Genomic DNA, 48946 nt, shown 5'->3' with positions numbered 1-48946 from the left:
AGCGAACGCAAGGTCAACGTTGTGGAGCAGCCCGGGTATCGTAACGGCTACGGCAAGGGTCGACGGTTTACGCTGAGTCTAGGAACGGTGGAGATCAAGCGACCGCGGGTGCGAGATTTGGCGCGAAAATCATCGGCGGCAAAACCCATCTCTTCGCAACGCAACAGCACGTGGGCGGCAAAAGGCCGCGCAAAGTCATAAGCGCGGCAGCGATCGCGCGCAATGGCGATATCGATCTCGCCGACGTCAACCAGCGTTCTCGTCTGAGCCTGAGCCGAGTCGCGCGAAATCTTGAGAATCGATTCGAGCCGGTAAGCGCGGGCCATCGGGATAAGGTGATCGCCAAAGAACACCCCGTCCATCGCCTCGCCGGCAAACTTGAGAATGCGCGGCCCGTGGCCGCCGCAATAAAACCTGAGCGGCGCCGCTGGAGCGAAAGCCAAACGAAATTCTTGCTCGGGCAATATGTGATGATACGCAGCCGACACTGGATAGTGGCGAAACGAGATTGTCTCGCCGACAAGTAAAGCTTTGAGCGCCAATACGGTCTCACGCACTATGGCGACGGGTTTCGGCATTTCGACCTGCTGCCCCGCACGTGCCAACTCGCCCCGCGCGATGCCGACGCTCACCTCGCGGCCGTCCGTTAACTCAGAAAGCGCTGCGAGGCTATCGGCAATATCCATCGGATTGCGAAAGTAAGGAACAATAATCGACGTGCCAATCTTGATCGGCACCCGCGCCGCTATGGCGGAGAGCACGACAAAAAGATTGCGCTGACCGAGATTGTCGTTGACCCAGACCTGCTTGAAACCTTTCGCCTGCGCCAGCTGCGCCAGGCGAACGGAATCGGCAACCGTGTACTGCGACGCACTTTGCGAGGCGAATTTGACGCCGAATTCGCCGTGAAAATTCCTCACCACGTTCTAGACCGCACCCCAGACATCGCGCGCTACTTTGACAACCAATCCCAGTTTCTTGATCTGATCTTCGACGGTCAGCTTGTTACCCAACACCGTGCTGGAGAAGCCGCATTGCGGCGCGATGCCGAGTTGATCGAAGGGCGCGACCTTCGATGCCTCGTCGAGGCGCCGCTTGAGATCGTCGGGATTTTCTAACGCACCGGTTTTGCTCGTGACCAGGCCAAGCATGATGCGCTTGCCTTTGGGCAGGTAGCGCAGCGGCGCAAAGTTGCCGGCACGCGGCGAGTCGAATTCCAGAAAATAGCCGTCAACTTTCAGCTCGTTGAACAACACCTCCGCGACCGGATCGTAACCGCCCTCGGCGACCCAGGCGCTGGCGAAATTGCCGCGGCATAGGTGGGTGTAGACGATCATGTTAGCCGGCTTGTCTCTAATACACTCGTTGACCAAGTTGGCGTAGAGTGACGGCAACTTGTCAGGATTTTCACCAATCTTTTTCGCGCCTTCCCGCATCTTCGGATCGCACAAATAGGCCAGGTTGGTATCGTCGATCTGCAAATAGGTGCAGCCGACGGCGGCAAGCGCCTGAATCTCTTCGCGATAGACGCGCGCCAAGTCGGTGAAAAAATCCGCCATCTCTGGATACGCCGCATGGCTCACGCCACGGCGGCCGCCGCGAAAGTGCAAAACCGACGGCGATGGGATCGACAACTTCGCCGTCACTTTCGTGGTAGATTGGGTAAATTTAAAGTTTTCAACTTCGTGCTCGCGCACACGTTTGAGCTTGCCGGTGACTTCGAAGCGTGTCGGCGAGCGCTGCACATTGGGATCGCCGCCTTGAAACGATTTTTCCGCCTCGCTCGCCAAGCCTTCTTTGACGAGCACGCCTTCGAACTTGCGGACAAAGTCGACGTTCCACAGTTTGCGCCGGTATTCGCCGTCGGTCACCGCTTGCAGGCCAATTTCCTCTTGCATCTTGATGACGTCGCGGATGCAGCGGTCCTCCACCGCGCGCAGCGCAGCGGCATCGAGATCGCCTTTTTCAAACTTCTCTCTTGCCTCCAACAACGCTGGTGGGCGCAGCAGGCTGCCCACGTGATCCGCGCGAAACGGCGGGGTTTGTTTCTCTGCCGTAGAACTTCTCCAATCTCTTCCTGGCACGCTTTGAATTTGTCGCTCATTAAGCCATATTGGCGCAAAGATTTCATACTGACGAGGATTCCGTGATGCGCACCGAACTCATCAGCATTCCAACGCCGACCGATCCACTGGACGCCGCCTACTACACACCCGATGGCCCCAGCCAAAACGCCGCGATGTACTGCCACGGCAATCAGATGAACTTCTACGTCTGCGCCGCGCGCTTTCTGGCGCCGCACATCACCGGACTCGGCTACACGTTCATGCCGTTCAACCGCCGCGGCCACGACTCCGTCAGCACCTACAACCGCCGCGCCGGCGTCGGCGGCGCCTATCAAACCGTCGCGCAGGGCATTGAGGACAACGAGCTCGCTGCGAAATATTTAGCGAGCAAAGGATTCTCAAACCCGATCGTCATTGGCCACAGCAACGGCGGCGTGTTGGCCAGCCAACACGTCGCGAATCACCCAGAAACCAAAGCGCTGATTCTGCTTTCGGCCCACGCCGGCGGCAACCGTATGACCAACCCACGGTCGGCACGCAACTACTCATTGGCGGGCAATCCGGCCGAACTGAAAGAACACGCCGAAGAGCTAATGGCAGCCGGGAAACCGGATCAGCTCATGCTGATCCCCGACTGGTGGTGGGTGATCTCGGCAAAGACTTATCTCGACCGCTTGGTAAACGCTCCGGACTTGGTCGCGAACGCGGCGAAAATAAAGTGCCCTGTGCTATTCATCCGGGGTGATCAAGAACCGATAGATAACTACCCCGCCGAGAGGTTCAAAGAAAACTGCGCCGGGCCTTGTGAGGTTCACGTCATCCCGAACTGCGATCATTTTTATGTGGGGGCTGAGGACAAAGTTTCGCGGGTCGCAACGGATTGGCTAAAGCGTACACTGGGGTAGGCGACCTCCTCAGGAACAGCCCGAGGCCGAGAATATATGTTTGGATTGAGAGAGATCTTCGCCACACGACCGAGCAAAAACCCGAAACGCGAAACTCGGAAGCCCGAAACCACTGTTATCATCACGGCAGCGCCGGCCACTCTCGCAACAACCGGCCGTAGCCGCTTACGGGATGTTTGATGCCCAACTTCGATTCCACGTACCAAAGCATCGCCGGATTACTTGCGATCACCGTCACTTTTAATTCCGACTCGATCCGATCCAGACACTTGATCGGATCGAGCACAGCGCCTTGGAAGTAAATCGCATCGACCTTGCCGACTGCTCCGAAATGCTTTTTCACGAGGTCAAAGACTTCGTCCGGTGTCATCTTTTTTGGGACATCGAGCTGATCGAAGGAGTTGGGAGAAAGCGCCGTCACCCCGGCATTGGCGAGATGGTCAACGATCAGATCATTCAACTTGGTGTCGAACGGTGTGAGTAAAAGAACTTTCGGCGCGGCATAGGCGCGCAGTGCCTGGACGCAGGCATGAAGCGCAGTGGTAAACGGAATCGTCAACGCCGCTTGCATATCGGCATAGAGCCCAGGGTTAAGAACTTCCGTGGGCGCTGCCGTAAGGATCACCCCATCCCACCTTTGCTCGGCGATGAACTTCTTCACGCTGCTAATGATGAAGTCTTTTTTATTGGCGATGCCGAACAGCGACTCACCGTAGAGGTTCAACCCTTGGTAATCAAGCTCGACACCCTTGGGGATGATCGGCGCCATGCTCGCATAGTGGGGCATCGAGCTTGAACCGCCGCTGACGAAACCGATCTTCTTAACAACCTCAGCCATGGCCACCTCCTCCGTCCAGCTTGCGAGAATTCTGAAAAGTCCTTAAGAATGCTTCGACGGGCTCAGCATGAACGGATTGTTTCTAACTATTTCAGCATCCGATCCGTTCGCCCTGAGCCCAGTCGAAGAGCTCCGGAAAGTTTCAGGATTTGGCAGCCATTAACGGTTGCATCATTTCTTCTTAGCCTTATAAGCATCAACCGCTTTCTTTAGATCCTCGTACTCGCTGCATTTCCCGAAAAATGGACAGGCGTTCTTAAGTGCCGCCAGCTGTTTCTCGGCATTTTCCAACTGATTCATGTCGAGGTAGAGCTCGCCGAGATATTCATGGGCGCCGCGGTGCTTGGAATCGAGCTTGAGTGCCCGCTGGTAGTGTTCCATCGACTTGTCGAACACATTGGTCTTGCGATAGGCGAAACCGAGCATGCTGTGAGCGTCAGCGTCGTTCGGCACTTCCTGCACGGCTTTGGTCAGATGGCCAACCGCCGCCTTGAAATCTTTGGCTTCGATTGCTTTACGACCAGCGACTACGTTTGGGTTCTCTGTCTTCGGTTTCGGCTCCGGCAAATCCGCCAAAGCCGCGCCTGTACCGATCACGAAACTCAGGGCTAACGCAAAAAACGCTCCTCGACCCTTCATAAGCAACCCCCTAGAGAAAGATGAGGCAATCTTATCACCACGAATCGCAAGGGCAATGCTCTAACGCTTCCTCAGTTCCGCTCGCTCCGCACCTCCGCGGCCATCGCCGGCTCTTGCCGAATCTTGTCGATGATCGACTTCAGCACCGGTTCTTTAATATCGCCGTCGGGAGTCAACACCTGCTTAAGAATCTTGTAGCTCTCCGCCGCGACGCGCTGATCCAGCCCAAAATCTTTCTGGACAAACCCAACCACTTCGGCCTCGTTTTTCAGAATCGTTTCCGTGCTGCGCAACACGGCACGGATCCTCGCTTTCATCTGCTCACGATGGCTCTGCGCATGATTCACCCGGGCGCCGCAATGACAACGGTCCTAACGCAAGTGCGTTTTTCTGCGCCTTTGCGCCCTTCGACATCGCTCAGGACTTGCTTTTTGCGGTTATTTTCCGATCCGATGAATCTTCTATGTGCCCTTTGTGTTTAATTCTTCTTTCCCGTTAAGCCCACGCCGAACTTTTTTTTCACCGCTTCTTTCAATGCTGCACTCGCCCCCGACACTTTCGGAAAATCATTCATCCATTCATAGGGCCTGCACGCATCAATAATGCCGCGCGACTGAAAGCCGCGTTCGCTCGGTGGAATGATCGGGTCGATGGGGTTGCTCCAGCAGCGGCGCAGGATGTCGATATCCTTCGCCGGATCGGTGCGCGTGCACAGCGCCCACAACAGCTCATTGCTATCCCAAATATCGATGTCGTCGTCGACCACCATCACATAGCGCGTCAAGAGGGCTGCGGCGCGGCACTGCGACGCGATCAGCGCCGCTTGGCGCGCGTGGCCCGGGTATCGCTGTTTGATCGAAACCACGACCATCAATCGGGTTTGATGATACGCCACATCGCGCACGTCGGGCACGCCGGTTTTGTCGAGGTAGTTCCAGATATACGCCGCGCGGATCAGATTGTTCTCCGCCCCGGGCGCTGGCTTGAACGGCGGCGCGCCGGTGAGAACCGGATCGTTGCGATACATCAACCGCTTTACTTTGAGCATCGGCTCAGAGCGCAGTCCGCCGGCATAGTACCCGGTAAATTCGCCAAACGGTCCCTCGGGAATTTTCGTGCCGGGAATCACCTCTCCTTCGATGGCAATTTCCGAATACGCAGGAATGGGCAAAGCGGCGTGCTTGCCGAGAATCACCTCGTAAGGCTCGCCACGCACACCGCCTGCGTAATCGTATTCCGACTGACCCGCTGGCACTTCCATTTGACCGAAGAACCACAAAAGTGGATCGGGACCGAAGCTGATCGCCACCGGAAACGGCTCGCCCTGATCGAAATATTTTTGCCGGTGAATGTGGCCGTGATGGCCCGGCGAGATATAGAGCGCCAGGGTGTCCTGGTCGTGCACCATGACACGGTAGCAGCCCACGTTGATCCAGCCCTCGTCGCGGTCGCGGCTGATGGTTGTGTCGAGCGAACCGATGTAGCGGCCACCGTCGCCTTCATGCCACCAGGGAATCGGCAGCGCCAGCAGGTCGATGTCCTTCCCTTCAAACACGTTTTCCAGCAGCGGCCCCGAGTCGACCACGCGCGGCGGAATCAATGTCGGCTTGTCGAGCCGCTGCTTCCACGCCGCCATGAATTGTTCGCGCGTGTAATCGAGCGGCAAATGAGTGGTCAAACACTGGCGCTTGAGGGTGGGATTGTGGATGCCGGCGAGCACACGCTTGCCGGCGGGATAGTCTTTGATTTTGTCAAAGAGCACAGCCGGTGGCGTAGGCATCTGTGCCGAGACCTCTGTCAGTGCACCGATCTCCTGATTCCAATCGGCACCTTCGATCACGCGCAGCTCGCCAAACTTGTCCACCGCGTCAATCCAACCTCGCAGGTCACGATATTGCATCGCTGTCGCCTCCCAAATTCGCGCCGATCTTAGAACGGACTACACGGCTGCACAACTCCTTTGCGGCCCGTTAGGTTGGAGAACCACTGGTTGTTCCGAGAGCAAAGGGATCGTTGTATAGTGAGCCATGAAATCTTTTTGCACAGCACTATTGGCCGCGAGCTGCACCCTCGCTGCATCGCTCACGCTTGCGGGCGAGCTTGCGCCGAGACGCATCGTCGACACCGGCCCGTCGGAGCACCTAGTCTTGCCGCCGCCCTTCGCAACCAAGTCAGTGGGCAACTCGCCGCAGGTCATAGGTTGGCCCACCGGTGCCATGCCGAAAGCGCCGGCAGGTTTCGAGGTAACTTTGTTCGCCGATGAGCTCGATAACCCGCGCAATATTCTCGTGCTGCCGAACCGTGACGTTCTCGTCGTCGAAGCAAACCGGCGCCGCGGCAATAGCCGCGCGCTGCTCTTTCGCGACACCAACAAAAGCGGCAAGCCCGATCGGCGCGAAGTTTTTTTGGCGAATCTGAACGCCGCCTTTGGCGTCGCGCTGCACGGCGGGAAAATTTTCGTCGGCAACACTGACGCCGTGGTGGCATATCCGTACCGAACCGGCGACACCCAGATCACCGCCAAAGCGGAAAACATACTGAGTCTTCCCGAGGGCGGCCATTACACGCGCAACGTCATCGTCGACCCGGAGGGCAAGAAACTCTACATCGCGGTCGGCTCCGCAACCAATGTCGATGAAGAAAACATCGATGCCAAGGACCCGCGCCGCGCGGCGATCTTGCAAACCAATCTTGATGGCAGCGCCATGCGCGTTTTCGCCGGCGGTTTACGCAATCCGGTGGGTATGGATTGGGAGCCGAAAACAAAAACGCTATGGACAGTGGTCAACGAACGGGATGGGCTGGGCGACGACCTCGTCCCAGATTTTCTCACCAGCGCGCGCGACGGCGCGTTCTACGGTTGGCCCTATTCCTATTTCGGCCAGATCGAAGATCCGCGCAAAAAAGGCCAGCGCCCCGATTTGGTCGCCAAAGCGATCAAGCCCGATTATGCGATGGGCTCCCACGTAGCGGCGTTGGGGCTGACATTTTATATGGGCAACTCTTTTCCGTCGCGCTATCACGGCGGCGCTTTCATTGGACTGCGCGGCTCGTGGAACCGGTCGACGCCGGCCGGCTATAAAGTCGTCTTTGTGCCGTTTCAGAATGGCAAGCCGAGCGGCCCCATCGAAGACTTTCTCACCGGCTTTCTTGCCGAGGAAAAACCCAATCGCGCCCACGGCCGTCCCGTCGGCGTTACAGTGTGGAGCGATGGTTCACTACTGGTTGCCGACGATGGCGCAGGAAAAATCTGGCGGGTGAGTGCAAAGAAATAGAAAAAGACGGGCGTGACCAATCACGCCCCTACGCCCTGAACTTTTGCGTTTTTTGCGGCCATTCAGAACTGTTTCCGGCCAACATCCCGCAGCAACTTCTCCCAACGCTCCGCCGCCTTGTCATATTGCGCCGTCGACATCCCCGCCTCCGGGTACCAGAGCTTATACGAGCAGGTTTCTCTTGGCTTGCGCAAAGCCAACGTTGGCAAAGACCAGCGTCATCAGCACAACGAGCCCGTAGCGAACGAGTCTGTTCATACCACCTCCAGATTTCTATTTTCTGCGAAATGCGTGCGGATAGTCCTTCTCCGCCCGTTGTTTCGACAAATAACCGAGTGCCACATCACGCTTGACGGCCGCGGCATCGCGATTCATTGGATCGCCGTAACCTCCACCTCCTGCTGTGAAAACGGTTACCGTCTGCCCCGGTTGCACCTGCAGGTGGCTAAACTTACCGGGCAACGGATCGTTGTTGCCATTGCGTTCGATGTAGGTTTCATTGACCAGCGCCGTTTCACCCCCCAGCAGACCCCACGGGGGACACTTGATGCGATCGGTGTTGCGGCTCAGAAAACACGGCTCCAACGGTTTCACTCGCAACTCGACGCCATTACCACCGCGATATTTACCGGCACCGCCGCTGTCAGCGCGAAACTGGTGACATTCGTAAAGCAAGGGATAATACAACTCCTGCAATTCGATCGGCGTGTTTTTCACATCGCCTTGGCACATCGACACCGCTGACGACACGCCATCTTCGAACGGCCGGCCGCCCCAGCCACCGCCGACGATATTCTGGCAAACATAGCGCCGGCCGGTCTTTGAGTTCATGCCAAAGATGGCATAGCCGCCCATGTCGCCCTTATGCGCCGCCGGCACGCGCTCGGGAATCGCCGGCGCCAGAGCGCGGAAAATCGTATCGAGCACAGTCGGCAGCGAAAGACTCCAGCCACCGATCGGCGCGGGACGTTTAGCACTGAGCAATTTGCCCGGAGGTAGAATCACTTTTAGCGCGAGAAACGATCCTTCGTTGACCTCGCCTTGCGGCAACGTAAGCGCTTTAAACGCCACCCGCGCCGCCGCCATGCCACCGGAGATGCCGCAATTGATGAATCCAGGCACTTGCTCCGCCACATCGGAGTAGTCAATCGTCAGCTCGTCGCCGCTCACTAAGACTTTGATTTTCAGCGGCACGGTTTTGTTCATGACCTTGCCATCGTCATCAAGAAACGACGCGGCTGCGTAGACACCGTCCGGGATCGCACGGACGGACTTGCGGACCAGCTTGTCAGTCTGTTCCCAGATCCGCTCCACCGCCTGGCGAAACACCGCGCCGCCGTACTTGCGACAGATTTGCTGTAGACGTTCTTCGCCGGTGCGGCAGCAGGCGATTTGCGCGCGCAAGTCACCCAGAGATGATTCCGGGAAACGGATATTATCCTCGATCAACCGCAGCACTTCGCTATTGGGCTGCCCTTGTTTGTAAATTTTGACCGACCGCACTTGCAGCCCTTCCTCATAGACGTCGCGCGTGTTGCTCGAGCCAAAGCCGGTGCTGCCGCCGCCGACGTCAATCCAATGCGCCCGCACGGCGAGAAAACTGATCAGCTTCCCTTCCCAAAAAAACGGCGTGTACACCGCCATGTTGTTCAAGTGCTGGCCGCAGATCTCCGGGTGGTTGACGAGGAAGACATCGCCGGGATGAATATTTTCCCTGCCGTAGACTTCGATGCCGTCCTGCACCGCCACACCCAAGTCAGCGAGAAAAATTGGTAACGCCCCTTCGTTCTGAGACATCGTCCGCCCTTCGTCGTCGAGGACGGCGACGCAGTAGTCCTGCACCTCATAGATCATCATATTGTAGGCGGTTTTTTTAAGCACCGCCGACATTTCGTTGGCCGCGGCCTTCAAAGCGCAGCGGATTATTTCAACAGTAATGGGATCAATGGCCATATAGACCTCGGAAATCTAACCACAAAGAGCACAAGGTTCACATAGAAAATCAGGCAGAGATCGGACCATTTGCCGTGAAGCAGACTCAACGCGAAATTGCTGAGCCAGCGACTAGAAGAATGGCTGCCCCTCTTCTTTGTGTCCTTTGTGCTCTTTGTGGATAGTTGTCTTTCTCACTTTCACAAACCTTTGCCGCCTTGCAGCCGGGCGAAAAACCCCTCTTTGCGCAGCTCCTGCACCAAACTGTTATCGATAAAATCTTCGGTTCGAGCGCTCTTTGCGTGCGTCACGCCCCCTTAGCTTTTAAAGTTATAGCTGACAGCGGCAAATGGCTTCAATCCGACTTCTCACCCCGCCCTCAAATTGTATCGCAACGGAAAGAAATCGGCCGTGTCGTCATCCTGAGCGCAAGCGAAGGATCTGCTTTTTCGCGCACGAAGCGGATTCTTCGGCCCCGCCTCATCAAAATAACAATTGCCACACAGTCTCCTCGGGGAAGATTTGGATGGGGCAAGCCCTTCGTTGCGGCCCCCTCTCTAACTCTCCCCCGAAACGGGGGCGAGGATTCGGATCTCGTCGAGAAGATCAGCCAACGTTTCGAGTGTGTCCAGAGAATACACGCGATCTATCACTGCTCGCGGCTTCCCCTCTCCAATTACCGGCGCCGCTAACCCGATAAACTTTTCCTCGACGTCGTCGCGTGTCACCGGATTTTCGCTCTCGCCCTTGGGCGCCATGATCTGCTCCGTGTGCACCTGCCCTGCTGTTAATTTCACAGTCACGCGGCCCGACCAATACTTCGGAAAGTGGCGATCCAGCTCCTCATTGTGGCTTACCGTTACTTTCTCCATCAGCGCGTGAACCTTTTCACTGCGTAGGAATTCGTCTTCGAACGATCGCAAATCAATCGTCGCGCGCAGCGCGGTCACCGCCATCACATACTGGCCGCTGCCGAGAGTCGCCGCGCGCAGCGTCGGCGTCGCCGGCCGGTTGACCATCGCCGCGTTCTGGGTCGGCAGCGCCAGTTCGATCGCGCCGATCTGTTCCGGCGCGATCGCGTAACGCGCCATCAACCGCAACAATGCCTCGACGCCGGCGTGGAGTTGCCGCGCACAAGGATAGGGCTTGAACGCGACTTCCAGCAGATAATACTCGCCGAAGTTTTGCAAAAACTCCCAACGCGGCGCTGCCGACAACGTCGCGCAAAAGCCGCGCCGATCTTCGAAGGCGAGTTTTGGCCCGGTCAATCCTTGCTCGGTGGCGAGCAGCGCCAATACGCCGTTTTTCGCCGCGCTGCCAAACGCCAAATTGCGCGCGGTCGCGCCCTCTTGGCCGCCGGTGAGCATGCCGCCGCAGTGAAGCGACGCGACGCCGAGCGCGTTGACGATTTTTTCTGCCGGCCAATCGAGCAGCTTCGCACCCGCCGCCGCCACGCCAAAGGCGCCGCACACCGTGCTCGGCCACCAGCCGCGCGCGAACAATTGCGGCGCATCGATGGCAAGACCGACGCGGGCAATGGTTTCATAGCCGGCAATTGCCGCTTCCAGGAAACGTTTGCCCGTGCCGCCATATTTTTCGGCTACGGCGAGAAGCGCTGGGACGATCATGCCGCCAATGCAAGTGCCGGCGCCGCCGTGAATATCATCGAGCTCGCCGCAATGGGCCGCGGTGGCCATCGCTTGGACGGCGTCCAGATAGTTCACGCGCGCAGGCGTGCCGACGAGGGTCGAGGCACCGCCATGATCGCTGAGCACCATGGCAAGTTGGTAAGCGCGGCGGCCGGGTTCCAACCGTGAGCCGGCGAGTATGCAGCCAATGGAATCGAGAATGTGGAGCTTGGCGGCGTCGATGACTGCCGGCGGAATCTGCTCAAGCCGCAGCGCTGCACAGTGGTTTGCTAGCTTTTGGCTGAGAGTTTCTTCCGGCATCGATCGTTAAGACTAGCCCCTCGATACAGCCCTACGGGCTTACTCGGGGAATCGGAGATTTCAATAGCGCCCATCAGTTGTTCTAAACTGCGATGGTCAATCGAATCGCATCAGCAGCTCATGCGACGCTTCCATGCGGTTCGTTAACTCACCGCCGCCTTTGCGTCATCTGCCGTCGATTCTTGTAGATCAGACCTAACTCTGAATATCGATCACCAACTGCCCAAGCTCATTGACCTGCAACTTGTCGCCCGGGTAGACGAGAATCGTCGCACCCATCTCCTCGATCACCGCCGGCCCGATCAAATTATCGCCAGGCTTGAAACCGCTGCGTAGATAAATCGGGCAATCGACGGGCTTGCTCTCAAAGATGACCGCGCGCCGGCCGCGTTCGCCGCGATCTTCCGTGCGCGACGCTGTAGCCAACGGCAATTTGCTTGCGAATTTCCCCAGCGCCGTGAGCCGCAGGTTGACCATCATGACCGGCTCCTTCGGTGCCGAGTGGCCGTAGTGCTCTTGATGCAATTGATCGAAGCGCTCGCGAATGGCGCTGAAATCTGTCAAGCCGCGCAACTCTGCCGCGACTGGCACCGGCAGCGTGTACTCCTGGCCGCGGTAGCGCATGTCCAAAAAGCGGCGCAGCACCATTTGCTCCGGCTTGGCGCCTTCTTCATTCAAAGTTGCCGTGGCAGATTTTTCCAGGCCGGCAAACGCATCGGCGATCTCGTTGCCGGTTGTGTCAGCCAGCTCGCGCACGAAAGTCTGGACGTAGTCGTGCTTCAAATCGGCCATCAGCATGCCGAGCGCCGAAAAGTGCGCTGGCATCGGCGGGATCATCACTCGCGGCACCGATAGTTCGCGCGCAATCGCCATCGCATGCAGCGCACCGCCGCCGCCGCTCGGCACGAGCACACAATCGCGCGGGTCGTAGCCCTTTTCCACCGACACCGCCCGCACGGAAAGCGACATGTTGAAATTGGCAATGGTGAGGATGCCGAGCGCGGCTTCTTCCAAAGATAAATTTAGCGGCTTGCCAACTTTCTCCATGATCGCCTGCGCCGCTTTGTCGCGCTCCAAGCGAATGCCGCTGCCGAGAAAATATTCGGGATCGATTCTGCCGGCGATTAAATTAGCGTCGGTCACGGTCGGCTCGGCACCGCCTTTGCCGTAGCACGCCGGCCCCGGCACCGCCGCCGCGCTCTGCGGGCCGACTTTCAAGCCACCCGCCGGATCGATCCAGGCGATGCTGCCGCCGCCGTTGCCGACCTCGACGATGTCGACCACCGGCAGCATCATCGGATGACCTGTCACGTAGCCGCCAACGTAGTAGCTGCTGGTCACTTCCGGGAGGAAATCTTTGATCAAGCTCGACTTGGCCGTGGTGCCGCCCATGTCAAAGGAAATAATTTGCCGGCAGCCCAATTCTTCGCCGAGCCGCGCCGCCGCGATCACGCCCGCCACCGGCCCCGACTCCATCATCGTCACCGGCATTTTCTTCGCGGTCTCCGCCGACATCACGCCGCCGTTGGACTGCATGACGCGAAAGGTGCCGCGGAAGCCGGAGTCAGCGAGCATTTTTTCAAGGGCCACGAGATAACGGCTCACCAGCGGACCGACGTAAGAATTCAAAACCGTCGTCGATGTCCGCTCATATTCGCGAAACTCGCGGAGGATTTCGTGGGACAACGAGACGTAGGCCTCAGAAAATTTCTCGTGCAGCAATTGTCCGAGGCGCTCTTCATGCGCCGCGTTGGCGTAGGCGTGCAGCAAACAGACGGCAACGCTCTCGACCCCGGCTTTCTTCAAGGCGCCGATCGTCTCAGCGGCAGACTTCTCGTCGAGCGGCGTCAGCACTTCACCGCTGGCGTACATCCGTTCGTCGACTTCGAGCCGCAAGTCGCGCGGCACCAAGGGCACCGGCCGTTTGAAAAATAGATTGTAGCCTTCCGGCCGGTTGCCGCGGCCGATCTCGTAGATATCGCGAAAACCCTTGGTCGTGATCAGCCCGGTGCGCGCGCCCTTGCGCTCCAGCACCGCGTTGATCGTCACGGTCGAGCCGTGCACGAAAAACGTCGCGGCGCCGACGCCGACGTTGGCCAGCTTCAAACAGTCGTCGATGCCGCGCGCTAAGTTATCGGGAGTTGTCAGGGATTTGCTGCGATGGACTTTGCCGCCGTCATCGACCGCAACCAGATCTGTAAATGTACCGCCTATATCAACCGCGATTCTCATGAAGCCTTTCGATTCAAGCACCGATCCGCCGCGCCCCACTCCCCGTCACCTGGAAACTATCGCCGTACAGGACAATCTTGCCTTCGCTCTCGATCGTCACGCGCAGCGCCAGCGTCATGTTCTCATTCAATGTTTGCGCATCGACCGTCGGCGCGCCGACTTCCGCCGCGTCGCTACTATTCAGAAACGGTGCCTCCCACTGATTCAAACCGATGCCATTGGCCAATCCGTAAACCGACGCCGTGGCGTAAAATTCTCCCAATGCTTTGCGCGCGGTCTCATCGATCGCCGCCACAGTTCCATTCGGCTTCAATTGCCCCGCCATCGCCGCAACTATCTCTTGCGCCTTCTGGTAGGCGGCTTGCAGCTTGGCATTGCCAGTTAGAAAAAATGTCCGTCCGGCTTCGGCCCAGTAGCGCTCGTGCTGCACGGATAGGTAAAGCGCCCAGTGCGAGCCGACGCTCGCGGCTTGTTTGAAGCTCGGCGGATTCAAGCGCTGCCCACCCGCAAGGATACGAATATCCTCCGCGCCTTTGTCGCGTGCTAGGCGATCGATGTCGGCGACGATTTCGTATTCCTTGCGTCCCGGTTTGATAAACGCGCTAACACCGGAGCAAATTCCTTGCAGCACGCGGCCCGCCTCGCCCATCGCGTGCAGCTCACGCGCGGTTTTCGCCAGGCGCAGCGGCGCGATCATGTCATCGCACGCCTGCCATTTCACCCCTGGCAAGGCATTTTTCATGTCTTCCAACTGCGGCAGAGGAAATCCCTGGCCAGAGTCGGCGAGGCCAATCGTGCCCTGGTCAACGCCTTTTTCCTTGATCATCTTCGCGCCATCGGTGCCGACCAAATTCGACGCTCGCACGTCCTCCACCCAGGTCAGGGTCTTGGCGAACGGCACGTCGCGGCTGCCGATGTTGAGCAGCATCGAGAGCGCGCCGTCGCGCGGCACGATGGCAATGCCGCCGCGGACTTTCGGGAAGTAGTTCGTTAGATAGCAAAGGTCGGCAAAACAATAGTTGTCGCCGTAGATCACCAGCGCGTCGAGGCCGCGCCGCGCCATTTCCTTGCGCACCGCATCGACGCGCGGCTGAAACTCCGCCTGCGGCAACGCCTGCGCATCCCAAGTGGAGCAGCCGCGCTTTAGCACCGAATGTCGACCAAAGATCATAGTGTCCTCTGTCGTGCAATTCGAATTGTACCCAACCGGCGCAAAATCTGTTTGGTGTCATGCTGAGGTCCGCCGAAGCATCTGCTTCTCGTCACAACGCTGCTCGCCAGCAGCTTCTTCGCTACCGCTTAGAATGACAGATTCCTCTGTCTCCACTCACGTTAATCCTTGATGTGAATATCCCACGACGACCGCATCATCGACTCCGCCTTCTGCTTGCCCATCACCACCGTGTCGCCCAGCGTCAGATAACCGGTCTCGGGCAAATATTGGTTGGGATGAATGATGAACGTCATCCCCTCTTCCAATTTGGTTTTGTTCTCGTCTTCCAAACTACCCGGCGCAAACGAGCCGCAGCCCAGGCCGTGGCCGCGCACGCGCATGAACGGCGGCTTGCAATATTGCTCGTAGCCGTACTCGATAAACGTGTCGTTGATCGCCTTGGCGACGTTGCACGCCGGCGCGCCGGTTTGCGCCGCTTGCATACCCAACCCCATCGCCTTGTGGAGAATCGCGTATTTCTCACGCACCACCGGCTTGGGCTCGCCCAACACGACAGTCCGGCAGATCTGCACGAACAGGCCGCCGATGCACGGCGTGATCTCACCGATGATGATATCGCCCCTTTGCACGGTGCGGTCGGTCGCCGGATGCAGCGCCTGGTTATGCGAATTGGCCACCACCATGCCGAAGTTATCTTCAGCGCCGAGCGAGCGCATTTTGTATTCGACAATCGCCGCCAGCTCGTACTCTTTCAAACCGGGACGGGCGTCGTCGTGCAACGCTTTCACACCAGCGTCCGCGATGGCCGCGGCACGGCGCAATCTTTCCAATTCGAAATCGCCTTTGCAGCGCGCCATGTTTTCGATAATGTCTTTCGCGTTGACCGGAGGCGTCTTGAGCTGTTTGGTGATTTCTTCATGCAGCGCCGCAGAGATCGCCTCGCGGCCAATCAATCCCGCCTTGCCGGCATTCGCCAAACACGGCCAGAAGTCCTTGAAGCGCCGAACATCCTGCACCCAAGATTCTTCCTGCGCCCGCGGCAGATCCCACGCCGGTGAAAGATAAAGCACCGGGGCATCTTCAAGGGGCACAACCAACATCGTCTCTGGCCCGACACTGATGAAGTCGCTCAGATAGGCGACGTAGTTCATGCGCAGAAAGTTGTGGCGACCGGAGTCGTAGACCAGCAACGTTTGCAGACCCTTGTCGCGCATGGCGACGCGGACTTGAGTTAATCGTTTTTGGAATTCTTGCTGTGCGTCCATGATCACTCACCTCCTAAGGCCGCTCAAAAAAATCTCCCCTAGCCCGGCTTTTTCAAAGAGGGGAACAAGAACAATCCTCGGAAATTAGCTTTCCCCCTTTGAAAAAGGCGGATCAAGGGGGATTTTTTCGTAGCCCAAACGTCGATCCCGCTCGACCAATTCAACTGCGCGCTCCCTCGCCGCACCATAGCCGCCGCCGCCCGCGGTGTAAAACGTCACGCTGCCGCCCGCCTGCAGCGGAAAGTTCGGTTTCTTGGTCAACCACACGCCTTCATCGTCCGGGGACTGTTTGACCAACGCCCGTGCCTTCTCACCGCACTCGCCGCCGAACAATCCCCAGGGCGCGGCGCGTTGGCGCTCGACGTTTATATTTGTACTGGCATCACAGAGCACGCGCACACAAACTTCGATGCCCAAGCCGCCGCGAAATTTCCCTGCGCCGCCGCTGCCGTCGCGCAGTTTTTGCCGCTCGATCAACACTGGATAATAAATCTCTTGTATCTCCACCGGCGCATTCTGGACATCGCCCTGGCACATCGAAACAGTGGCGTTCTCACCGTCTTCAAAAGCACGTCCACCCCAGCCGCCGCCCATGATGGTCTGGCAGAGAAAACGCCGGCCGCTTTTCGGATTGATGCCGAAAAACGCGTAGCCGCCCATGTCGCCCTTGTGGCCAGCGGCGACGCGCTCGGGCATCGCCGGCGCCAGCGCTTTGAAAATCAGATCCACCACCGTCGGCAGCGTCCGGCTCCAGTTGCCCACCGGCGATGGCGGCGTGGCGCTGAGAATTTTGCCCTCGGGGATAACGATCTTCAGCGGCCGAAAGCAGCCCTCGTCGATGGGCGAGAACGGACTGACCAGCGACTTGAAGGCGACGCGCGCCGCGGCGACCGCGCCCGACTCACCGGAATTGATCGAGCCCGCCACTTGATCGCTGATCTCGGAGAAATCGATGATCATCTCGCTGCCCGCGACTTCAACTTTGACTTTCAGCGGCACCGGCTTGTCGAGGTTGACGCCATCGCTGTCAAACAATGCTTCGGCGGCATATTTTCCCGGCTTGATCTTGGCGACTTGCTCGCGCGCCAGGGTTTCGGATTGGCGCCAGACTTCGCGCACGCAGTTGAGAAACACTTCGAGGCCATAACGCTGCACCAACTCGCCCAAGCCTCTATCGCCGCTGCGACAGGCAGCGACCTGGGCGCGCAAATCGCCGAGCGAAGATTCGGCGAAGCGCACGTTGTCCTTGATAATTTGAAACAAATCCGGATTGGGCTTGTCGCCGCGATAGAGCTTCAACGAGCGAAACTGCAAACCCTCTTCGTAAACTTCGCGCGTGCCGCTAAAGCCAAAACCGACGGGCCTGCCGCCAATGTCGATCCAGTGCGCGCGCACGGCGAGAAACGCGACCAGCTCGCCTTCATGGAAAAACGGCGTGTAGACGACGACATTGTTCAAATGCTGCCCGCACACGTAGGGATGATTCATGATCAGCACGTCGCCGGGCTTGAAGCCGTCGCGCCCGTGCATGCGCACACCGTCGACAATCGCCGGGCCCAGGTCGGCGAGAAAAATCGGCAGCGCGCCGAAATTCTGCGACAGAATATTACCCTCCGGATCGACGATGCCGACACAATAGTCGCGCACCTCGTAGATCATCATGTTGTAGGCGGTCTTGCGCAGCACCGTCGCCATCTCGTTGGCGATATGGGCGAGGCCGTTGCGCACCACCTCAACAGTGATGGGGTTGATGTGTGCGGGGTTCATTGAAGACATTTCTCGCGCAGAGACGCTGATGACGCAGAGTTCGGAAAAGACTATTTCTCTCTGCGGCCTCTGCGCCTCTGCAATTGCTCGACGGACTTGAACTCCGGCTTGGCGTAGAGCGAGAAGACCATCTTGTTGCCGGAGTTGCCGATGATTTTCAGATCAGCTCCCTGCAGCGCCGCGGCAATCGCGTGTTTCTGTAAAGAACTCTATTCGCGCTACTATTTCAGGAATCCTTAAATCTTCAAGGCCGCCGCTGCAAAGGAGCACGGGTTTTCCAATCGGCGACAAACCCAGCGAACAAGAACGGCCGCGCTTCTCTTGTCGATCGCTTGAACGGTCTGATTCAATTCCTTATGGTAAGAGTATTATTCGCATGGTTTCGGAGGTTTCCATGGCCCAGCGTATTCTCATCGTCGGCGTCGGCCCCATCGGCGGCATCATCGGCGGCCGGCTCGCGCGCGCCGGCAATGACGTCACGTTCGTCGACATCGATAAAGAGCACGTCGAAGCGATCCGCAAAAACGGCTTGCAAGTCGACGTCCCCGACGGGCCGTTCAACGTCAAGATCAACGTGGTTTATCCCAACGAAGTTCAAGGCAAGTTCGACATCGCCGGCGTCGCCGTGCGCTCCAACTACACGCCCGCCGCGTTGGACACAGCCGTGCCGCACCTCGCCGACAACGGACTATTGATGTCGATGCAGAACGGCATCAATCCGCCGCTGCTACAAGAGCGCGTCGGCGCCGACCGCACCGTCGGCATGGCCATCCGCATGGGCTGCCGCAAGCTCGCTCCGGCACACCTCCACACCGAAACCCGCGGGCATCTTTACATCGGCCACCTGCACGGCAAGACGACGCCGGCGCTAGCGGGTCTGAACCAGCTCCTCAACACGGTCATGGAAACCGAAATCTCCGATAACATTCTCGGCGTGTTGTGGAGCAAGCTTACCTACACTTGTTTGGGCTACTACGGCTCGTTGGCCGACGCCTCGCTCGCCACCACCTGCACCAGTGAAAAAGAGCGCCGCGTCATGGCGGACTTCTTCGCAGAGGTGGTTTCCGTGGGTGAAGCCTTGGGCGTGCGCTGGATCAAACTGTCGGAGTACTATCCCGCCGATTTCCATCCGCGCAACTCCGCCGACAAGCGGCTAGCCGCCGTCAACGGCTTCGCCAAGACTTGGAAACCGGCAGACCGCAAAGGGCCGCTGCGTTACGTGCAAAAAAAGATCAAGACCGAAGTCGATTTCACGCTAGCCTATGTCGTCAGTGAGGGCAAAAAGTTGGGCATCGCCACCCCGCTCTGCAGCAAGCTGCTCACGATTTTTCGTGAGCTCGAAGCCGGCACGCGGCGCTTCGGCCAGCAGAACTACGACGAACTCACCGCGTCGGCCTAAGCCGACCTTAAAAGCGACGAATGTTCCAAGGGGGGAAGAGCAGAAATCTGATATGAAAATAGCGATGAAAGTGCTGGCAATATGCGCTCTGTTAACGGTCAGCGCCTGTGGCAAGGATAGCGACCAAGCAGGAGGAGAGAAAAAAGACCGCGACTATGAAAGAGGCAAAGCGGTGTACGTGGCAAACTGCATCGCCTGCCACAACCCCGATCCGGCCAAGGAAGGCTCGATCGGTCCGGCGCTCAGAGGCTCGCCGCCGGAGCTCATCGAATCGCGCGTGCTGCGCATCGAGTATCCGCCCAACTACAAGCCTAAGCGGGCCACCAAAGTGATGCCGACGTTCCCGTTTTTGAAGTCGGAGATCCCCTACCTGGTTGCCTATCTGCGCGAGCAATCAGCGCCGCCGCGATAGAGTCGGTGTAGGGGCGACCGGCCGGTCGCCCCCTACTTCTTTAGAGTAAGGCCAGGCAGAGGAGATACATCACCAGCCAGAGCGCAAAACCGAACTGCAGGGCGCCGGAAACGGAGTCCAACGGCTTCTTGGTTGCGCCCTGGGTACCGAACAAGGCGTTGGCTTCAACCGCGCCGACGATGATCAAAGAGATAATCCAAAACAGCCCCAGCGATGGGTTGGCGCTCATCAAGGATGGGTAGTGCGACGCCGCCGCCATGAAAAACAACATGGACATGGAAAAGACGGTGTTAGTCCGTGAAGTCAGGGCGGCGCGCCGTCCCGCACCCGCGGCGTTGGGCAGCGCTTGCCCACCGCCGGCAACTTGATTGGTCGAGGCCATAACGATTTGCTGATTGGGCCAGATCACCAGCCAAACGTTGAGAAACATGATCGTGCCCATCAGGCTGCCGAGCGTTATCACCACACCATACTGGGAAGAGAAGAAAGCAGCGCTGCCGGTTTGCCCCAACCGCATGAGCCACATGAGCAGACCGGCCAAAAATGTAAACATCGCGCCCCAACGAAACCACCAAAGGGCACGCGGCAAAAGTTTTTGAATCGCACCGACGCGCACGGGCGCTTCGGTCTCCGCAAAAAACGGCGTCTGGACAAAGTTGAAGTAATAAAGGATGCCGATCCACGTGATGCCAGCTAAAAGATGAATCCACCGCAGAAAAAAATGCGCGAGCTCCATGACTCCCCCTCCTTCGGCTTGGTTTTTGCCAAGCCGTCACTAAATTTTAGTTGTTGTGGTTATATTAGGGGGAGCCGATTTTTGTCAAGGAGAAACCGGTAATTTTCCGTGCGCAAGCTATGCCACCCGGTGTCTTCCGGTTAATTCGCAGCTAATTTTCTTCATCTGCTTCAGCACCAACTAGGGCAAACAGCCTGGAAATAATTGGGTTTACGTTAGCTAACGCTTCACCATGGGAGAAGTCAAATTCTTTTGACGAATTCGCGATTGACAAGCAAAAGAGCCTTCCAGTAACGTCGAGCCCATGGAGACCAATTACAATGGCTTTCGCCCCGACGAGATGGAATACCAATACAACCCGCGTGAATCGGTGCCGGAGTATCCGGAGCTCGCCAAGGTGCGCGCGGCGCAAGCCAAAAAAGTTCGCGAGAGCGCGAAGTCTTGGTTGAACGTCGCCTACGGCAGCTCGGAGCGCGAAAAGCTCGACATCTACACCGCCGACCGCCCCAACGGCACCGTGCTGGTCTACATCCACGGCGGCTACTGGCGCAGCGGCAGCAAGGACGATAACGCCAACTTCGTGCCGACTTTTACGCGGCGCGGCGCGACGGTGGTGATGGTGGAATACGATCTCTGTCCCAAGGTGACCGTGACGGACATCGTTCGGCAAACCCGCAGCGCCATCGCCTGGGTTTACAAAAACATCCGCAGCTACAACGCCAATCCGGAAAAGCTCTTCGTCTCCGGCCATTCCGCCGGCGGGCACTTAACCGCGCTCGCGTTGGCGCACGACTGGAGCCAACAAGGCATGCCGCCAGACTGTATCAAAGGCGCCGTGCCAACCTCCGGCGTCTTCGACCTCGACATGGTGATGCAGATCAGCGTGCAGGAGCAAGTGCGCATGACACCCGAATGCGCCAAAGCCAACAGCCCGTTTCTCAACCCGCCTAAAGTAAAATGCCCGCTGGTCGTCGCCGTCGGCGGCGCCGAACCGAAGGGCTGGCAGCGAATGTCAGAAGATTATTTCAACTACTGCAAGCAACAGGGAATGAACGTTGACTATCTCGTCGTGCCCGGCGCAAATCACTACACCATGTCCGAGCACTTGCTCGACGAGAAAAGTCCGCTGACGCAGGCGATGATCAAGCAGATGGGGCTGTGACCTCCCAGAGATGCCGATAGAAACATCCACGGATTCTATTCCCTTCCCCCGTCTCGAGGGAAGGCCAGGATGGGGGCGTAAGTCCAATGCCAGCGCGTTGCCTCCACCTCAATCCTGCCCCGAAACGGGGAGAAAACCGAAATCGCGGCTGGTTAGGATTTCAAACTGCGGCAATCCGAACCTTTGCTAAGCAAGATACACCAACATCAGGAGACGCGTTATGCCTACCGTAAATCTACCCACCGGTGCCAACGTCTACTACGAAACCCACGGCCAGGGTGAGCCGATCGTGCTCGTGCCGTCGACGGCGTTTTCCTGCGAAGTCTGGAAGCCATCGCAGATGCCACTGAGGCAGTCCGCGCAGCTTGTGCTGCACGACCCGCGCGGCTGCGGACGGACGAGCGAGACGCAGAAGGTTTACACCATCAATCAGATGGCCAACGACATCGTCGCCCTGCTCGACCATTTGAAAATCTCTTCGGCGCATCTGGTCGGCCACTCGATGGGCGGGCGCATCGCCTTGGAGATGGCGCTCAATTTTCCTGGGCGGGTAAAGAGCCTAATCATGGCGGCCAGCGGCTCGGGCCAAGCAGCGCGCCCTGGTGCCGACTGCATTCCCGGCTTGCCCCATTGGCTAGTGATTCGCTTGGTCGAAAAAGGTTTCGAGAAAGCGCTGCGCGAAGAGTTTTGCGACACCGACGCCTTTTTCACCGAGGACTATCGCAAGAAATATCCGGAGAAAGTCGAAGCTTTTTTTCAGCTCGCATTCGCGACCCACGCCAAGCTGCCGGAGTTTATTCACCTGATCATTGCGCGGCATAACTGGGAAGCCACCCACCGGCTGGGCGATGTGAAATGCCCGACTCTTGTATTGATCGGCGACCACGACTCGGGACGCAGCAATCATCTCGCCCAGGCCGAGGCGCTGAAGAACCGCATTCCCAAAGCCGAACTGCAAATACTCAAAGGCCAATCGCACGGTTTTTTCTGGCAGGTGCCGGAGGAAACTAACAACGCGATTCTTAGCTGGGTCCGGAAAGTAGCCAGCGTAAGGGGTGAAGGTAAGGCGTAAGGGGTATTCGGAGTTTCCGCTTTCCGGTTTCCGCTTTTATCCGAACGCCTTACCCCTAACCCTTTAACCTTTACGAGCATCCAAGACCCCATGCCAATCGCCCATCTCGCCACCGGCACTAACCTGTATTACGAAACCCTCGGCAGCGGCGCGCCGCTGCTGCTGTTTCCATCCACGGCATTTTCCGCTGAAGTGTGGAAGCCCTACCAAGTCCCAGCACTGTCGCAATCGCTGCAGCTCATTCTGCATGACCCGCGCGGCTGCCCGCGCACGAGGACGGCTCAACAGGTTTACACAATCCAACAAATGGCCAACGACGCGGTCGCGTTGCTCGATCATTTGCAAATCCCATCGGCTCATTTACTCGGCCACTCCATGGGCGGCCGCGTCGCGCTGGAGATGACTTTGAATTTTCCTGGTCGGGTAAAGAGCTTGATCATGGCCGCCAGTGGCTCAGGCCTGGTGCCGCGCCCAGGTCCGGACTGCGTGCCCGGTTTGCCGCACTGGCTAGTGCTTGGTCTGGTCGAGAAGGGCTTCGAGCAATTTCTCCGCGACGAGTATTGCGACTCAGATGTGTTTTTCACCAAAGAGTTTCGCGACAGCCACCCAACTGAAATAGACGAATTCTACAAACTCGCCCGCGCCACCCACGCGAACCTCTCCGAATACATCCAGCTGAGCATCGCGCGCCACAACTGGGAAGCGACGCACCGGTTAGGCGACGTGCGCGTGCCTACCTTGGTTTTAATCGGCAACAACGACAAAGCCCGCAGCAATCACGTGCTGCAGGCCGAGGCGTTGAAGAACCGAATCCCCGGTGCAGAGCTGAAAATACTCGAAGGCCAATCCCACGGTTTTTTCTGGCAAGCGCCGGAGGAAACCAACGCGGTGATTCTCGATTGGATCGAAAGACGTGAGGCGTGAAGGGTAAGGGGTGAAGGGGTAAGGCGTGTTCGACGTTTGCGCTTTCCGCCTTTCCGGTTTCCGCATTCGTCCGAAACGCCTTGCCCTTCACCCCTTACCCCTCACGAGCATCTAAGGAGCCCCAATGCCCTACTGCTATCCGCCCGATCCCAACACACGCAAGCCGCACTTCACGCCGCCGGCGAATTCGTGCGACACCCATTTCCACGTTTTCGGGCCGCCGGAAGTTTTTCCATTTGTTTCAACTCACGAGTATACGCCGCCGGCGGCGCCGCTGGAGCACTATCAAAAAATGCTCGCGGTCATCGGCGTCGAACGCGCCGTGGTCGTGCAGCCGAGCGTGCACGGCTTGGACAACTCGGCGACGCTGGATGCGATTAAAAATTCGCGAGGCAGATTTCGCGGTGTCGGACGCATCGATGACCAAACGCCGAAAGACGAACTGCGCCGGTTGAACGACGCCGGCATCCGCGGCGTGCGTTTTAATCTGCTCGACCGGCCGCGCGGCAACGTCAAGCTGGGCGTGCTCGATCGCTGCATTGACAACATCGTCGACCTCAAGTGGTCGCTCGATCTGCACATCGACATGAAAAACTTGACGGAGCAGGAAAAGCGCATTCGCAATTGCCCCGTGCCGGTGATCATCGATCACATCGCGCGGGTCAAACCTGCCGAGGGTTTGCGGCAAGCGGGCTTTCAGCTCCTGCTCGACTTAATGAAGGTGAAACATGTCTGGACCAAGGTCAGCGGCGCGGACAAGATTTGCGAAACCATGGTGCATTCCTATCATGGTCTGCCGTTTGTCGAAGTGATCCCCTATGCGCAGGCGGTGATCGCCGCGGCGCCGGACAGAGTGATCTGGGGCACCGACTGGCCGCACTCGAACAATTTCTTGCCAGGACATACGCCCAACGACGGCGACCTGGTCGACTTGCTCGCGCTGTTTGCTCCTGAAGAGTCGGTTCGCAAGAAAATCCTGGTCGACAATCCAGCGACTTTGTATGGGTTCGCATGAGGACCTGCTTCGTGGCATGATCCTCGGCGAAAAGGTTGAAAGCGGAATGAATGATGAAACTCCACTCGCATAACCGGCTCGTTTCCGCTTTCCGCTTTCATCATTCATCCTTCTGCGTCGTCGCACTCATCTTCATGTTATCGGCACACGCTGGGGTGGTGCAGGGCGCTGGCGCCGCGGATCGCATCCGCATCGCCGTGTCGAACCCCAACATGCCCAACCTCACTTCGCACATGGCGCAGCGGCGCGGCTTTCTCCGAGAAGAAAATCTTGACGCGGAAATTATCCGCATGAATCCCAACGTCGCCATCACCGCGTTGGCGACCGGCGATGTCGATTACTGCCAGCTTTTTGGCGCGGTGGTCGGCGGCGCCATCGCCGGTTTGCCGATTCGCATCGTCGCGGGTTTTCTCGACAACTGGCCGGTGACGCTGATCGCTCAGCCGGAATTGAAAACGATCAAAGACCTTAAAGGCAAGACTCTCGGCGTCAGCACCTATGGTGCCACGCCCGACACCGCAGCGCGCATGATGATTCGCCAGTCGGGCCTCGACCCTGAAAAAGATATCAAAGTGCTGGCCCTGGGTTCCGATGCGGCGCGGCTGACTGCGCTCAAGCAGCGCGTCGTCGACGTCGTGGTGATGTCGCCGCCGGCGGACACGCAGATGGAGAAGCAAGGTTACCGCGTGCTCGCGCGCGCTTACGAGCTTTTCAGCTTTCCTTACCTCGGCATGGGCTCGCACCTGCGCAAGATCAAAGAAAAACCGGACGAAATTCGCCGCGTGCTCAAAGCAACCATCCGCGCCAATCGCTTCATTCGCGACAACCGCGACGAGTCCGCGCGAACCCTGATGGCCTGGGGTAAGGTCGAAAGCGATTTCGCCTACGCGTCCTACGACGCGATCAGAAATCTGTTCAACGCCGACGGTGCCGTACCGGAAGACGGTCTGAGGTTGGTTATCGAACAGGCAAGAAAAAGCGCCAAGGTCGCGCGCGAGGTGGCGCCGAATGAAGTCGCCGAGCTGAAATTTCTGCGCGAAGCACAGACAGAGCTGGGGATAAAAGGAAGATGACGTAAGTATAATCAGGGATCGCCCTCGTTTCGGGCGAGGCGGGGGAAATGACTCGGTATAGCCCGGAATGCGGCGCTGCGCTTTGAACCTGTGCAACGATTCGAACGGCTTGCCTTCGATGGACTCAGGCCCTGAGCTTGCCGAAGGGAACGGAGCGCAGCAGTTGAACGGTTCGAACATCCGCTGGAGTTAAAAATGATCATCGATTGGCACGCCCACGTCTATCCACCCGAACTAGCGCGCGAGCGCCGCTGGGGCGGCGCTGCGCCGCTGACCATCGAAAATCTGCTCGAAGCCCATGAAAAAGTCGGCATCGAGCGCTGCGTGGTCAGCAACACGATTCACTACCTCAGAGACAAAACCGCCGGCGAATCCCTCGCCTTCATCCGCCGCTGGAACGAATACGGCGCCGAGATTCAGCAAACATACAAAGAACGCGTGATCGTCTTCACCAGCAGCCTGCCCTGCGGCGGCGCGCCGTTCTTGAAGGAGCTGGAGCGCGGCATTCGCGAGTACAAGCTCAACGGCGTGCTGATCAACTCCAGCCATCAAGGCGCTTACCCTGACGATGACGAGGCCCAAGGATTTTTCGAGATGGTCGAAAGCCTCGGCGTGCCGATGATGATGCACGCGCCATCGGTGGGCTTCGGTGAAGAGCGCATGCGCGATTATCGCCTGGCCTCCAGCGTCGGCCGGCCGTTTGACGAATGTCTGGCGATTTCCAGGATGATTGTGCGCGGCGTCTTCGAGCGCCACAAGAGATTGAAATTTGTCGGCTGTCACCTGGGCGGCGGCATCTGCGAAGTCATTGGCCGAATGGATTACGCGTACGAGCTGGGCGATAAAGCCTCGGGCCTGGGTTCCTATGAACCGATGCTGATCACCAAAAAACCCAGCGACTACCTGCGCGAGATTCACATGGACACCGTCTGCTACCACCCGCCGGCGCTCACCTGCGCCTACCAGACGGTCGGCGCGAAGAAATTGCTCTTCGGCAGCGACGCGCCGCCGCTCTTGCCACTGCTGCCGCGGGCAAAGCAGATCCTTGAAGAGTTTCCATTGACCGACGACGAGCGAGCGGATATCTTCAGCCGCAACGCGCTGAGACTGCTCGATCGCGCATAACGTTCACCGACCACGGAAAGAACCGAACGGCTAAACCGAGCGAAAACCTTTGAACTTTGAACCTTGAACCTTGAATGAATATACTGGAGGACCGATGGCCGGACTATCCTACGACGACTTGATCGAACCGACGATCGTCAAACAAGTATCGAAGAGCGTGGCCTACTGTCGCTGCACCAAGAGTAAAAATTTGCCGTTCTGCGATGGCTCGCATGAAGGAACAAATATCGAGCCGGCAATCTTGGAGCTAAAACAGCCCGAGACCATCGCCATCTGCCGCTGCTGGCGCTCAAAATTTCATCCTTACTGCGACGGCACCCATGGCCGATTGGTCAAACCCAAAGAGCGGCCGCCGCGCAATCACGGCTAAGCTAGAGGCGAGCAGCCATTCGCCCGAATTCCAAGACGATTTGAACGGCTTGAACAATTTTTTAGGAGGTTATTTATGGTTGAGATGAAAAACCCGATCAAAGAAGCCGACGCCCATCCGGAGATCAATCATCTTCAGCTGTGGCGCACCGATTTGGCCTACTACTGGGCAATCAACTGCGAGCCAAACCAGCAAGACGACATGCACTACCATGACAACGACGACCATATCTTCATGGTCCTCGAAGGCCGCTGCGTCGTGCGCACGCCACTAAAGGAATTTGACTTAAAGCAGTTCGACACCGTGCTGCTCAAATCCGGCGAGCCGTATCAGCTGTGCAACCCCGGCCCGGGTAGAATGTTACTGCTTGGCGCGGGCAACAGCCACGTCGATGGTAAGCCGCGCACGCGGGTGCCGAAGATCCCGAGCCATACGCCGATGAAGCAGCCCGTTGTCGCCTAGCGGCGACGGTTCAAAGATTTAAGGTTCAAAAGTTCAACGTTAGAGGCTCGGTTCGATAAACCGCAGCGGGTCTGACGTTGAACTTTGAACCTTGAACGGCCCGGTTCCAGCCCGCAGCCCGACGCGCTCGGTTCACAATCCGCAGCGCTATGCCAGCCAGCGCGCAAACCACGCTGCACACCGCAAAAGTCCAAGCGATGCCAATCATCGGAACGGACGATCCCATCAACAATCCGAATTTGCGCTATAAAAATAGTCGGAGGAACCCAGTCATGTCGCAAATGCCCATCGTCGATCTCCTCGCCGAAGGCCAAAAGCTCGCCGCCACCGGCATGCGCGTCAGCGTCCTCTGGCAGCACGACGATACGCTGGCCTTCGTCGCCCGCGGCAGAGAATACCGCAGCGAGTTTCACGTCAACCCGAGCGACGAGACCATGTTGATGATCAAAGGCGAAATGCGCCTGCACACGCGCACACCGGAAGGTCGTGAAGAAGTTTCGGTGATTCCGGAAGGCGCAATCATTTACACGCCGGCGGGCACACCCCACTCACCCCGCTTCGCACCCGACGCTTTCGCGCTGATCTCGGAAAGAAAACGCCGCCCCGGCGAGATCGACAAATTTCACTGGTATTGCCCCAAATGCGACGCGCTGCTGCACGAAGAACAATTCGTGGTCGACGACTATGCCAAAGACCCGGTGTCCAAAGCCTACGTGAAATTTTTCGGAAGTTTGGCGTTCAGAACCTGCAAACACTGCGGCGAAGTGATGGCGCCGCCGCAGGCGCTGTAACAAGGCCCGCCGGTCGCCCCTACCCCCGGCATTCCTTAGCCCTTGGCAGCGCTGAAAGCCATGAAACGTGGGCCACGCTTTCAGCGCCGCATTTCGGCGATGAAATCCCTTAACCCCGCCTCTACATCGAATTTTGGCTCGTAGCCCAACTCGCTTCGCGCGCGAGAAATATCCAGAGCCGGGCGCGGCCGTGATGGCTGCTCGCGGGTGAAGCGCACGTCGCCGAGGATTTTTTGCAGACTGCGCTGAATATCGTCAATCGTCGGCGCAGCTCCGGTGCCGAGATTGTAGGCGTGATGCGTTAATGTTTTCGCATGTGTAATCAAGCGCAGTCCCTGTGCGATGTCTTTGGCATAAACGAAGTCGTTGGCGTCGGCGATGCCCGGCCCCATTGGCGCAGGCTTGCCAGCCAGCGCCGCCTGCAGCATGGTGTACATATCCATGCCAACGTTGCCGCCCCCGGTGTAGGGGCCGTAGCCGTAGACTGAGGCGAAGCGCGGCAAAGCCAGCTCGAACTTATACGTCGCTGCATAAGCGGTCAGCACTTCCTCGCAAGCGGCTTTACCGCCTTGGTAAACGCGCCCGCCGCCATCGCGCGGCGCTTCTTCATGAATCGGTACTGGCGGGTTGCGCAAGTCATAAACCGCCTGGCTGCTGGCGTGGATCAACCGGCGCACACCGGTGAGCCGAACAGCTTCCGCAGCATTCAGCGTGCCGATCAAATTGACCTGGAAACCAAAGTACGGCGTGCGATTACCCTGCAAACCCGCGCTATGAAAAACCACTTCCGGTTTCGTCGTTTGCATCGCTTCCACCAGCGCCGGTAGCTCGCGAATATCGCCGCGGATGATCGGCAGCTCGCGCCCAAGGACTTTGCGCAGATATTCCAAATTGGGTTGGAGATCGAAGAAGGTCACTTCGTCGCCAAGCTCGATTAATTCCTTGGCTGTGTAAGTACCGATTAAGCCGCAGCCGGTGATTAAGATTCGCATGGGTGTTCCCTCCTGAGATTTCGGAGGCGACCAGCCGGTCGCCCCCACGGCGAACGGTTGAACCGATGAACGGACTTTTAAATGTTCAGCTCCTTGGAGCGATCATAATCATGCCGCGTCCCTGCAGCCGCGCCGGGCGGAAAAATCTTATCGATCATCGCCAGCTCATCGCCAGTCAACTTAATATCAGCCGCCGCGGCGTTGGCTTCGAGATTCTCAATCCTGTACGTGCCAGGAATCGGCACGAAGAAATCGCCCTGCTGAAGAATCCACGCCAGCGCTAGCTGCGCGACGGTGCAACGCTTCACATTTGCCATGTTCTCAAGCTGCTGCAGCAAATTCGCATTGCGTTGAAAATTCTGCTCATGGAAACGGGGGCCGCGGCGTTTGGCTTCTCTCTCACCCAGTTCGGCAAAGTTTCTCCACTTCCCGCTCAAAAAGCCGCGCCCCAACGCATAGTAGGCAACATAGCCGACGCCCAACGCGCGACAGACGGGAATCGTGTTCGCTTCGTAATCGCGCGTCCAGAGCGAATATTCGCTCTGCATCGCGGTGATCGGCTGCACAGCGTTGGCGCGCCGCAGCGTATCCGGGCCGGCTTCGCTCAGGCCCAAATGGCGCACTTTGCCCTGCTCGATGAGGCGCTTCATCGCGCCGACGGTCTCTTCGATGGGCACGTTGGGATCGACGCGGTGCAGATAATACAAATCGATGTAATCGGTTTGCAGCCGGCGCAAGGACTTTTCACATGCCCACGCGACATACTCTGGCTTGCCTTCCACTTCGCGGCCCTCGGCCCAGGGCTGGCCGCGCAGGTTGCCGAACTTGGTGGTGAGCACGACTTCGCTGCGCCGGCCTTGCAGCACCTTGGCGAGAATTTCTTCGTTGTTGCCGTTGTTATGATCGGCGGTGTCGATGAAGTTCATGCCGATGTCAATGGCTCGCTGCAACACGGCGATCGCTTGCTTTTCGTCATGGTCGCTCAGCGTGCCTTGAAACGGTGGACAGCCGTAGCCGATGGCGGAAACTTTCAATCGCTCCGGGCCGAGATAGCGATACTGCATGCAGCAACTCCTTTACCGGCCACGATCATGTTACGGAACCGCCCCACGATTCAAGCGGGGACGCGCGCTCGTTGGCAAATACCCAGCAGAATGATAAACAACGCTGTTGAAATTGACCATGTCGCAAACTTCTACCCAAATAGTTGCACCCTCGCGTCTCGACTTTTCCAAAGGCTTTATCTTTGCCGTCGCCTCGCTTTCCGCCCTGGCGATTCTTAGCCTGCTGCTGATTGTGATCTGGATGAGCCTACGCGAAGGCGTGCCCGGGCAGGCGTCCGTTTACTCTTTTAAGAACTACGCCACCCTGCTCACCGATCCCTATCACTACAAAGTGATGTGGAACACGCTCTGGATTTCTTTGACCGCGGTCCTGGTCTCGGCGTCGCTGGGCTTTATCTTTGCTTGGCTGATCGAGCGCACCGACTTGCCCTACAAATCGCTGGCCGTGGCGCTGCTCAGCATGGGCGTGTTGATCCCGACGTTTCTTAAAGCGATGGGCTGGATCTTTTTGCTGCACCCGCGCATCGGCATCTTCAATCTCTGGTTGAAGCAACTTTTCGGGTTGCAAAACAGTCCATTAAATATCGCCAGCCTCACCGGCATCGGTTTCGTCGAAGGCATCACGCTGACTCCCGTCGCCTTTGCGATGATTTCGTCCGCCCTGCGCAGCATGAATCCGTCATTGGTCGAAGCCTCCAGCGTCCACGGCGTCGGCCGGCTGCGCACGCTGCTAAGAATAGAACTGCCGCTGGTCTGGCCGGCGCTGGTGTCGGTGGTGATTTGGATCTTCACCATCGCCATCGCCGCCTTTGACGTTCCTGCGGTCATCGGCATGGCCAACAATATTTTCACCTTCAGCACGGCGCTCTATTTCACCGTCAACCCGACCGAAGGTCTGCCCAAGTATGGCATCAGCGGCGCCTTCGGCACGATCATGATCATCTTTTCGTTGTTTCTCATGCTGCCCTACTTCTACGCGCTTAAGCACAGCCACCGCTATCAGGTGATCTCCGGCAAAGCGTATCAAACCCGGCCCATTGAATTGGGCCGCTGGTCCATCGCCGGCTGGGGCGCGCTGCTTTTATATAGCCTGCTCGCCTTTGTCTTCCCGCTCTTGGCGATGATTTGGACCTCACTCCTTCCTTACACGCAGCTACCCTCGTGGCAGGCCTTGGAGAACGTCTCCCTGGCGCGCTACACCGAGCTGGCCGTCGATCGCGGTGTCATTCAGTCGGCGCTGAACACACTGTTTTTGATGGCCGTCGTGCCAACCCTGGTGGTCCTCTTGAGCGCGGCAATTTCTTGGATCGTCACCCGCTCGCGCATGCGCGGCCGCTTTGTCTTGGACGCCATCGCGTTCCTGCCGCACCCGGTGCCCAACATTCTTTTCGCGCTCTCCATCGCTTACTTGGCGCTGCTGATTTCAAACATCCTGCCGATTTACGGCACCATCTACGTCCTGCTGATCGTTTATGTCGTCTGCTGGATCAGCTTCGGGACAAGATTGTTAAACAGCAATATGCTCCAGGTGCACAAAGAATTGGAGGAAGCAGCACAGGTGGGCGGCGTGCGCGCGCTACGTATTTTGGGCAAGATTATTATTCCGCTGGTGCGCCCGGGGTTGGTTTACGCGTGGGTCTGGATGGCGCTGATGGCCTATAGAGAATTGACCATGGCCGTGCTGCTCGCTTCGCCGAAGAACCCGGTGCTGTCAACTTTCATCTGGAGCCAATGGAACGGCGGCGGTCTCGGCGATGCCGGTGCGGCCGGAGTCATGATGGTCTGCGTCATGTCGCCGCTCGTGTTGACGCTGTGGATCTTCGCGCGCAGGCAGCAGCGCGTCATCCACAGCCAATCTTGACTCTATGATCGAGATCAAAAACCTCTTGAAGCTCTTTGTCTCCGGCAAGGACATCGTGCGCGCCGTCGACAACGTCGATCTCCAAGTCGGTGAAAAAGAGTTCTTCGTGCTGCTCGGTCTCAGCGGCTCGGGGAAAACCACGCTGCTCCGCTGCGTCGCCGGTTTGGAAAAACCCGACGGCGGCGAAATCAAGATCGGCGGCGCCACCGTGAGCGATGCCGCCCGCAAGCTTTTTCTCACGCCGGAGAACCGCGGCATCGGCATGGTGTTTCAATCCTACGCGGTCTGGCCCCATATGTCGGTCTTCGAAAACGTCGCCTTCCCCCTGGTCAACGGCCCGCGCCGTTTTTCCCGCGACGAGATCAAAAAGAAAGTCAGCCGCGCCTTGGAGCTGGTTCAGCTCGATGCCTTGGCCGACCGCCCCGCGCCCTTCTTGAGCGGCGGCCAGCAGCAGCGCGTCGCCCTGGCGCGCGCACTCGCCGTGGAGCCGAAAGTTTTGTTAATGGACGAGCCGCTCAGCAACTTGGACGCCCGTCTGCGCGAAGAAGTGCGCGACGAGATCAAAAACTTGTCGCGAGATTTCGGCATCGCCGTGCTGTACGTCACCCACGATCAGGTCGAAGCCATGGCGTTGGCCGACCGCATTGCGATTATGAGCAAAGGCAAGGTGCTGCAGTGCGCCGCGCCGCGCGAGCTTTACGACCATCCGAGCAGCCGCGAGGCTTGTGAATTTCTCGGCACCACCAATCTGATCGATGGCACTTTGCGCGATGCCAATAAGATTGAGACCGCCATCGGCACGCTTGCCTGCGCCGCGAATGGCACAAACAACAAAGACGTTACCGCCGCGATCCGCCCCGAAGAGATGCAGATTTCGCCTAGCGCCACCGGTGCGGAAAACGAGTTCGCCGCCCAAGTGACCTCGGCATCTTTCCTCGGGGAATTGACCGTCTGCGACCTGCTCGTCAACGGCACCAAGCTGAAATTTAAAACCACCCAGAGCATTGCGCTCAGCAAACAAGCCTTCGTGCGCTTGCCCAAAGAGAAGCTGAAACTCTTTCCACGCTGATTTCAGGAGTAGTGCCATGTCCCTTACCAACGAAGAGAATTTTAGCCTGACCCACGTCGGCCCAGGCACACCCTGCGGCACGCTGATGCGCCGCTACTGGCACCCCGTCGGTTTCACCGCCGAGCTCAAAGGCAAACCGATCCGCCGCCGCCTGCTCGGCGAAGATCTGGTGTTATTCCGCGACGAGAACGGCAAGCTCGGCTTGATCGGCGCCCGCTGCCCGCACCGCGGCACCTCGCTGCATTTGGGCTACCTCGAAGACGGCGGCCTGCGCTGCTGCTACCACGGCTGGCTTTTTGACACCACCGGGCGCTGTTTGGAGCAGCCCACCGAACCCGCGGAAGCCAACTTCAAAGACAAAGTGCGCGTGCCCGCTTACAAAGTCGAAGAGATCGCCGGCGTGATCTTCGCTTACATGGGCCCCGAGCCGGCGCCGCTCTGCCCGCGCTACGACGTGCTGGTGCGCGAGGACGGCCAACGCTCATTGCAAGGACGCATCGTCAACTGCAATTTTTTGCAAATGGTCGAGAACACCGTCGACCAACATCATTTTAAGTGGCTGCACCGCACGCCCAACACTAAAAAGTGGACCGACACGGTGCTGGGTTCGGAATATTTCGAATACGGCATCCGCGACACCTTCGCGCGCACCGGCGGCGGCGAGCGCTACCAGACCGTCAGCTACTTCATCATGCCGACCATGAACAAAACCGGCTATCACGTGCCCGACGAACATCCCTGCGGCATGGCCGCCAACCATCCCGGCTTCGAAGCGCTGCGCTGGCGCGTGCCGTCCGACGACACTCATACGATTCACTTCACGGTCTATTTCACGCCGTTGGTAAACGGCAAACCGATGGGCAAAATTCCACCCGACGGAGCCGCAAAAGGGTTGCTAGAGAGCACACCCGGCGAGTACCGCTACGACGAAGAAGGCAATCTGGCGCGCGGTGACCAAGACCGCGCCGCCCAGGAAAGCCAAGGCATCATCTGCGACCGGACCATTGAGCACTTGGGCGTCTCCGACAAAGGCGTGATCATGCTACGCAAAATGTATAAAGATAACATGGACGCCATCGCCGCTGGCAAAGACCCCATCGGCACGATCCGAGACGCGGCGAAAAACAAGATGGTCGAGATCGCGCCTGGAGAATATAAGATCGGATAATCTCGCGCAGAGGCGCAGGGCACGCAGAGAAAAAAAATTCCGAACTCCGCGCCCTCAGCGTCTCTGCGCGAGACAATTGCTGTAGGGGCGACCGGCCGGTCGCCCTTCCCCGCACTGACAGAATAATTCTCGACAGGAGACAGACCATGCTACCCCGCCAAGATAACGAAATGCTCACCCAAGTCGGCGCCGACAAGCCCATGGGCAAACTGATGCGCAGCTACTGGATCCCCGCGCTGCTCGCCAGCGAGATTTCCGAGCCGGACTGTCCGCCCGTGCGTGTGCGCTTGCTCGGCGAAGATTTGGTTGCTTACCGCGACACCAACGGCCGAGTCGGCCTCCTCGGCGAGCATTGCTCGCACCGCGGCACGTCGCTCTTCTTTGGCCGCAACGAAGAGTGCGGCCTGCGCTGCATCTACCACGGCTGGAAGATGGACGTGGACGGCAAGGTGTTGGACACGCCGGCCGAACCCGCAGGCAGCACGCTCAAAGACAAAGTGCGCCACACCGCCTATCCGTGCAAAGAAGCCGCCGGCATGATTTGGACTTACATGGGACCGAGGGACAAAATACCGCTCTTGCCGAATTATGAGTGGATGAACATGCCGCCGGAGAAGCTCTACGTTTCCAAGTCGATTCAAGATTGCAGTTGGCTACAAGGCTTGGAAGGGGAATGCGACTCGTCGCACCTCTCGTTCTTGCATCGCAGCTTCACCGGCGACCGGCCGCGCGGCGGCGGCGATGGCGCGTTCTACGCCGCCGACACCGCGCCGACGCTGGAAGGCTTCGACACGGACTACGGCGTGCGCATGATCTCCTGCCGCAAAATCGCCGCCGATAAAATCTACCTGCGCGTGTCCAACATCGTCATGCCCTGCCACGGTTTCATTCCCACCGGCGGCGTCAAAGGCAATCCCGAAGGCTACACGATCCATTCCCATGTGCCGGTGGATGACGAGCACAGCCTGCGCTTCAACATCCACTTCCGGCGCAATAGAAACATCGAGCCCGACGAGCACCAGCACGAAGAGGAGATCGGACCCGACTTCATCAAGATTCGCAACTTCCAAAACAACTACCTGATCGACCGCGAAAAACAGAAAAATGAAAACTTCACCGGCATGGGCCCGATCTTCATGGTCCACGACGCCTGCGCCACCGAAACCATGGGCCCGATCTACGACCGGACGCAGGAGCATTTGGGCGTCAGCGACATGACCGTCATCCACGTGCGCAAGTTCATGCTCAACGCCGCCCGCGCCGTCGCCGCCGGCAAAGAACCGCCCCACGTGATCAGAACCACCGAGCAAAACGACGTGCGCCACGTCGCCTGCATCGCCACACAGATCTCCACCAACGTCGACCCAAAGAAGTACGTCGTCGACGCGCTAAAGACCGACAAGTATTGGGAGTACTACGCCTAGGCACAGACAAATCATGTCACCACGAAGATCCCAGCGCGGCAAAGCCGCAACCGAATCCGGCAAGAGATTTAACCACAAGGGGCCTAAAGCGGCGCGCCCGGATTAGGAACTCGGAGAATTTAACCGCAAAGGACGCAAAGTAGAATTAGATCAAGACCCAGCGATTCCTCATTTGTCTCGCTACCCGCTGTCTTAGGCACCCATACACCCGACGAAGGTTACAAGAGAATTTTCCGAACTTTGCGTCCTTTGCGCCTTTGCGCGCGACATTCCGATTTTTTTCCTTTGTGCTCTTTGTGCCCTTTGTGGTTAAATCTCCCGCACCGACAAAGGAGGCGTTATGAAAGTCGTCGATGCGATTGCTGAAATCTTAAAGCGCGAAGGTGTAGAATTTCTCTCCTGCTACCCGACCAACACCATGATCGAAGCCGCGGCGGCGGCGGGCATTCGTCCGATCGTCTGCCGGCAAGAGCGCGTCGGCGTCGGCATCGCCGACGGTTTTTCCCGCGTCACCAACGGCAAGCGCATCGGCGTCTTTTCCATGCAAGCTGGCCCCGGTGCTGAGAACGCGTATTCCGGAATAACGACGGCTTACTCCGACTCCACGCCAATCCTGCTGCTGCCGGTCGGCCACGCGCGCAGCACCTCGCAGGTGCATCGTTTTTTTCGCTCTGTGGAAGCCTACAAGTCGGTCACCAAATGGTGCGAAGAGATCACGCTGGCAAGCCAAGTGCCGGAGATCATGCGGCGCGCTTTTAGCTACATGAAAATGGGCCGGCCAGGCCCCGTGCTCGTCGAGATTCCTAACGACGCTGCCATCGAAGAGTTCCCCTCAGCGACCATCAACTACAACCCCGTCAAGCGCACCACCGCGGGCGCCAATACCCAAGACGTCGCCGAGGCGGCAAAGGTTTTAGCGCAAGCGAAGTGTCCGGTAATCGTCGCCGGCCAGGGCGTGCTTTGGGCGGACGCGACCAATGAACTGGTCGAGCTTGCCGAATTGCTGCAGGCCGCCGTGACCACGCCCCTTGAAGGCAAGAGCGCTTTTCCTGAGCATCACCCGTTGTCTCTCGGCACCGGCGCGGGCGTCATGCCGCGGCCCGTGCACACGTTTTTGCAAAAGGCCGATGTAATCTTCGCCGTCGGAGCGAGCCTGACCAAACACAACATCGTCGCCGCGGCGATTCCGGCCGGCAAAACGATTATCCACGCGACCAACGACGAGCGTGACATCAACAAGCACTACGCTTGTGACTACCCGCTATTGGGCGATGCCAAACAAGTCTTGCAGCAATGTGTCGCCGCGGTGAAAGACGTCCTCGGCAACAAAAAACGGGAGAACAACACCGCGGGCGAAATCAAGAAAACCAAAGATGAATGGATGGCCGAGTGGCTGCCGAAACTTACTTCCAATGAAAAACCGCTGACGCCCTATCGCGTCATGTGGGAGTTCATGAATCTCTTCGACCGCAAAAACGTCATTGTCACCCACGACGCCGGCAGCCCACGCAACCAATTGGTCCCGTTCTATCAAGCGCCCCAGCCGCGCAGTTATCTGGGCTGGGGCAAGTCCCACGCCTTGGGAACCGGCCTGGGCCTAGCCATGGGCGCCAAGCTCGCCGCCCCGGACAAACTCTGCGTCAACTTCATGGGCGACGCCGCCTTCGGCATGACCGGCTTAGATTTCGAAACCGCCGTGCGCAACAACATTCCAATTCTAACGATCGTCTTGAACAACAACTTCATGGCCGCCGAGACCCACAGCATGCAAGCCTCCCACGAACGCTACGGCACCATGAATATTTTGGGCAACTACGCCGACCTGGCAAAATCTTTAGGAGGATGGTCGGAGCGCGTCGAAGAGCCGGGGCAAATCGTCCCGGCGCTACAGCGCGCACACAGAACCACGCTGGCAGGCAAAGCCGCTTTGCTGGAGTTTGTTACGAATCGGGAGATCGCTTATTCGCGGATGCGGGATTGACGGACCCGGTGACCGAGTCGAACGCCCGCAAACGCTTCAAACCGGCGTCGCTTGCGTCAAGGAAAATCGTTCGGCGCTGACCGACCGAAGTTCAGAGCGTAAGGAAGTTCAGGAACGACTGGGCGCTGCGGTTGAAGTGCGTCGGCGGATGCCGGCGCGTCATAAATTGACTGCCAACCTCGGCATTATTCCAGTGGTACACATGGGTTAGCAGGCCAAAGAGATAGCGCTGGTCTATGGCGATTTCGCTGCGCGGCATGAGTTGTCCCAGCTTTTGCGGGTTGCATATTTTCATTGCCCCCTGCGCGTTCTTGTTAGCATTGATAACCGCCACCTCGCCACCGGGCAAGCGGAAAGTGAAAAAATAATCTTCATTTACTTCCGATTTGGCTTTCGCATTGATGGCCGCCATCGCAAGCAGACGTTTAAGCGGTAGCTGATAGACTTCGTCGGCATTCATTAACCGATCATAGTCGAATTGGCGGCTCGCGATCAATCGAAGGTAGGTTTCGATGACATCCGGATCATAGGGCGCGTTGCGCACCTTGCTCGGCTGAAAATCCACCGTGTCTATGTAGCCGCATTCATCGGCGAGCACCACGGCGCGCGCATCGAATGCCAGCACCTCGGTGGCATCGGCAACGCCACGCAGGTGGTTGAGCCCAGCCAGCTTGCCGCCAAGCAGGTACTTGCCAGCAAACGGGATCGTCACTTTCGGATTCAACGCCTCGACGGTTCTTCGGTAGCGTGCAAAAAACGCCTGCTTCTTGTGCTCCGCCTCAACGACAAGCATCGGATCGTCCGGGTCGAAATAGGTCTGCGGATAAGGCCCAGCGCCAGTGTATCCTAACAGTAGAATATCGACCTCCGGACAGAGCTCACGCAGTGTTTGCGTCACCGGCTCGTCGAAACCAATGTCGTTGACATTGACCGCGCAATGCTGTCGAGCGCCATCGTGGTAGCGCACGATCAGCGCCGAGTCGATGTCTGAAATGCTGCCGGTGACATGGGGGAAAATCGTGATTTCCGCGTCATGAATTTGACAGGGGCGATCTAATACCATTGCGCTTAGTCCATCGGCCCGCATCTTGCCGTGCAAATGATTCACGGCGTGATCGGCGATGTAGATTGGCTTTTTGCCGTAGACCCCAAAGTACTCTTTGATGAAGGCGGCATCGTAGTGGTCGGGGTGAATGTGCGAAACATAGATCGCGTCACATTCGCCGATGCGCTTCACGGGACGATTGACCTTGGGAAAGTGAAACCAGGAGCCGTCGTAAATCCCCTCCGTAAACCAGGGGTCACAGAGGATCCGTGCATTCGGAGTGGAGATCACAACGCAGGCTGAATAAATGTACTCGATCTTGATTCCACGGTTCATCGGCACCTCGCCTAACAGCCTCTCAAATTATCTGACGGCTCTGTCCTAGCCGTTTCCGACATGCACGGAGCGCGCCAACCGGAGTGCTTGTGACATCGCTAAAAGCTTGACGCTTTTTTCTAGGACATAACGCCAAAAAAGGGGCGCCAAAAACAACCTACAACGCAAGCTGGTGGTGTATTGACTCGAACCGACGGAGTGGTTACCGATAGGTACTGTGTTTCGCTCCTTTCTCAACTGGATGCTCGCCTTGGGGCTCATCTTTGGCGTCAACGCGCGCCGCCTATCTTCTCTTGCAGCGGAGATTCTATGGATTCGGATCGTTTGATTCTCTGGATTGTTTACAACGTGTTTGTCCTTGGCATGCTCGCCTTGGACCTGGGCGTGTTTCACCGCAAGGCACACGCGGTATCGATCAAGGAAGCGTCGATTTGGAGTGTCGTTTGGGTCACCCTGGCGATGATCTTCAACCTGGGAATTTATTTCTACTGGGGCCAAGACAAGGCGCTGGAGTTTCTCACCGGTTACGTCATCGAAAAGTCGCTCAGCGTCGACAACCTCTTTGTGTTTCTGATGGTCTTTCAGTACTTCAATACGCCGAGCGAGTACCAACACCGGGTGTTATTTTGGGGCATTCTCGGTGCGCTTATTTTGAGAGCGATTTTCATCGCCACCGGCTCGGCGCTGCTGAGCAACTTTCACTGGATGATTTACGTCTTCGGAGCCTTCCTGGTTTTCACCGGCATCAAGATGTTCTTCCAGGGCGATGAGAAAATCGAGCCCGAGAAAAATCCCGTGGTGCGACTCTTCTCGCGCTGGGTGCCGGTCGTCAAGGAGTACCATGGCCAGAGTTTTTTCATCAAACGCGACGGCAAAACCTATGCGACTCTTTTGATGCTGGTGCTGATCGTGGTCGAAACCACTGATGTCATCTTCGCCGTGGACTCGATTCCGGCGATCTTCGCCATCACCTCGGATCCGTTCATCGTCTACACTTCCAATGTGTTCGCGATTCTCGGCCTGCGCGCGCTCTATTTCATGCTCGCCGGTGTCATGAACATGTTCGTCTACTTAAAAGTGGCGCTCTCGTTTGTGCTTTGTTTTGTCGGCGTCAAAATGATGCTGGTGGATGTCTACAAAATACCCATCGGAATTTCGCTCGGCGTTATCGGCAGCGCGCTGCTTCTATCCGTCATTGCTTCGATGATGGTGCAGCGCAACGGCCTGGAAGTCGTCGAGTCGAGCGATCGCAAACCCCACGAATGACGGCGCTCGCGTCCAACTGCGCGGCACATTAATCGAGCCAAAAGGGTGGATTGTTTTTGAACAAATGCTTGGGGATCTTGGCGTAGACCAGGTTGACGACGTCGACCGCTTCGCCAATGCCCAAGTCCACAGCCAAGCTGCACAGCGCATAGGCATCGGCCGCCGTCAAGCCCTTCTCGGCCTGCAGAAAATCCACCGCTTCCTGCAGCGCGACGCGCGTGGCGACGTTTAGATCGACATCGAGTCCGGTGGTGAGATAATCGGTCGCGGTTTCGACCCGTGGCTGCTTCAAGTGTTTCTTTTTATGCAAAACAAATTGCAGCGTCGGTTTGAGTGAAATCTCGATCGCCCCGCCGTCGACTTCTCCATCTCCCTGCACCGCGTGACCGTCGCCGGTAAAGAACTGGCCGCCTCGGTTGAAGACCGGCAGAAACAGCGACGAACCGATCCCGGTGTACTTCAAGTCGATATTGCCGCCCCACGCCCCTGGCGGTGTCGACGAGACCATCCCCAAGCTGGTCGGCGGCGATACGGCCATGATGCCCATAAATGGGCTCAGCGGGATCTGCACATCGTCAGAGAACAGCGCCACGCGCCGTTCCAAATCGAGCCGAATCAATTTCTGCGACGGCGCCGCCAACAACTTCGGCAGCACGCCCTTTCCCGGTCCCGTGTTGTTAACACCGTAGGGCACGCGAAACTTGATATCGCGCACGCGCACTTCCAACGCATCGCCGGGCTCGGCGCCCTCAACGTAGATGGGTCCGGTGAGCACATGCACGCTGGCGCCCTTGGGCCGCTTCATGCCGGCGTAGAGCGCCTTGGCGTCGGCCAGAACCTCGTTGGCGGCGATGCCATAGTCGCCAAAAAACTTTTCCGGGTCCTTGGCAGCGACCAAACCCTGATGCGACAAAGTTTCTATCTCGACAGTTTGTCCGGACTGTATCGTTAGCGCCGGTGCAAGATTTGCCGCGATGTAGCCCCACAACACAGTATCGGGGGTGGAGCTAAGCGTTGCATCAACGGCAATGGCAGAGCCAATGGGGTGAACTTGGGGCGGTGTTTGGGTCATCGATAGCTTCCTTTGTTCCGGAAGCTATCACTGCCGGCGGCCGCGCTTCAAGAAAAAACCGATTGCAAACGGGGACTGCTAAGCGATGTAGCGCAGCAGCGGCGCATCGTCATCGTGCTTGATCTTGCCGTCGTAGGCTTGAAAAATATGCAGCGCCGACGCCGCGCTCCAAGGCGTTTCATCGATGGTTGGAACTTCTTTGCTTTCGGTGGTCTCCGGAACTGCGCTTTGAGTCTCCTCGGAAGAACGCAAGGTCGACTCGACGATCGCCCGTTCTTCCACTGGCACCAACTGCCCCGGTGGATTGGCAATAATCAGCGCGTCCGTCTCGCTCACCGCTGCCGGCGGCATCGCTTTGGCGACCACAGAGGGCGCGCTGGTGGGCCCCGCTGCCAACGCCGCAGGCGGCGCCTTCGGCGGACCGAAGAAGGCTGAGTAAAGATGATCGCCGACGTCCTTGCCGGTAAACCATTCAACCACGGAATTGACAATGCCCGCGACAAACCCGCCGACCCGTCCCCACAGCGCGCCACCGACCAGGCGCGGCACGGCACCGATCTGGTCGCCGGTGAGATTGCGATAAAAGGTTGAAACGATCGGCAGATGCTGCAGCGGGTTGACGATGTCGATGACATCGCCGAAGCCGAGACTCTGTTTTTCCCAAACGGAAAATAGAAGATGAAAGCCTTCTAGCTTGGGGTCCTCGGTTTGCCATTTTCAATCTTCAATTGCCACCGATCTTGCCCTGATTGCCGACAATCACGGTAATCAGCTTATCCGGCAAAAGATATTTCTGCGCCACCCGCTGCACGTCGGCGCGGGCCACCTTCTGAATCAAGCCGTAATAATTCTGCGGATAGTCGAGCCCGAGCTGGTAGTACTCGACGCTGGCGAGAAAATTGGCGACCTTGCGGTTGGTATCGAAGCGCAGCGGAAAACTGCCGGTGAGAAAGTCTTTGGCATCGCTCAGCTCCTGCTCGCTCACCAACTCCTCGCGCATGCGGCGCATTTCCGCTTCCGCCAGGCGCACCGCTTCGAGGGCGCTCTCGTTTTTGGTCTGCAGGACAAATTGAAACGTGCCCCAATTTTTTTCCGGGCTAAAATAGCTGTAGACCGAATAGGCTAGACCTTTTTGGTTGCGGATGGTTTCCATCGCCCGCGAGGAAAAATCGCCGCCGCCGAGAATGTAGTTCATCACCTGAATGGCGTAGTAATCCGGATTCTCCCGGCCGACACCCTGGTGGCCAAGAATGATATTGGCCTGGGTGAGGTCTTTATTCACTCGCACCGCTTGCTTGCCCCCCACCTGCGCGGGCGCCACCGGCGGGCCGCCGGGTTCCCCTTTGTTCCAGCCGCGCAGCGCCTGGGTCAACGCCCGGCTGATTTCCGCCTGGGAAACGTCCCCCACCACCGACATGATCGTGCGATTAGGCCGATAGTGGCGCTGAAAGAAGTCGCGCAGATCTCTCTGCGTCAAGCGGCGCACCGCGGCCGCGCTCCCTTCGGTGGGTTTGCCGTAGGGACTCTGCGGGTAGAGCAGCGCGGCAAAGCGCCGCTGCGCGATGTCACCGGGCTCCTCTTCGCGCGCTTGGATAGACGCAATCACCGCTTGTTTCTGGCGCTCGACTTCGGCCACTGGAAAACTCGCCGTGGTCAGAATCTCCGCCAACAGTTCCAGTCCAACGGCGAGATCTTTTTTTAAGATCGACATGCTGATGGTGGCGAGATCGTCGCCGCAGCCGGCGGACAAACTGGCGCCGAGAAAATCCAGCGTGTCGCTAATCTGCAGCGCGTTTCTGCGCGCGCTGCCGTAGGTCAAAAGCCGCGCGGTGAGATTGGCCAAGCCTTCCTGGTTAGCGCGGTCGTAGCGCGCCCCGGCGTCAATCAACAACTCAATGGAAACGATCGGCAGCGCGCGCTGTTCCGAAGTGAGCAGCACCATGCCGTTGTCGAGCACGGTGCGCGCGGGCGCCATGCCGGCGCGCAGGGACGGCGGCACGGCCGCCAGCGCGAGCACGAAAACAAGGGCCGCGATCAACTTAGGTGAGACTGGCGCTTTCATGGATTTTTCTCTTTGGTCGGTACCAAAATACCCACCGTGCGCCGGTCGCGGTCGAGGTACTTCTGCGCCACCCGCCGGATATCTTCGCGGGTCACTTTGCGCATGCCATCGAGATATTTATCCATGTCGCGCCAGTCGCCGACGATCTCGTAGTAGCCAATTTTCAAGGCTTGGCCAAAGATCGAATCCTGCGCGAAAATAAAGCTTGACTCCACCTGGTTCTTGGCCTTCTGCAGCTCGCGCTCGCTGACCAGCTCGACTTTGACTTTTTCCAGCAGCCGATCGATTTCGCGCTCCACCTCCGCCGCGGCTTTTCCCGGCATCAGCTGCGCGGACACGGAAAAGGTCGTGTCATCGATCGAGACCGAGCCGTAATCGGCATCGATACTCCGCACCAGCCGTTTGTCATAGACTAGCTCTTTGTAGAGGCGCGCGCTGCGCCCGCCGGCGAGCACCACCGATAACAAATCGAGAGCAAAGCTATCGGGGTTGCGCAAATTGGGCGCGTGATAGGACATCATTAGCAGCGGCAGCTCCGCTTCTTTTTTCAAGGTGACGCGCCGTTCGCCCCTTTGCGGCGGCTCGGCAGCGCGCACCTTGGGTGCTTCGGCGCCGCGCGCGATCTTGCCGAAGGCAGCACGAATCTTGGGCAGTATCTCACTGGCCGAGAAGGCGCCGGCGACGACAATGAACGCATTGTTGGGGGCGTAGTAAAGTTTGTAGAAGTCGACGAGATCTTGGCGCGATAGGTTCTGAATATCGTCCATCCAACCGATCACCGGCCGGCGGTAGGGATGGACCGTATAAGCCACCGCATTTGCCACTTCGCCCAGCGCCGCGCCAGGGTTGTCGTCGGTGCGCAAACGCCGCTCTTCCTGGATGACTTTTTTCTCGGGCTCGAAAAAGGTATCGCCGAGCAGCGCGTTGGTCATACGATCGGCTTCCAGCTCGAGCTGGACATGGATTTTGTCGCGGCTCATGGTCGCGTAGTAAACCGTCATGTCGGTGGAGGTAAAGGCGTTGGACCGGCCGCCGTTCTTGGCGATCAGCCGCGAGTATTCTTCCGGGCCGGTGGTCGGCGTGCCCTTGAACAGCATGTGTTCGAGAAAGTGCGCGAGCCCGCTCTTGCCGTCTTTCTCGTTGCGCGAGCCAACCCGATACCAGACTTGAAAAGTCACTGCTGGACTCTTGTGATCCTCCAGCAGGAGCACCTTGAGGCCGTTTTCCAAGGTAGTTTCATGAACCGCGGTGGCCGCGCCATAACCGAAGGCTGGCAAAGCAAACGCAAGGACGAGCAGACACGAAAACCTGCGCAAGACCATGGGTTAAGTTAGAGGATGGGTTTTCAAAGTGCAAGATTGGCTCGCGCTGGCTGGCTTGGCGGCGACTTCACCCGCGGCGCCGTCGCCGGTGAGAAATTCAGCCGGCAGTGCTGACTCATGTCAACCCGTTGTGTTATATTCGCCCCACTCGTCATCAAATTGATACGCGCCTACAAGAGGAGAGCATCTATGACAAGGACCGGTCACCGGCGCTACATAAATTTCGTCGCAGCATGGGCCTTGAGCGCCGCCATGACCGGCTGTGCCGACCCGCTCCTTCTGCGCAGTGCGGTATCGCCGGAAAACGTCGCGCTACCGCCGCTTGGCCCGCGTATTTACGTCGCCAACGAAAGTTCCAACAACGTTTCGGTGATCGACTCCGAGAAACTCGTGACCATTGGCACCATCGACGCGCGCAGCCACGCCACCCACGACTTGGCGCTGTCGCGCGACGGCAAACTGCTGTTCGCCACCAACCTCGCTTCCGGCCGGCTCTCGGTGATCGATACCGAGCGGCTGGAAACCATCGCGTCGATTTTCACCGGCGCTCGCAGCCACGTCGTGACACTGACCAATGACAACAAACAGGCATGGATCGCCAACATCGCCGACGACACGATTTCGATCCTCGATATTGCGACGCTCAAAATCGTCGGTGCGCTGCCGACCGGCCAAGGGCCCACGGGTCTGGCTTTCTCTCGCGATGGCCGCTTTGCCTACGTGAGCAACCAGGGCGACAAAACCGTCCAGGTCATCGAGGTCGACTTTCAACGCGTGATCAAGACTTTGCCGGTGGGCACCAATCCGCATTTTCTTGTGCTTGGGCCCGATGGCCGCATCTGGGGCTGCAACACCGGCTCCAACGACATTTTCGTCATCGACACCAAGACCCATGAAATCATCAACTCCTTCCAGGTGGGCCCCTTCCCGCAGCAGATTGCCTTTGCCTACAAAGGACTCTCCGGGCCAAACGCCTACGTAACCGTGGCCGGCTTCAACAAAGTTTTGGTCTTGAGCACCGACCCCAAACGCATGAACATCATCGAAGAGATTCCCGTGGGCGATCGCCCCAACGGCATTTGGGCCAACGCACAGGGCACCCGGTTGTTCGTTGCCAACGAAGGCTCCAATGACATCAACGTCATCGACTCAGGAACCGCCCAGGTGGTCGCCACGGTGGCCGTCGGCCGCAAGCCGATTCGGGTGGTGGCTTCGCGTTAACACCTACGGGAAGGACTCATCAGAATATGCAACCCGCACGGAAAATCTTTTTGCTTTTACTATTGTTCATGCTCGCCTTTGCACATCGGAGCGCCGGCCAGAACCTGCAAATCGGCCAGGCCCTATTTGCCCTCGGCACACTGGTGGTGGTGCGTCCGGATGGCATCGAAGACCGTCTGCGTGGCCGCGGTGCGGTCAGCCTCTTCGAACATGACGTTTTGAAAACCGAAGGCGGCAGCCGCAGCACTTTTGAGCTCAGCGACGGCACCCGCGTCGGCCTCAACGAGAACACTCAATTACAGATCCTGTCCCGTTGGGAAAAGGCCCATGGCGTAACCCGGGTGCTGCGCCTGAGGAGAGGCCAACTTTGGGTGAGATCGGCCTCTGGCAGCAGGCCCGTAGAAATCGAAACCGTCTCCGGCACGGCGATCGTCAACAACGCCGAGATAGATTTGCGCGTGGCCGACGACGGCCAAAGCGCACTGTCGGTGGTGCAGGGCTCGGTTCAGTTCGCCACTGCCTATGGTTGGTGCACGGTGACCGCCGCCACTACCAGCACCGGAGCGATCGGAAGTGGCTGCAGCGCCAACGCCAAAAACAATCCTCAACAGATCACCGCCTGGAGCCGCGACTTGCTTAAGTGAGTCTGCGCGCAGATACCACGACTAGGATTTATTCACCACGAAGGACGCGAAGTGCACTCGCGTTGCAAACGATCAGTTGCCTTCGGGAGCAAACTGCAGGGTGATGTTGGTGCGCACATCGGTAACGCCGGCAACATCGCGCACCACGCGAATGGCTTCGTCACGCAGCTTTTGATCGCGCAGAGCACCGCGCAACATCACCACGCCGCTACCATTGGCTTCAATCGTCACTCCCCAGCGATCGGAATCGCTGACTTTCAAAAGCCCCTGGTTGCGCAGCCGTTGCTCGATCTGGTTGTGCAACCGCGCCAGATCCCTCTCGTCGACGCGGGCAACCTGCGGCGGCTGCGGTTGCGCTTGTGGCGGCGCAGGCAGCGACCCCGGCGGTAACGGTTGGCTCGCCGGCTTGGCCTCCACCGGCTTAGGAGTCTCATCAGCTTTCTTCTCCGGCGGCACCAGCTTGTCCAAAATAACCGGCGGCTTGGCCGCCAGCACGAGCGGCTTGGCTTCCGCCGCTTTGGCTGGCGCCGCTCTGTCTCTCAGCGCTTCGTTGTCGGTGGGTCCGGCGCGCACCGCCCCGTCGGCTTCTTTGGCGCGCGCCTCGACAGCCGGCACCGGCGCGGCAACTTCGCGAGCCGGCGCCTGCGCCGCACGCGGTTGAGCAATGGAGGTCCTCGGCACTGGCACCGACTCCCAGAAAAATCCCAGATAGCCAACGAAAGCGGCCAGGCCCAAGCCACCGCACTCACCGCTTTCCAGCGCATTCCTTGGCGCTTTGCCGACGCTCGCGACGGAGTCGCCGTGGGCGAAGCCATCGGTATCGCAACCGGTGTGCGCACCACAACAGGGGCTTGGGCCGCTGTTTCGACGGCTTTGCTGCAGGCCTTCAGGTCTCTGGCGAGCCGCGCCATCGACAGCGGACGCTTGGCCGGCTTCTTTTCCAAGCACTGCATGACCAAGGATTCCAAAGCCTCGGGAATTTCCCGGCGCAATTGCCGCAGCGGCCGCGGTGCATCGTTGATCTGCGCTAGTAAGGTGCTCAGCTGAGTCGCTTCTCTAAAGGGCACCTGCCCGGTCAACATTTCATACAGCACGATGCCTAGGCGATAGATATCGGTCTGCTCGCTCGGCTCGCCGCCGCTGGCTTGCTCGGGGGCAGTATATTCAGGGGTCGCAAGCCTCATGTCCGCTTGGGTCAATCGCGTCGACGAGCTATGCTCCAGTGGCCGCGACACGCCGCAATCGGTGATCTTCACCTGGCTGTCCGGCGTCACCATGATGTTACAGGGGCGGATGTCTTTATGGAGTAGCCCGCGGCGGTGCGCCGCGGCAAGTCCGTCGGCGATCTGTTCGGCGAACCGCACGGCACGCGCGACATCGAGGCGACCGGCGTCCTCAATCACCCGGTCCAGGGGCTCGCCCTCGACGTAGTCGCAGACGACAAACAGACAACCGTCGGCGGTCTGGTCGAAGTCCAATACGGTCGCAACGTTGGGGTGCTTGAGCCCAGCAGCGAGCCGGGCTGAATGGCAAAAGTCCTTAACGTACTCTGGGTTAGCTGAGTATTGCGCATCCAGAATCTTAAGCGCGACTTTTTTCTGGTTGTCGATTTGTTCGGCAAGATAAACCGTGCCCATGCGGCCCAGGGCTACCCTTGCCAACACCTTAAACCGCTCGTCGATGATTGTGCCGAGGTAACGATCGTTGGCGAGCTATGATCAAAGCGTGTGGAAATAGGAAATAGGTAGGCGTACCCTTTCGCGAATCTAAAAACGAAAGGCTGCCTGTTGGCGCAGGCAGGAAAGGATACGCCGATGAGAGAAAAGCACACTGAGG

At 58.3% G+C, this 48946-nt stretch carries 43 protein-coding genes; 21 read left to right on the top strand and 22 right to left on the bottom strand.

The annotated features are described in order from the left end of the window. Positions 1-47 precede the first annotated feature (47 nt). Positions 48-923, bottom strand: a complete 876-nt coding sequence (locus FJ145_20805; protein ID MBM4263848.1) for an LLM class flavin-dependent oxidoreductase — start codon at positions 921-923, stop codon at positions 48-50. A gap of 3 nt (positions 924-926) precedes the next feature. Next, positions 927-2084, bottom strand: coding sequence for a 5-methyltetrahydropteroyltriglutamate--homocysteine S-methyltransferase (locus FJ145_20800; GenBank protein ID MBM4263847.1), 1158 nt, complete (start codon positions 2082-2084; stop codon positions 927-929). 65 nt (positions 2085-2149) lie between these two features. On the opposite strand from FJ145_20800, the gene FJ145_20795 reads away from it, so the two are divergent. Continuing rightward, entirely contained in the window at positions 2150-2971 is an 822-nt protein-coding gene (locus FJ145_20795) for an alpha/beta hydrolase (protein MBM4263846.1), read from the top strand. Between the two features lie 121 nt (positions 2972-3092). Here the strand turns inward: FJ145_20795 and FJ145_20790 are convergent, their stop codons facing one another. The 4 genes from FJ145_20790 to FJ145_20775 form a co-directional block, all read right to left on the bottom strand. Next, on the bottom strand, positions 3093-3809 hold the full coding sequence (locus tag FJ145_20790) for a hypothetical protein (GenBank protein MBM4263845.1): 717 nt from the start codon (positions 3807-3809) through the stop codon (positions 3093-3095). 171 nt (positions 3810-3980) lie between these two features. Next, a complete protein-coding gene (locus FJ145_20785; GenBank protein MBM4263844.1) occupies positions 3981-4448 on the bottom strand; it encodes a tetratricopeptide repeat protein in 468 nt (155 codons plus the stop codon). Positions 4449-4519: 71 nt separating this feature from the next. Continuing rightward, positions 4520-4765 carry a hypothetical protein gene (locus tag FJ145_20780; protein ID MBM4263843.1) on the bottom strand — a complete coding sequence of 82 codons (246 nt, stop codon included), beginning with the start codon at positions 4763-4765 and terminating at the stop codon, positions 4520-4522. A gap of 161 nt (positions 4766-4926) precedes the next feature. After that, entirely contained in the window at positions 4927-6348 is a 1422-nt protein-coding gene (locus FJ145_20775) for a UbiD family decarboxylase (GenBank protein ID MBM4263842.1), read from the bottom strand. 127 nt (positions 6349-6475) lie between these two features. Between FJ145_20775 and FJ145_20770 the strand changes: the two genes are divergently transcribed. After that, complete coding sequence (locus FJ145_20770) at positions 6476-7723, top strand: sorbosone dehydrogenase family protein (protein ID MBM4263841.1); 1248 nt, start codon at positions 6476-6478, stop codon at positions 7721-7723. Between the two features lie 273 nt (positions 7724-7996). Here FJ145_20770 and FJ145_20765 read toward each other — a convergent pair whose 3' ends face one another. The 6 genes from FJ145_20765 to FJ145_20740 all read right to left on the bottom strand — a co-directional run bounded on the left by FJ145_20765 (position 7997) and on the right by FJ145_20740 (position 18051). Further along, positions 7997-9676, bottom strand: coding sequence for a hydantoinase B/oxoprolinase family protein (locus FJ145_20765; protein MBM4263840.1), 1680 nt, complete (start codon positions 9674-9676; stop codon positions 7997-7999). Between the two features lie 536 nt (positions 9677-10212). Continuing rightward, positions 10213-11604: an MmgE/PrpD family protein gene (locus FJ145_20760; protein MBM4263839.1), complete on the bottom strand. Its 1392-nt coding sequence runs from the start codon at positions 11602-11604 to the stop codon at positions 10213-10215. A gap of 195 nt (positions 11605-11799) precedes the next feature. After that, on the bottom strand, positions 11800-13836 hold the full coding sequence (locus FJ145_20755; protein MBM4263838.1) for a hydantoinase/oxoprolinase family protein: 2037 nt from the start codon (positions 13834-13836) through the stop codon (positions 11800-11802). Positions 13837-13849: 13 nt separating this feature from the next. Further along, positions 13850-15007 (bottom strand): aminopeptidase P family protein, encoded by a 1158-nt coding sequence (locus FJ145_20750; GenBank protein ID MBM4263837.1) that lies wholly within the window; start codon positions 15005-15007, stop codon positions 13850-13852. A gap of 161 nt (positions 15008-15168) precedes the next feature. Further along, on the bottom strand, positions 15169-16275 hold the full coding sequence (locus tag FJ145_20745; GenBank protein ID MBM4263836.1) for an aminopeptidase P family protein: 1107 nt from the start codon (positions 16273-16275) through the stop codon (positions 15169-15171). Between the two features lie 84 nt (positions 16276-16359). Then, positions 16360-18051, bottom strand: coding sequence for a hydantoinase B/oxoprolinase family protein (locus FJ145_20740; protein MBM4263835.1), 1692 nt, complete (start codon positions 18049-18051; stop codon positions 16360-16362). A 367-nt stretch (positions 18052-18418) separates the two neighbouring features. On the opposite strand from FJ145_20740, the gene FJ145_20735 reads away from it, so the two are divergent. After that, positions 18419-19441 (top strand): ketopantoate reductase family protein, encoded by a 1023-nt coding sequence (locus FJ145_20735; protein MBM4263834.1) that lies wholly within the window; start codon positions 18419-18421, stop codon positions 19439-19441. Then, positions 19305-19853, top strand: coding sequence for a cytochrome c (locus FJ145_20730; GenBank protein ID MBM4263833.1), 549 nt, complete (start codon positions 19305-19307; stop codon positions 19851-19853). Before FJ145_20735 ends, FJ145_20730 begins: the two co-directional genes overlap by 137 nt. 40 nt (positions 19854-19893) lie before the next feature. Here the strand turns inward: FJ145_20730 and FJ145_20725 are convergent, their stop codons facing one another. Next, positions 19894-20589, bottom strand: a complete 696-nt coding sequence (locus tag FJ145_20725) for an antitermination protein NusG (GenBank protein ID MBM4263832.1) — start codon at positions 20587-20589, stop codon at positions 19894-19896. A gap of 304 nt (positions 20590-20893) precedes the next feature. On the opposite strand from FJ145_20725, the gene FJ145_20720 reads away from it, so the two are divergent. The 9 genes from FJ145_20720 (at position 20894) to FJ145_20680 (ending at position 28583) form a co-directional block, all read left to right on the top strand. Next, positions 20894-21751, top strand: coding sequence for an alpha/beta hydrolase (locus FJ145_20720; protein ID MBM4263831.1), 858 nt, complete (start codon positions 20894-20896; stop codon positions 21749-21751). 220 nt (positions 21752-21971) lie between these two features. After that, positions 21972-22823, top strand: coding sequence for an alpha/beta hydrolase (locus FJ145_20715; protein MBM4263830.1), 852 nt, complete (start codon positions 21972-21974; stop codon positions 22821-22823). Between the two features lie 90 nt (positions 22824-22913). Continuing rightward, the gene (locus tag FJ145_20710) at positions 22914-23747 is read left to right on the top strand and encodes an alpha/beta hydrolase (protein MBM4263829.1); all 834 of its coding nucleotides are present in this window, start codon (positions 22914-22916) and stop codon (positions 23745-23747) included. A gap of 124 nt (positions 23748-23871) precedes the next feature. Then, the gene (locus tag FJ145_20705; GenBank protein ID MBM4263828.1) at positions 23872-24762 is read left to right on the top strand and encodes a 2-pyrone-4,6-dicarboxylate hydrolase; all 891 of its coding nucleotides are present in this window, start codon (positions 23872-23874) and stop codon (positions 24760-24762) included. Between the two features lie 50 nt (positions 24763-24812). Beyond that, positions 24813-25835, top strand: coding sequence for an ABC transporter substrate-binding protein (locus FJ145_20700; protein MBM4263827.1), 1023 nt, complete (start codon positions 24813-24815; stop codon positions 25833-25835). Between the two features lie 195 nt (positions 25836-26030). Further along, positions 26031-26960, top strand: a complete 930-nt coding sequence (locus FJ145_20695) for an amidohydrolase (protein ID MBM4263826.1) — start codon at positions 26031-26033, stop codon at positions 26958-26960. A 94-nt stretch (positions 26961-27054) separates the two neighbouring features. Next, a complete protein-coding gene (locus FJ145_20690; protein ID MBM4263825.1) occupies positions 27055-27330 on the top strand; it encodes a CDGSH iron-sulfur domain-containing protein in 276 nt (91 codons plus the stop codon). Positions 27331-27405: 75 nt separating this feature from the next. Further along, positions 27406-27792 (top strand): cupin domain-containing protein, encoded by a 387-nt coding sequence (locus FJ145_20685; protein MBM4263824.1) that lies wholly within the window; start codon positions 27406-27408, stop codon positions 27790-27792. Positions 27793-28064: 272 nt separating this feature from the next. Further along, the gene (locus FJ145_20680) at positions 28065-28583 is read left to right on the top strand and encodes a 3-hydroxybutyryl-CoA dehydratase (GenBank protein MBM4263823.1); all 519 of its coding nucleotides are present in this window, start codon (positions 28065-28067) and stop codon (positions 28581-28583) included. Positions 28584-28663: 80 nt separating this feature from the next. Here FJ145_20680 and FJ145_20675 read toward each other — a convergent pair whose 3' ends face one another. After that, the gene (locus tag FJ145_20675; GenBank protein ID MBM4263822.1) at positions 28664-29575 is read right to left on the bottom strand and encodes an NAD(P)-dependent oxidoreductase; all 912 of its coding nucleotides are present in this window, start codon (positions 29573-29575) and stop codon (positions 28664-28666) included. A 77-nt stretch (positions 29576-29652) separates the two neighbouring features. Beyond that, a complete protein-coding gene (locus tag FJ145_20670; GenBank protein MBM4263821.1) occupies positions 29653-30639 on the bottom strand; it encodes an aldo/keto reductase in 987 nt (328 codons plus the stop codon). A 118-nt stretch (positions 30640-30757) separates the two neighbouring features. Between FJ145_20670 and FJ145_20665 the strand changes: the two genes are divergently transcribed. From FJ145_20665 to FJ145_20645, 5 genes are all read left to right on the top strand, one after another. Continuing rightward, entirely contained in the window at positions 30758-32500 is a 1743-nt protein-coding gene (locus tag FJ145_20665; GenBank protein ID MBM4263820.1) for an iron ABC transporter permease, read from the top strand. Between the two features lie 4 nt (positions 32501-32504). After that, the gene (locus FJ145_20660; protein MBM4263819.1) at positions 32505-33569 is read left to right on the top strand and encodes an ABC transporter ATP-binding protein; all 1065 of its coding nucleotides are present in this window, start codon (positions 32505-32507) and stop codon (positions 33567-33569) included. Positions 33570-33585: 16 nt separating this feature from the next. Next, positions 33586-34737, top strand: coding sequence for a Rieske 2Fe-2S domain-containing protein (locus tag FJ145_20655; GenBank protein MBM4263818.1), 1152 nt, complete (start codon positions 33586-33588; stop codon positions 34735-34737). Between the two features lie 146 nt (positions 34738-34883). Beyond that, positions 34884-36161 (top strand): Rieske 2Fe-2S domain-containing protein, encoded by a 1278-nt coding sequence (locus FJ145_20650; GenBank protein MBM4263817.1) that lies wholly within the window; start codon positions 34884-34886, stop codon positions 36159-36161. Positions 36162-36501: 340 nt separating this feature from the next. Beyond that, positions 36502-38142, top strand: coding sequence for a thiamine pyrophosphate-requiring protein (locus FJ145_20645; protein MBM4263816.1), 1641 nt, complete (start codon positions 36502-36504; stop codon positions 38140-38142). Between the two features lie 91 nt (positions 38143-38233). On the opposite strand, the gene FJ145_20640 is transcribed toward FJ145_20645, so the two are convergent. After that, positions 38234-39523, bottom strand: coding sequence for an MBL fold metallo-hydrolase (locus tag FJ145_20640; protein MBM4263815.1), 1290 nt, complete (start codon positions 39521-39523; stop codon positions 38234-38236). Positions 39524-39832: 309 nt separating this feature from the next. Between FJ145_20640 and FJ145_20635 the strand changes: the two genes are divergently transcribed. Then, positions 39833-40789, top strand: a complete 957-nt coding sequence (locus tag FJ145_20635; GenBank protein MBM4263814.1) for a TerC family protein — start codon at positions 39833-39835, stop codon at positions 40787-40789. A gap of 28 nt (positions 40790-40817) precedes the next feature. Here FJ145_20635 and FJ145_20630 read toward each other — a convergent pair whose 3' ends face one another. From FJ145_20630 to FJ145_20615, 4 genes are all read right to left on the bottom strand, one after another. Beyond that, complete coding sequence (locus tag FJ145_20630) at positions 40818-41861, bottom strand: acetamidase (protein ID MBM4263813.1); 1044 nt, start codon at positions 41859-41861, stop codon at positions 40818-40820. 78 nt (positions 41862-41939) lie between these two features. Next, a complete protein-coding gene (locus FJ145_20625; protein MBM4263812.1) occupies positions 41940-42410 on the bottom strand; it encodes a hypothetical protein in 471 nt (156 codons plus the stop codon). A 175-nt stretch (positions 42411-42585) separates the two neighbouring features. Continuing rightward, positions 42586-43923: an insulinase family protein gene (locus FJ145_20620; protein MBM4263811.1), complete on the bottom strand. Its 1338-nt coding sequence runs from the start codon at positions 43921-43923 to the stop codon at positions 42586-42588. Beyond that, the gene (locus FJ145_20615) at positions 43920-45245 is read right to left on the bottom strand and encodes an insulinase family protein (protein MBM4263810.1); all 1326 of its coding nucleotides are present in this window, start codon (positions 45243-45245) and stop codon (positions 43920-43922) included. The genes FJ145_20620 and FJ145_20615 overlap by 4 nt, the downstream gene beginning before the upstream one ends. Positions 45246-45362: 117 nt before the next feature. Here FJ145_20615 and FJ145_20610 point away from each other — a divergent pair, with 117 nt between their 5' ends. Both FJ145_20610 and FJ145_20605 read left to right on the top strand, forming a co-directional pair. Then, positions 45363-46466, top strand: coding sequence for a hypothetical protein (locus FJ145_20610; protein ID MBM4263809.1), 1104 nt, complete (start codon positions 45363-45365; stop codon positions 46464-46466). Positions 46467-46492: 26 nt separating this feature from the next. Beyond that, the gene (locus FJ145_20605; GenBank protein MBM4263808.1) at positions 46493-47110 is read left to right on the top strand and encodes a FecR domain-containing protein; all 618 of its coding nucleotides are present in this window, start codon (positions 46493-46495) and stop codon (positions 47108-47110) included. A 72-nt stretch (positions 47111-47182) separates the two neighbouring features. Here the strand turns inward: FJ145_20605 and FJ145_20600 are convergent, their stop codons facing one another. Both FJ145_20600 and FJ145_20595 read right to left on the bottom strand, forming a co-directional pair. Then, positions 47183-47725, bottom strand: coding sequence for a BON domain-containing protein (locus FJ145_20600; protein MBM4263807.1), 543 nt, complete (start codon positions 47723-47725; stop codon positions 47183-47185). Continuing rightward, complete coding sequence (locus FJ145_20595; protein ID MBM4263806.1) at positions 47650-48774, bottom strand: serine/threonine protein kinase; 1125 nt, start codon at positions 48772-48774, stop codon at positions 47650-47652. Before FJ145_20595 ends, FJ145_20600 begins: the two co-directional genes overlap by 76 nt. Positions 48775-48946 lie beyond the last annotated feature (172 nt).

Source organism: Deltaproteobacteria bacterium (assembly GCA_016874755.1).
In the GTDB taxonomy this organism is placed as follows: Bacteria; Desulfobacterota; Binatia; order UBA9968; family UBA9968; genus DP-20.
Note: the sequence above shows the minus strand (reverse complement) of the source record. Positions and strands in the feature narration are given on the sequence as shown.

Excerpts from the sequence above, each read along its gene's own strand:
- FJ145_20795 (MBM4263846.1), top strand. The coding sequence starts at position 2,150 with ATGCGCACCGAACTCATCAGCATTCCAACGCCGACCGATCCACTGGAC.
- FJ145_20790 (MBM4263845.1), bottom strand. The coding sequence starts at position 3,809 with ATGGCTGAGGTTGTTAAGAAGATCGGTTTCGTCAGCGGCGGTTCAAGC.
- FJ145_20785 (MBM4263844.1), bottom strand. The coding sequence starts at position 4,448 with ATGAAGGGTCGAGGAGCGTTTTTTGCGTTAGCCCTGAGTTTCGTGATC.
- FJ145_20780 (MBM4263843.1), bottom strand. The coding sequence starts at position 4,765 with ATGAAAGCGAGGATCCGTGCCGTGTTGCGCAGCACGGAAACGATTCTG.
- FJ145_20775 (MBM4263842.1), bottom strand. The coding sequence starts at position 6,348 with ATGCAATATCGTGACCTGCGAGGTTGGATTGACGCGGTGGACAAGTTT.
- FJ145_20770 (MBM4263841.1), top strand. The coding sequence starts at position 6,476 with ATGAAATCTTTTTGCACAGCACTATTGGCCGCGAGCTGCACCCTCGCT.
- FJ145_20765 (MBM4263840.1), bottom strand. The coding sequence starts at position 9,676 with ATGGCCATTGATCCCATTACTGTTGAAATAATCCGCTGCGCTTTGAAG.
- FJ145_20760 (MBM4263839.1), bottom strand. The coding sequence starts at position 11,604 with ATGCCGGAAGAAACTCTCAGCCAAAAGCTAGCAAACCACTGTGCAGCG.
- FJ145_20755 (MBM4263838.1), bottom strand. The coding sequence starts at position 13,836 with ATGAGAATCGCGGTTGATATAGGCGGTACATTTACAGATCTGGTTGCG.
- FJ145_20750 (MBM4263837.1), bottom strand. The coding sequence starts at position 15,007 with ATGATCTTTGGTCGACATTCGGTGCTAAAGCGCGGCTGCTCCACTTGG.
- FJ145_20745 (MBM4263836.1), bottom strand. The coding sequence starts at position 16,275 with ATGGACGCACAGCAAGAATTCCAAAAACGATTAACTCAAGTCCGCGTC.
- FJ145_20740 (MBM4263835.1), bottom strand. The coding sequence starts at position 18,051 with ATGTCTTCAATGAACCCCGCACACATCAACCCCATCACTGTTGAGGTG.
- FJ145_20735 (MBM4263834.1), top strand. The coding sequence starts at position 18,419 with ATGGTTTCGGAGGTTTCCATGGCCCAGCGTATTCTCATCGTCGGCGTC.
- FJ145_20730 (MBM4263833.1), top strand. The coding sequence starts at position 19,305 with ATGTCGTCAGTGAGGGCAAAAAGTTGGGCATCGCCACCCCGCTCTGCA.
- FJ145_20725 (MBM4263832.1), bottom strand. The coding sequence starts at position 20,589 with ATGGAGCTCGCGCATTTTTTTCTGCGGTGGATTCATCTTTTAGCTGGC.
- FJ145_20720 (MBM4263831.1), top strand. The coding sequence starts at position 20,894 with ATGGAGACCAATTACAATGGCTTTCGCCCCGACGAGATGGAATACCAA.
- FJ145_20715 (MBM4263830.1), top strand. The coding sequence starts at position 21,972 with ATGCCTACCGTAAATCTACCCACCGGTGCCAACGTCTACTACGAAACC.
- FJ145_20710 (MBM4263829.1), top strand. The coding sequence starts at position 22,914 with ATGCCAATCGCCCATCTCGCCACCGGCACTAACCTGTATTACGAAACC.
- FJ145_20705 (MBM4263828.1), top strand. The coding sequence starts at position 23,872 with ATGCCCTACTGCTATCCGCCCGATCCCAACACACGCAAGCCGCACTTC.
- FJ145_20700 (MBM4263827.1), top strand. The coding sequence starts at position 24,813 with ATGATGAAACTCCACTCGCATAACCGGCTCGTTTCCGCTTTCCGCTTT.
- FJ145_20695 (MBM4263826.1), top strand. The coding sequence starts at position 26,031 with ATGATCATCGATTGGCACGCCCACGTCTATCCACCCGAACTAGCGCGC.
- FJ145_20690 (MBM4263825.1), top strand. The coding sequence starts at position 27,055 with ATGGCCGGACTATCCTACGACGACTTGATCGAACCGACGATCGTCAAA.
- FJ145_20685 (MBM4263824.1), top strand. The coding sequence starts at position 27,406 with ATGGTTGAGATGAAAAACCCGATCAAAGAAGCCGACGCCCATCCGGAG.
- FJ145_20680 (MBM4263823.1), top strand. The coding sequence starts at position 28,065 with ATGTCGCAAATGCCCATCGTCGATCTCCTCGCCGAAGGCCAAAAGCTC.
- FJ145_20675 (MBM4263822.1), bottom strand. The coding sequence starts at position 29,575 with ATGCGAATCTTAATCACCGGCTGCGGCTTAATCGGTACTTACACAGCC.
- FJ145_20670 (MBM4263821.1), bottom strand. The coding sequence starts at position 30,639 with ATGCAGTATCGCTATCTCGGCCCGGAGCGATTGAAAGTTTCCGCCATC.
- FJ145_20665 (MBM4263820.1), top strand. The coding sequence starts at position 30,758 with ATGTCGCAAACTTCTACCCAAATAGTTGCACCCTCGCGTCTCGACTTT.
- FJ145_20660 (MBM4263819.1), top strand. The coding sequence starts at position 32,505 with ATGATCGAGATCAAAAACCTCTTGAAGCTCTTTGTCTCCGGCAAGGAC.
- FJ145_20655 (MBM4263818.1), top strand. The coding sequence starts at position 33,586 with ATGTCCCTTACCAACGAAGAGAATTTTAGCCTGACCCACGTCGGCCCA.
- FJ145_20650 (MBM4263817.1), top strand. The coding sequence starts at position 34,884 with ATGCTACCCCGCCAAGATAACGAAATGCTCACCCAAGTCGGCGCCGAC.
- FJ145_20645 (MBM4263816.1), top strand. The coding sequence starts at position 36,502 with ATGAAAGTCGTCGATGCGATTGCTGAAATCTTAAAGCGCGAAGGTGTA.
- FJ145_20640 (MBM4263815.1), bottom strand. The coding sequence starts at position 39,523 with ATGAACCGTGGAATCAAGATCGAGTACATTTATTCAGCCTGCGTTGTG.
- FJ145_20635 (MBM4263814.1), top strand. The coding sequence starts at position 39,833 with ATGGATTCGGATCGTTTGATTCTCTGGATTGTTTACAACGTGTTTGTC.
- FJ145_20630 (MBM4263813.1), bottom strand. The coding sequence starts at position 41,861 with ATGACCCAAACACCGCCCCAAGTTCACCCCATTGGCTCTGCCATTGCC.
- FJ145_20620 (MBM4263811.1), bottom strand. The coding sequence starts at position 43,923 with ATGAAAGCGCCAGTCTCACCTAAGTTGATCGCGGCCCTTGTTTTCGTG.
- FJ145_20615 (MBM4263810.1), bottom strand. The coding sequence starts at position 45,245 with ATGGTCTTGCGCAGGTTTTCGTGTCTGCTCGTCCTTGCGTTTGCTTTG.
- FJ145_20610 (MBM4263809.1), top strand. The coding sequence starts at position 45,363 with ATGTCAACCCGTTGTGTTATATTCGCCCCACTCGTCATCAAATTGATA.
- FJ145_20605 (MBM4263808.1), top strand. The coding sequence starts at position 46,493 with ATGCAACCCGCACGGAAAATCTTTTTGCTTTTACTATTGTTCATGCTC.